Consider the following 57,671-nt stretch of genomic DNA (forward strand, 5'->3'; position numbering starts at 1 on the left):
CACCGGCCGCCACGCCCACCGCGCCCGCGGCCACCGCCGTGCCGATCCCCGGGCCACCGCCGTGCTTGTCGTGGTGGCCGTGGTGCTCATGGTGGCCGTACGGGTCGCCGTAGGGCGCGTCGTGGCCGTACGCCGCGTGGGAGCCGTACGACTCACGGTGCTCGACGAGTTGCCGGACCCAGCCGTCCACCTCCGCGTTCCAGTCGCGCACCGCGACGTCCTGGTGGGCGGCCGTGAAGCGGGTCAGCGCATCGTGCCCAGGGGAGAGGAAGCCACCGCGCTTGTCGGCCTCCAGGACCACCTCCACCCCGGCGGGGGAGGCCAGGAACGTCAGCTCGATCTCGTTCACCGCGTGGGCGTACGCAGGCGGCGGGGTCAGCTCGATCTCCTGGTAGAACGGCAGCCGCTGACCGGTGCCCCCGATGTGGCCGTACTCCAGGTCCGCCGACCGGAATCCGAAGCCGAGCTGCCCGAAGGCCTCCAGGATCGCCTCCTGCACCGGAAGCGGTGCCACGACGAGCGGGTCCAGGTCGCCCTTGTCCCGGGCGGAGGCCACCGCCAGTTCCGTCCGTACCCCCAGCACGATGCCCAGCGGCTGCCCGTACAGCTCGGTCACCGGCGTCTCCCACGGCAGCGTCACGCGGAAGGGCACGCTGCGCCGTTCGCCCTCGCCGAGCCGGAAGCCGCCGCCGACCACGAAGCGCTCGAACACGACCGTGCCCTCGCTCTCGCCCTCGGCGTGTTCGGCCTCCACACGGGCGATCAGCTCCAGGGCGATGTGCTCGATCTCGACGGACGAGCCGCCGCCCTCCAGGTGGACCTGCCCGGACAGCGTGCCCCCGGGCAGTACGACGCCGCCGTCGCCGCCGTCCAGGACCGTGTCCACCGAGGGACCGCCCACGCCCATCGCTCCGAGCAGCCGTTTGAACACCATGCCGGTGTCGCTCCTTTTCACTCACATCGAGACCGTCAAGATCACAACTGCCGTGCCAGGTGGAAGAGTTCCCAAACGCCCTCGTACGAGTGACGCACGCCGTCCGTGTGCGGCGCGCGTGTGGCGTACGGTCCGCCCGCTCGCGCTGCACCCGCGAGAGGCGTGGGTTAATTTGTCCTGGTTCGCCATGTGTCCATGGAGGTTCCGGTGCGTCAGGACGCGTACGGCACGCTCGTCGGCGTCCGCCGGCCGGTACCCCGCCCGGCCGGCCCGCGGCCGCTCCGGCGGGACCGCGGCAGGGCCCCGCTCGCCGCAGTGGCCGCCCTGTTCACCCTCGCCCAACTCGCCCTGGTCCGGCCGGACCTCGGGCTCGGATGGGACGAGACGGTGTACGTCAGCCAACTCGGCACGCACGCCCCGGCCGCCTTCTTCAGCGCGCCCAGGGCCCGCGGGGTGACCCTGCTGGTCGCGCCGGTCGCCTCCTGGTCCTCGTCCACCGTGCTGCTGCGGGCGTATCTCGCGGTGCTCTCCGGGCTCGGCCTGTACCTCGCGTTCCGGTCCTGGCGCGGACTGCTCCCGGCCCGCGTCCTCACCCTCGCGGGCGCCCTCTTCGCCACCCTGTGGGTCACGCTCTTCTACGGGCCGCAGGCCATGCCCAACCTGTGGGTCGCCTACGGCGCCCTCGCCGCGGCCGCCTGCTTCCTGCGTGCCCGCGCCGACTCCCGCGACCGTGCCGCACTGTGGGGACTGGGCGCGAGTGCGGCCCTCATGGCGTGGATGCGGCCGACGGACGCGGTGTGGGCGACGGTGCCGCTGTTCCTCCTCGTGCTCGCACCGGCGCGGGGCCGGCGGCGGGTGCCGTCGGTGCTCGTGCCGGCCGGCGTCCTGGCCGGCGGGCTGGCGGCCGGGGCCGTCGAGTGGATCGTCGAGGCGTACACCTCCTACGGCGGACTCGGCCGGCGCCTCGCCGAGGCCTCCCGCATCCAGGGCGGCCTGGGCTGGAACCTCGCCTTCGACGACCAGCTCCGCGGCCTCGCCGGACGCGCCCTGTGCCGGCCGTGCGCCGGGCCGCTGCCCCCGGTGGCCGAGACGTGGTGGTGGTACACCCTGCCGCCGCTCGCCGTCCTCGGCGCCCTCGTCGCGGTCCGCGCCCGGCGCCCGGTGCCGGCCGTCCCGACCGCCCTGGCCTGTGCCACCACCGTCGCGATCCCCTACCTCCTCCTCATCGGCTACGCCGCCCCGCGCTTCCTCCTCCCCGCCTACGCGCTGCTCTCGCTGCCGGTCGCCGTGGCCCTGCTGCGCCTGACGTCCGCCGGGTCCGGCCGGTGGCGCACGGCGGCCCGGGTGCTGGTCGCGGCGGGGCTCCTCGGCCATCTGGTGGCGCAGTACTCGGTGCTCGACGGGGTGGTGGAGCGGTCGGCGGCCGGACGGCGGGGCTGGGCCCGCACGGCCGCCGCGCTGCACGGACTCGGTGTGCGGCCGCCGTGTCTGCTGACGGGGCGCGAGGCGATCCCCGTCGCCTACTACACGGGATGTGCCTCGGCGCAGGTCAGCGGGCACAACGAGAACAGCACGCCCGGGCGGATCCTCGAGGCGGCCACGCGCGTACCGGTCGCGGCGCTCACGGCCCCGGGAGCCGATCCGCCGGGGTTCGCCCGGGGATGGACGGTCCACCGGTACGGGGGCGTGTGGGTGTGGGTGGCGCGGGGCGCCCGGTAGCGAGGGGGGAGGCAGAGCTGGGGCGCCACCTGCTTCTCGGGGGCGCGGGGAACCGCGCGACAAGCCACGACGCGCCCGCACACGCACCCGCCGACGCACCCCTCGAGGAGTTCGACGGTGCGCGGGTGCACCCCGAGGCCCGCACCCGCCGACGCGCCCCAACCGCCTGAGCTCTCCCGCACCCCGGCAGCCCCCGGGCGGCCCTCGCCGTCACCCCGGATACGCATGCGTCTGCGTCGCCTTCACCGTCGCCCAGACCGTCACGCCGGGCCGCAGATCCAGCTGGGCCGCGGAGAGCGTCGTCAGATCGGCGAGGACACTGAGTTCACCGGTGAGGTCGGCGCGGACCTGGTCGGCGTGGGTCTCCAGACCCGTCACCTCGCAGCGCCACAGGTTGCGGGCGCTGGCCCCGACCGGGCGCTCGCTGTGGAGGGTGACCGCACCCGGCGGGAACGCCACGAACGCCGGACCGGACAGCTCCTCCGTCGTCGTGATCGACGGGCCCCCGCCGAGCAGCCGTACGGTGTGGCCCTCGGCCTCGCCCCGGTACAGGTTCAGCCCGACCAGTCGGGCGATGTAGTCCGTCCTCGGCCGCCGGGCGATGTCCGCGGGCGGGCCCTCCTGCACCACACGGCCGTCCTCCACCACCACCAGCCGGTCGGCGAGCACCATCGCGTCCAGCGGGTCGTGCGTGACGAGCACCGCGACCGCCTCGAACTCGGCCAGCCGGCGCCGCAGCTCGGCCCGCACCTCCAGCCGGGTCCGGGCGTCGAGCGCGGCCAGCGGCTCGTCGAGGAGCAGCAGCCGCGGCCGGGTCGCCAGCGCCCGGGCGAGCGCGACCCGCTGCGCCTGGCCGCCGGAGAGCCGACGCGGTCGGGCGCCCGCGTGCTCCGCCAGCCCCAGCCGCGCCAGCCACTCGGCGGCCTCGGCCCGCGCCTCGCTCCGGGACGCGCCCCGGCAGCGCGGCCCGAAGGCCACGTTGTCGAGCGCGGTGAGGTGCGGGAAGAGAAGGTAGTCCTGGAAGACGACCCCGACGGGCCGGGACTCGGGCGGCATACGCTCCAGCGGTACCCCGTCCAGCCGCAGCCGGCCGCCCGCACCGGGCGACAGCGGAGCGAGACCGGCCAGCGCGCGCAGCGCGGTCGTCTTGCCCGCGCCGTTCGGCCCGAGCAGCGCGACCACCTCGCCGGGCCTCGCGGTCAAGGTGACGTCGAGCCGGAAGGAGCCGCGCACGACGACGAGGCGCGCGTCGAGGCCCTCGCTCCCGTCCCCGGCCCCGCCCTCGCAGGCCCGCGCGGTCTCCTCCGCGAACCCGTCCGTCTCCGCCTCCCCCTGCCTCTCCGTCTTCCTCATGAGGCCGTCAGCCAACGATCGCGCAGCGCCGCGAGCACCGCGACCGACACCGCGAGCAGCACGAGGCTCAACGCGATCGCCGCCGCCGGGTCGTTCTGCAGTGCCAGGTACACGGCGAGCGGCATCGTCTGCGTGCGGCCGGGGAAGTTGCCCGCGAAGGTGATCGTCGCCCCGAACTCGCCCAGGGCCCGCGCCCACGCCAGCACCGCCCCCGCCAGGACACCGGGGGCGATCAGCGGCAGCGTGACCCGGCGGAAGGCGGTGAAGCGGGAGGCGCCCAGCGTGGCGGCCGCCTCCTCGTAGCGCGGGTCGGCCGCCCGCAGCGTGCCCTCCACGCTGATCACGAGGAACGGCATCGCCACGAACGTCTCCGCCAGCACCACTCCCGTCGTGGTGAACGGCAGGGTGATCCCGAACCAGGCGTCGAGCCACTGCCCGACCACGCCGTTGCGGCCGAGCGCCAGCAGCAGCGCCACACCGCCCACCACCGGCGGCAGCACCAGCGGCAGCGTCACCAGCGCCCGCAGCAGTCCGCGCCCGGGGAAGTCGGTGCGGGCCAGCAGCCAGGCCAGCGGCACGCCGAGGACGAGGCTGAGGGCGGTCGCGGCCGTCGCGCTCAGCAGCGAGAGCCGCAGCGCCTGCCACACCTGCGCACTGGTGAGCTGGTCCGGCAGATCGCGCCAGGGGGCGCGGATCAGCAGGGCGAGCAGCGGCAGCAGGAGGAAGAGGATGCCCACCAGGGCGGGCAGCAGCAGCGGCAGCGGCGCCCCGGCCCGGCGGCCACCGCCCGCCGGACGCTCCCGCCCACCGCCCGCCGGACGCGCCCGCCGTCCCCGTGCGGAACCGGCCGGGCCACCCTCCACCCCGGCGGGGACGGGCGACGAGGGACTCACGGCGTGAGGAACCCGGCCGCGCCGAGCACCTTCCGCCCCTCTGCCGAGTTCACCAGGGCGAGGAACGCCTTCGCCCCGGACGCGTTCCCGGCGTTCTTCAGGCGGACGATCGGATAGTCGTTGACGGCCTCGGCCGACTCGGGGAACTCCACGCCCTCCACCTTGTCACCGGCCGCCTTCACATCGGTGCGGTAGACGACGGCCGCGTCGGCCTCCTTCAACTCCACCTTGGTCAACGCGCTCTTGACGTCCTGCTCGTACGAGACCGGCGTGAGCTTCAGGCCGCTCGCCTCCAGCGCCGTCCGCGTGGCCGCGCCGCACGGCACGGTCTCCGCGCAGAGGACGACCTTCAGGCCCGACCTGGTGAGATCCTTCAGGGAGGAGATGTGGTCGGGATTGCCTTGCAGGGCGGCGATCTCCAGGCGGTTGCGGACGAAGGTCGCCGGCGTACCGGCGGCGTCCCCGGCGTCCGTCACCGTCTTCATCGTCCTCGGGCTGGCCGAGGCGAACACGTCGGCGGGCGCGCCCCCGGTGATCCCGGCGGCGAGGCTGTCGCTGCCGCCGAAGTTGAAGGCGACCTTCGTGCCCGGGTACCGCTTCTCGAACGTCTTGCCCAGCGTGGTGAAGCTCTCCTGGAGCGAGGCCGCCGCGAACACGGTCACGGTCCCCGTGGGCCTCCCCGAGGCGCCACCGCCGGAGCCCCCGGAGCCGCCGGAGCCGTCGGAGGAACAGGCCCCGGCCGCCAGCAGCACGGCGGCCGCGCCGATGCCGGCGAGCAGCCGCCGAGGGGCACGGCGGGACGTTCGGGTCATCACTGGTGGTCTCCCTCTGCCTGGGCGTGTCCGCCCCGCACCTCATGCCGCCGCACGGCCGACTCGAGCATCATTCTCGCATCTGCGGGCCACGAGCCGCCAGGGAGCCGGCAAGAGCGGCCGTACGTGGGTGTCCAGCCTGGCATCTGCCGTCACCCGGACCTGCGGGGAGACGGGCGTGTCCCGTGAAGGAACCCCGCCGGAGGGCGCCGCAGGTGAACCCCTCGGCCCGCACCCCCGTACAAGGTGCCGAAAGCCCGCCTCGCCTCGCACCCGTACGGAGCCCGCATGTCCACCGCGACCCGCACCACCACCCTCCGCCGCGCGGGCGTCCTCGCCGGTCTCGCCGCGGCCACCGTCCTGACCGCCGCCGGAGCCGCCTCGGCGCACGTCGGCGTCCATCCCGGCAGCTACGCCAAGGGCGCCACCGACGGCGTCCTCACCTTCCGGGTCCCCAACGAGGAGGACACCGCCAGCACCACCGAGGTGCGGGTGTACCTGCCCACCGACCATCCGGTCCTCGGTGTCCTCGTCAGCCCGCAGAACGGCTGGAAGGCCGAGGTCGCCACCACGAAGCTGAGGAAACCGGTGAAGACCGACGACGGCAGCATCACCGAGGCCGTCTCCCGCGTCACCTTCAGCGGCGGCCGCATCCGGCACGGCCAGTACCAGGACTTCGACATCGCCTTCGGCCGACTCCCCGAGGACACCGGCACGTTGACCTTCAAGACGCTCCAGACCTACTCCAACGGCGACGTCGTCCGCTGGATCGAGGTCCCGCAGAAGGGCGCCGAGGAACCGGAGCACCCGGCCCCGACGCTCACGCTGACCGCCGAGGGCGCGGCCGGCGAGGACGGCTCCGCGCAGGCGGCGGGAGACACCGCGAAGTCCGCCCGTGCCGTCCCGGACGCGACGCCGGTCGCGCAGCCGAAGGCGTCCTCGGCCGCGGAGGACTCCACCGCACGCGCTCTCGGCATCGCCGGTCTCGTCGCCGGGCTGCTCGGTCTGGCCACCGTCTTCGCGTTCGCGCGCGACCGGGCCGCGAGCGCCACCGTGCCGGCCGCGGACTCCGGGCAGGCCGCCCGCGCGGACGAGGGCGACGAGAAGTGAGCGGAGGGAGCGGGGAAACCGGGTTCGCGGAACCGGCCGGGCCGGCCCACGGTGAGGGACCGTTCCCCGCGCCGCGCTGAAACGGGGCGGAAACACCGGAAACCTCCCGCGCGGGTGATACGGCTCCCATGCCGGACGTGTCGCGGACCGTGTCGCGTTCGGCCGATCGGGTGACGATGCGTAAGAATTGTCCCGTGCAGATGACCAGTGCGAGCCAGCGGGGAGGGCCGGTGAACAGCCACGATGTCACCGACGAACAATGGGAGGGGCTCGCCCAGGTCGTGCCGCTGCGTGGCCGGGACGCCTGGCCCTCGGCGGTGGACCACCGGTCCTACGACCACCGTGCCTACGCCGAGGCCGAGACGGAGACCAGGCGCCGGTTCGTGGTCCTGAGGGTCAACGTCTTCGCGGACGCCCGCGACGTCGCCGAGACACTCATGGCCGGGATCCCCGTCCTCCTCGACCTCACCAACGCGGAGACGGAGGTCGCCAAACGCGTCCTCGACTTCAGCACGGGCGTCGTCTTCGGCCTCGCCAGCGGCATGCACCGGGTCGACAAGAACGTCTTCCTGCTGACCCCGCCCGACACGGAGGTCACCCCGTCCGAGACGGGGGCCGGGACGCCGGGTCAGTAGCGCGCCGCGGCTCCACCGGGACGCACGGCGGCGCGGTGCCGTCCGGCGTCGGCGACGACCTGGACGGCCCCGTGACTCCTGCCCGGCGCAACCGGGGCCGACGGCCCCGTGTCGCCCGCCCCGCACCGGACCGACCCCCGTGGCGCCTGCGGCGCGCCGGGTCGGCCGCCTCCGTGACTCGTGCCCGGCGCAACCCGAGCCGACGGCCCCGTGTCGCCCGCCCCGCACCGGACCGGCCGCCCCCTGACGCCTGCGGCGCGCCGGGTCGGCCGCCTCCGTGACTCGTGCCCGGCGCAACCCGAGCCAATGGCCCCGTGTCGCCCGCCCCGCACCGGACCGGCCGCCCCCGTGGCGCCTGCGGCGCGCCGGGTCGGCCGGCCTCGCGGAACGCCGTCGCCACCGTCCCCGCCCCCGGCAACCCGCCCCGCCCCGTACCCCGTTCGTGCGAAGCCCCTCGTAGCGGAACGGTTCGCCAGTCGTGTCGCCGCTTACGGTCGCCGCATGCACGCGCCCCCACCCCCCGCGGACACCCGGGTTGAACCCACCCCCGTTCCCGCCTCCGCCGCCGCCCCCGTTTCCTTCCGGCCGCACGTCACGGAGCTGCGGCTCTCCGCCTACGCCGGCCATCGCCGCCTCACCCTTCCCCTGGACCGGTTCACCCTCCTCGCCGGGCCCAGCGGCAGCGGCAAGTCCCGCGCCCTGGAGGCCTGTGCCGCGCTCGCCCGGCTCGCCGCCGGGGACGACCTCGCCGAGGCGTTCCCGGCCCCGGCCACCTGCGTGCCCCGCTCGGCGCGGCCCGACCCGCAGCAGCGCCGCGGCTTCCGCATCGGCTGCACCGCCGACGGCCCGGCCGGCCCCGTGCATCTCGACGTGGCCGTCCAGGTCGAGCCCGAACTGCGGCTCGTCGGCGAACGGTTGACGTCCGGCGGGCTGCCGCTCCTGCAGTCCGCGCTGCGCGATCCCGGACGCCGCACGGTGCAGGCCGCCTGGCACACCGCCGGCGCCGCCGCCGTCACCAGGGGCCCGCTGCCCGACGACCGGCTCGGCACCGCCCTGCTCCCGCTGCGGGTCGCCGGGGGCACGGACGGGCAGCGCAGGGTGCTGGCGGCGGCCGAGCAGATGGTGGTGGCGCTGCGCTCGGTCTTCCCCTGCGATCCCCGCCCCGAGCGGATGCGCGCCCCGGTGGAGCCCGGCGCGGGCCGGCTGCTGTCCGGCTGCGACAACCTCGCCGACGTCCTCGCCCGGACCCGCGAGGAGTGCGGGCAGCGGCACGCGCTGCTGGTCGCCGCCGTCCGCGCCGGCCTCGCGGGCACGGTGACCGGCCTGCGGGCGGAGAGCGGCGAGGACGGCCGGCTCCGCGCCTGCGTCGACCGCGGGGACGGCTCCCCCGCCACCCCGCTGGAACTGCTCGGCGACGGCGAACTGCGCCATCTCGCCCTGGCGTTGGTGCTGCTCACCGGGCCCGGAGTCCTGGAGGTGGACCCCGTGGGGGAGGTGCCGGCGGCGCTGCAGTGCCTCACCGTGCTCGCGGACGACCTCGACCGCTCCCTCGACCCGCGTCAGACGAGGGAACTGGCGCGGCTGGCGGCGCGCATGTGCGAGCGCGGCCACATCCGCCTGCTCGGTGCCCTCTCCGACGCCTCCCGGGTGGCCGGAGTGGAGGGCGTGACAGTGGTACACCTGGGCGCGTGAACGAAGACGCCCAGGACGCACGGCACCCGCGGAACACGCAACCCCACGACGAACACCCGTTGAATCTGGCCCATTTGCAACGGCGGCTGGTCGACTTCGCGGCCGCGCGCGCCTGGTGGCCGCACCACACCCCGAAGAACCTGGCGGCCGCGCTGAGCGTGGAGGCCTCGGAGCTGCTGGAGATCTTCCAGTGGCTGACACCGGAGCAGTCGGAGCGGGTGATGGCGGACCCGGAGACGGCGCACCGGGTGCGGGACGAGGTCGCTGACGTGCTCGCGTACCTGCTCCAGCTGTGCGAGCGCCTCGACGTGGACCTGCTGACGGCGCTGGACGAGAAGATCGACCGCAACGAGAGCCGCTTCCCGGCCCCCGCGCCCGCGCACGGACCGGCGCCCGCGCCGGAGGCCTGAACCCGCGCCCCCACCATCTCGACAGCCACCCCGGTAGTCACTCCGCGTAGTCGAAAAGTTGTCCACAGGCGGTTTCCTGTCCACAGATTTCGGACGACCTCTGGCTTTTCGACTGGGAGACCCTCACTCTGGGTAGTGAACAAGGGAGTTCGGGTGGGCGTGCGAAGAGCGCGCCGGAGGGAGCGGGGGCAGCGCATGGACGCGGTGCGGCTCATCGTGGAGAGCAGGCGTGCCCTGACCGGGAGCGAGGACGCGCTACAGACGACGGCGGAGGCGTGGCAGGCCTACGCCCTGGCGCAGGCGGTCGGCAGCCGCCTCGCGGTGTCCGGCCCGCCGCAGCTCCGGGGCGAGGCGCTGGGACTGACGGAACTGGCGGGCCGGGGCTGCGGGGTCCTGGACGCCCCGCCACCCCTCGTCGCCGACCTGCGCGCCGCGCACCTCACCGACCTGGGGGACGCCCGCAAGGCCCTGCTGGAACTGGCCTCGCTCCTGGTGGAGGTGGCCATGTCGCTGGTCGCCCTCGCGAGCACGGCGGGGGACGAGGGGGCGTACTGGCAGTGCATGGAGGCGATCGACGCGGCGGACGAGTCCCGGGACCGCGTCCAGGAGATGCTGCGCCGCCTCGCGCTGACGGAGGAGGAACCCACCCCCTGGGACGCGGCCCTGGGCTGACGGCCGCCGCCACCCCCGTCGCGCCCCGCCCCCGCCTTCGGGGCAGGATGGACGCCATGGACCTCCGCATCTTCACCGAACCCCAGCAGGGCGCCAGCTACGACACACTCCTCGCCGTCGCCAAGGCGACGGAGGACCTCGGCTTCGATGCCTTCTTCCGCTCCGACCACTACCTCGCGATGGGCAACTCCGACGGCCTCCCCGGCCCCACCGACGCCTGGATCACCCTCGCCGGCCTCGCCCGCGAGACCAGCCGCATCCGCCTCGGCACGCTGATGACCGCCGGCACCTTCCGGCTGCCCGGCGTCCTCGCCATCCAGGTCGCCCAGGTCGACCAGATGTCCGGTGGCCGCGTCGAGTTCGGCCTCGGCGCCGGCTGGTACGAGGACGAGCACAAGGCGTACGGCATCCCCTTCCCGAAGGAGAAGTTCGGCCGCCTGGAGGAGCAGCTCGCGATCGTCACCGGCCTGTGGGGCACGAAGCCCGGCGAGACGTTCAGCCACCACGGTACGCACTACGACCTCACCGACTCGCCCGCGCTGCCCAAGCCCACCCAGGCGAAGATCCCGGTGCTCATCGGCGGCATGGGCGCCAGCCGCACCCCGCGGTTGGCCGCGCGGTACGCGGACGAGTTCAACATCCCCTTCGCCTCCCTCGCCGACAGCGAACGACAGTTCGGCCGGGTGAGGGAGGCCGCGCAGGCGGCCGGCCGTGACGCCGACGAGCTGACGTACTCCAACGCGCTGGTCGTCTGCGTCGGCAAGGACGACGCCGAGGTCGCCCGCCGTGCCGCCGCGATCGGCCGCGAGGTCGAGGAACTGAAGGAGAACGGCCTGGCCGGCTCCCCGGCCGAGGTCGTGGACAAGATCGGCCGCTTCGCGGAGATCGGCTCCACCCGGTTCTACCTCCAGGTCCTCGACCTCTCCGACCTGGACCACCTGGAACTGATCTCCTCCCAGGTCCAGTCCCAGCTCTGAGCCGCGACTCCGCGCCGAGCCCCGAAACGGAATGCCAGGGGCTCGGCCGCGGGGCGGAAAAATACCTGATGACCGGCGTGCCCTTCGCTGTAGGTTGAAGCGGCACGCCGGGTCCGGAACACCTGTACGAATCCGTGACCGGCGTGGCCCGGCGACGCGCACCACCGTGCCGTCGCCGCACGTCCGTCTGAGGCCCCGTACTCCAGGCCCCGTCTCGAGGTCCGATTCCCGTGTTCCTGACGATCAGCACCACCGGCACGCCCGAACGCCCCGCGACCGATCTCGGCTACCTGCTGCACAAGCACCCCGAGGCCGCGCAGACGTTCTCCACCTCCTACGGCACCGCCCACGTGCTCTACCCCGAGGCGGACGATCTGCGCTGCACGGTGGCCCTGCTCCTCGAGGTCGATCCGGTCGCGCTGGTCCGGCGCGGCAAGGGCAAGGGCCGCGGCGGCGCACCCGACGCCGCCCTCGCCCAGTACGTCAACGACCGCCCGTACGCGGCCTCCTCGCTCCTCGCCGTCGCCCTGAGCAACGTCTTCTCCAGCGCCCTGCGCGGTGTCTGCAGGGCCAGGCCCGAGCGCGCGGCCGAGCCGCTGCCGCTGCGCGTCGAGATACCCGCGCTGCCCGCCCGCGGCGGCCCCGCGCTGGTCCGGCGGCTGTTCGAGCCGCTCGGCTGGACCGTCACCGCGGACCCGGTCGCACTGGACGCGCAGTTCCCGCAGTGGGGCGACTCCCGCTACGTACGCCTGGTCCTGGAGGGCGGGACGCTCACCCTCGCGCAGGCGCTGCGCCAGCTCTACGTGCTGCTCCCGGTCCTCGACGACGCCAAGCACTACTGGGTCTCCTCCGACGAGGTCGACAAGCTGCTGCGGGCCGGCGAGGGCTGGCTGCCCGAGCACCCGGAGCAGAAGCTGATCGTCGGCCGCTACCTCACCCGGCGCTGGTCGCTGGCCCGGCAGGCCATGGAGCGGCTGGAACTGGTCCGGCTCGCCGAGACCGACGACAGCGAGGTCGAGGAGATCGACAACGCGGTCGCGGCCGAGACAGAGAAGGAGGAGCGCCCCACCCCGCTCGCCGTCCACCGCCGTGAGGCGCTCCTCGGCGCGCTGCGCCGGCACGGCGCCGCCCGCGTGCTCGACCTGGGCTGCGGAGAGGGCCAGTTGGTGCAGACGCTGCTGCGGGACCCGGCCTTCACCGAGATCGTCGGCGTCGACGTCTCGGTGCGGGCGCTCACCATCGCCTCCCGCAGGCTGAAGCTGAACACCATGGGGGAGCGGCAGGCCGCGCGCGTCCGGCTGTTCCAGGGCTCGCTCACCTACACCGACAAACGGCTCACGGGGTACGACGCCGCCGTGCTGAGCGAGGTGATCGAGCACCTGGACCTGCCCCGGCTGCCCGCCCTGGAGTACGCGGTGTTCGGTGCCGCCCGTCCCCGCACGGTCCTGGTGACGACGCCGAACGTCGAGTACAACGTGCGCTGGGAGAGCCTCCCGGCCGGGCACGCGCGCCACGGCGACCACCGCTTCGAGTGGACCCGCGAGGAGTTCCGCGCGTGGGCGGCCCCGGTCGCCGAACGGCACGGCTACGCGGTGGAGTTCGAGGCCGTGGGCCCGGAGGACCCCGAGGTCGGAGCGCCCACCCAGATGGCCGTCTTCACACGGCTCGCCGCCACGGAGGGTCCCGCCGACAGGAACGACCAGCACGACAGGGACAACCGGCACGACAGGAACGAGAAGGAAGAGGTGAAGGCGGCATGACCGGTACCGAGCGAAGGGTGCGCACCCTCCCCGTCACCGACCTGTCCCTCGTCGTCCTCGTCGGCGCCTCCGGCTCCGGCAAGTCCACCTTCGCGCGGCGGCACTTCAGGGCCACGGAGGTGATCTCCTCCGACTTCTGCCGCGGACTGGTCTCCGACGACGAGAACGACCAGAGCGCCACCCGCGACGCCTTCGACGTGCTCCACTACATCGCCGGCAAGCGGCTCGCGGCGGGACGCCGTACCGTCGTGGACGCCACCAGCGTGCAGTCGGACGCCCGCCGGGCCCTGATCGACCTGGCCCGCGCGCACGACGTGCTACCCATCGCCGTCGTCCTCGACGTGCCCGAGGAGGTGTGCGCCGCCCGCAACGCGGCCCGCACCGACCGCGCCGACATGCCCCGCCGGGTCATCGCGCGGCACATCCGCGAACTTCGGCGTTCGCTGCGGCAGTTGGAGCGCGAGGGCTTCCGCAAGGTGCACGTCCTGCGGGGCGTCGAGGAGATCGAGAACGCCACCGTCGTCACCGAGAGGCGTTACAACGACCTGACCGGACTCACCGGACCCTTCGACATCATCGGCGACGTCCACGGCTGCTCCGCCGAACTGGAGTCGCTGCTCGGAAAGCTGGGCTACGCGGACGGAGTGCACCCCGAGGGCCGCACCGCCGTCTTCGTGGGCGACCTCGTCGACCGCGGCCCCGACTCCCCGGGCGTCCTGCGCCGCGTGATGTCGATGGTCAAGTCCGGCAACGCGCTGTGCGTGCCCGGCAACCACGAGAACAAGTTCGGCCGCCACCTGCGCGGCCGCCAGGTCCAGCACACCCACGGACTCGCCGAGACGATCGCCCAGATGGCGGACGAGAGCGAGGAGTTCGTGCGCGAGGTGCGGGAGTTCGTGGACGGTCTGGTCAGCCACTACGTCCTCGACGGCGGTCGGCTGGTCGTCTGCCACGCCGGGCTGCCCGAGAAGTACCACGGCCGCACCTCCGGCAGGGTCCGCTCGCACGCCCTGTACGGCGACACCACGGGGGAGACCGACGAGTTCGGGCTGCCCGTGCGCTACCCGTGGGCCGAGGACTACCGGGGCAGCGCGGCCGTCGTCTACGGCCACACGCCGGTGCCCCGCGCCACCTGGCTCAACAACACCATCTGCCTGGACACCGGTGCCGTCTTCGGCGGCCGGCTCACCGCGCTGCGCTGGCCGGAGCGCGAGCTGGTCGACGTGCCCGCCGAGCGCGTCTGGTACGAGCCGGTGAAGCCGCTGGCCTCCGAGGCCCCCGGCGGGCACGAGGGCCGCCCGCTGGACCTGGCGGACGTGCACGGCCGCCGGGTCGTGGAGACCCGGTACACGGGCCGGGTGGCGGTGCGCGAGGAGAACGCGGCGGCCGCACTGGAGGTCATGAGCCGCTTCGCCGTCGACCCCCGCCTGATGCCGTATCTGCCGCCGACGATGGCACCCACCGCCACCTCGCGCCGTGACGGCTACCTGGAGCACCCCGAGGAGGCGTTCGCGCAGTACCGCGAGGCCGGCGTCGGGCGGGTCGTGTGCGAGGAGAAGCACATGGGCTCGCGTGCCGTCGCCCTGGTCTGCCGCGACGCCGCGGCGGCCGCCGAACGGTTCGGTGTCCCGGGTGGCCCCGAGGGGCCGACGGGCGCGCTCTACACCCGCACCGGGCGGCCGTTCTTCTCCGACGCCGCCCTCACCGAGTCGGTCCTCGACCGGCTGCGCGCGGCCGTGGGCGCCGCCGGGCTCTGGGAGGAGCTGTCCACCGACTGGCTGCTGCTGGACGCCGAGCTGATGCCGTGGTCGCTGAAGGCGTCCGGGCTGCTGCGCGGTCAGTACGCGGCGGTCGGCGCCGCCGCCGGGGCCGTGTTCCCGGGAGCGCTGGCCGCGCTGGAGAGCGCGGCGGGCCGGGGCGTCGACGTGGGCGCGCTGCTGGAGCGGCAGCGGGCGCGGGCGGTGGACGCGCAGGCGTTCACCGAGGCCTACCGCCGCTACTGCTGGCCCACCGAGGGCCTCGACGGGGTCCGTCTCGCCCCCTTCCAGATCCTCGCCGCCCGGGACCGCAGTCTGGCCGCCCTGCCGCACGACGAGCAGCTCGCCCTGCTCGACCGGCTGGTCGAGTACGACAGCGGCGGCCTGCTCACCACCACGCGCCGCCTCTACGTCGACACCGGCGACGAGGACTCGGTGCGCGCCGGGGTCGACTGGTGGCTGGAGATGACCGCGCGGGGCGGCGAGGGCATGGTCGTCAAGCCGGTCGGCGCGGTGGTGCGCGACGGGCAGGGACGGCTCGTGCAGCCCGGCATCAAGTGCCGGGGCCGGGAGTACCTGCGGATCGTCTACGGTCCGGAGTACACCCGCCCCGACAACCTCGCCCGCCTGCGCAACCGCTTCCTCAACCACAAGCGGTCCCTGGCACTGCGCGAGTACGCCCTGGGCCTGGAGGCCCTGGACCGCCTCGCCGAGGGCGAACCCCTGTGGCGGGTCCACGAGGCGGTCTTCGGGGTCCTGGCCCTGGAATCGGAACCGGTGGACCCGCGCCTGTAGGGCGAGGGGACGGCCCCCGCGCTCAGCGGGCGGCCGTCTCCTCGACGGACCCGGTCGCGGGGACGGTCCCGTCGTCCGCCCCGGGGCCCCCGGGGCGGCGGGGGGCGTTCTCCGGCCCGCGCAGGGCGATCACGAGGAACAGCGCGGCCATCACGGCGGCGCCCACCCACATGGCCTCCTGCCATCCCTCCACGAAGGACAGCCGCGCGGCGTCGAGCAGTTGCCGGGCGTGCGTGCCGGCGCCGGGCGCCGCCTCCACGGCATGGGCGATGCCCTCCCGCGCGGTGTCCGCGGTACCCCGGGGGACACCGTCGAGCCTGTCGTCGAGGGCGCGCTGGTAGCCGGTGGCCACCAGCGCGCCGAGCATCGCCACACCCAGCGCGGTGCCGAACTCGCGGGTGACGTCGTTGAGGGCGGAGGCCACGCCCTGCTGCCCGGCGGGCAGGGCGGCGGTGATCGCCTCGGTGGAGGGAGTCATCGACAGGCCCATGCTGGCCCCCAGGGCGAGCAGCCCGGCCAGCACGGAGGGGTAACCGCCCTCGACGGAGACGAACAGACCCATCGAGGCGAGGCCCACCGCGGTCAGGGCCACGCCCCCGGCCAGGGTGGAGCGGACGCCGACCCGCGCGGCCAGCCGGGGGGCCAGCCCGGAGGTCGCCATCATGACGAGCGCCATGGGCATCATCGCCACGGTGGACAGCAGCCCCGACCAGCCGAGCACGGCCTGGAAGAACGGGAAGAGGACCACGGCGACACCCGCCTGGACGCCGAAGACGAGGACCAGCGTCAGCGAGCCGCCCGCCAGACCGCGGTGGCGGAACAGACGGACGTCCAGCAGCGAGGCGTCCCGGCGGCGCAGCTCCCAGACCACGAAGGCGACGGCGGCCAGGACGCCGGCGCCGAGGCCGGCCAGGGGCACCGGGTCGCTCCAGCCGCGCTCGGGACCCTCCTGCAGGGCGAGGATCAGCCCGGTCACGGCGAGCCCGGACAGCACGGCACCGACGGTGTCGAAGGAATGGGGGGACCGGGCGCGGGAGTTGGGCACCGACCGCACCGTCATCGCCAGCGCGAGGGCGGCCAGGCCCACGGGCAGGGCGAAGAGCCAGCGCCAGTCGGCGACGTCGACCAGGAGCGCGGACAGGAACATGCCCAGGATGCCGCCGCCCCCGGCGACACCGGTCCACACGCCGATCGCCCGGCCCCGCCGCTCCTCGGGGAACGTGGAGGTGATGACCGCCAGCGTGATCGGCATGATCATCGCGGCGCTCGCGCCGGCCGTCACCCGGGCGGCGATCATCACCTCCGCCGAGGGGGCGAGGGCGGCGGCGAGGGCGGCGGCGCCGAAGAGGAGCAGTCCGGTGACGAGCACGGGCTTGCGGCCGAGGCGGTCCCCGAGCGCGCCGAAGGGCAGCAGCAGGGCGGCCAGGACCAGGGTGTAGACGTTGACGATCCACAGGACGGTGGTCCCCGAGGCGTCGAAGTCCACGGCCATGTGGGTCTGGGCGACGTTCAGCCCGGACACCGAGGCGATGACGGCCATCAGCGCGAGGGACACGGCGATCAGGATCGTGCGCAGGCGGCGCGCGTCCGGGACGTCCTCGACGCCCGCCGACGCGGCCGTCGTCCGGGGAGGTTGCTCGGTACTCATGGCCCCGACGCTAGGCACGCCTTGCGGAAGCGGCATGCGTGCTTGCGTGGAACGCAAGAAGACGGCGAGGAGGGCGGCCCCGTGCGCAAGCGGGGCCGCCCTCCCGTGCTCAGGACAGGCGCGAGCGGCGGCGGCCGTAGGTCGCGTAGAGCGCGCAGCCGGCCGCCAGGAAGGCGGCGAACTGGGCCCAGGCCGCCCAGCCCGTCTCGTACATCAGGTAGACGCAGCAGCCGATGCCGAGCAGCGGCAGCACCGGGTACAGCGGCACCCGGAAGGTGCGGGGCAGGTCCGGCTCGCGTCGCCGCAGCACCATCAGGGCCGCGTTCACCGCGGCCATCGTCGCCAGGGTGCCGATCGTGCACAGTCCCACCACCGCGTCCAGCGAGCAGAACGCCGCGGGCACCGCGAAGACGACGCCGATGATCAGCGTGCCCGCCACCGGGGTGGAGGTCCGCGGGGACACCCGGGCGAAGACCCCCGGCACCAGTCCGTCCCGGGACATGGACATCAGGATGCGGCTCTGCCCGTACAGCACCGCGAGCACCACCGAGGCGATGGCGACGACCGCCCCGAAGGCGATGATCCCGCCGCCGACGGCGGAGCCGGTCACCTCGTTCACGACGTACGAGAGCGCGGCGGGCCGTCCGCCGACCCGGTCGCCGCCCACCGCCCCGGTCGCCGCGACCGCGACCGCGCAGTACAGCACGGTGACCAGGCCGATGCAGACGAGGATCGCGATCGGGATGCTGCGGCGCGGGTCGCGGGCCTCCTCGCCGGCCGTGGTGATCGCGTCGAAGCCGATGTACGAGAAGAACGCGGCCGTGGTGCCCGCGCCGATGCCGCCGAGACCGTCGGGGGCGAAGGGGAGGAGGTTGCCCGCGCGGAAGGCGCTGAACCCGATGGCGCAGAACAGCAGCAGGATCACCAGCTTCAGGAGGGCCATCGCGGCCGTCGCTCGCGCGCTCTCCCGCACCCCGCGCACGAGCAGCACGCAGGCCAGGGCGATGACGAGCACGGCGGGCAGGTTGACCGCCCCGCCGTCGGCGGGCCCGGCGGACAGCACGTGCGGGAGCTGGTGGCCGGTGAGGCTGTGCAGCAGTTCGTTGACGTACTGGCTCCAGCCGACCGCGACCGCCGCGACGGAGACGCCGTACTCGAGGAGCAGGCACCAGCCGACGAGGAAGGCCGCGCCCTCGCCGAGCCCGGCGTAGGCGAAGGAGTACGAGGAGCCGGCGACCGGGATCGCGCCGCCCAGCTCGGCGAAGGAGAACGCGGTGAGCACGCAGGTCAGCGCGGCCAGTATGAACGAGACGACGACGGCGGGCCCGGCCTGGGCGACGGAGTCGGAGAGCCCGACGAAGATGCCGGTGCCGACGATGGCCCCCACGCCGAAGCAGATGAGCTGGAAGAGGCCCATCGTCCGCTTCAGGCCGTGCCCCTGGCGGTCGTGTCCGGCCTCGGCGACCAGTCGGGCGGGGGACTTGAAGCGGAGCGGGTTGGCGGGGGGTGCCGAGGTGTGCATGGGGTGGTGCTCTCTGTGCTGGTGCGGGCGCGGCGGGGTGGGCCGCGCGGAGCGGATCACGGAAGGGGTGGTTCCGGGGTCCGCGGGTGGTGCGAGGCGGTGCGGGGGTGGTGCGAAGTGGTGCGAAAGCGTACGAGGTGAAGCGTAGGGGGTCGGGGAGGGTGCGCGCGCTCAGGCGAGCGTGGCGACCAGGACCGCCTTGATCGTGTGCATCCGGTTCTCGGCCTCGTCGAAGACGACCGAGTGCGGGGACTCGAACACCTCGTCGGTGACCTCCAGCTCGCTCAGCCCGTGCCGCTCGTGGATCTCGCGGCCGACGACCGTGCCGAGGTCGTGGAAGGCGGGCAGGCAGTGCAGGAACTTGACGTCCTCGTTCCCCGAGGCCCGCAGCACGTCCATGGTCACCGCGTAGGGGCCGAGCAGCGCGATCCGCTCGTCCCAGGTCTCCTTCGGTTCGCCCATCGACACCCATACGTCGGTGGCGACGAAGTCGGCGCCCCGGACGCCCTCCTTCACGTCCTCGGTGAGCGTGATCCGCGCCCCGGACGCCTCGGCCAGCTCGCGCGCCGCCCGGACGACGGGCTCCTCGGGCCACAGCGAGTTCGGCGCCACGATCCGCACGTCCATGCCGAGCAGGGCGCCGGTGACGAGGTAGGAATTGCCCATGTTGTTGCGGGCGTCACCGAGGTAGGCGTAGGCGATGTCGGTGAGCGGCTTCTCGCAGTGCTCGGTCATGGTGAGCACGTCGGCGAGCATCTGGGTGGGGTGCCACTCGTCGGTGAGCCCGTTGTAGACGGGTACCCCGGCGAAGGCGGCCAGCTCCTCCACGACGGTCTGCGCGTGCCCCCGGTACTGGATCGCGTCGAACATGCGGCCGAGCACCCGGGCGGTGTCCTTCACGGACTCCTTGTGCCCGATCTGGGAGCCGACCGGATCGAGGTAGGTGGTGGCGGCACCCTGGTCCGCGGCGGCGACCTCGAAGGCGCAGCGGGTGCGGGTGGAGGTCTTCTCGAAGACCAGCGCGATGTTCTTCCCGCGCAGGTACGGCGTCTCGGTCCCGGCCTTCTTCGCGGCCTTCAGCTCGGCGGCGAGGGCGAGAAGCCCGCGGAACTCCTCGGCGGTGAGGTCCACCTCCTTGAGGAAGTGGCGGCCGGCGAGGACGGTCGGGACAGTCGCCATGGGGCGCTCCAGGGGACGGGGGCGGGTGGGCCGCGGGGGCCGGACAACGCCGAACGGCACGGACGAATGGAAGTCTATACGATGCTCCACATTTCTATACAGGTGCCTGGTGGGGAAGGGGTGACGCCGGTCCTGGCCGGGTGCCGGCGCAGGGCCGGGCCGGCCCCGGCGCCCTCGGCGCCTCGGGGACCGGGGCCGCGCTCAGTCCGGCACCGCGTCCCGCTCCACCGGGCAGCTCATGCAGCGCGGTCCGCCCCGGCCCCGGCCCAGCTCGCTGCCCGGGATCTCGATCACCTCGATGCCCTGCTTGCGCAGATGCGTGTTGGTGGTGGCGTTGCGCTCGTAGGCGACGACCACGCCCGGCTCGACGGCGAGGACGTTGCAGCCGTCGTCCCACTGCTCCCGCTCGGCGGCGTGCACGTCCTGCGTGGCCGTCAGCACCCGGATCTCATTCAGCCCCAGCGCCGCCGCGATCGCCCGGTGCATGTGCTCCGGCGGATGGTCGGTGACCTTCAGCTCCTTGTCGCCGACGCCGGGTTCGATGGTGTACGAGCGGAGCATGCCGAGGCCCGCGTACTGGGTGAACGTGTCCCCGTCGACCATCGTCATCACGGTGTCCAGGTGCATGAAGGCGCGGCGCTTGGGCAGGTCGAGCGCCACGATGCTGCGCGCCGACCCGGCGGCGAACAGCTTGTGCGCCAGCATCTCGACGGCCTGCGGGGTGGTGCGCTCGCTCATGCCGATCAGGACGGCGCCGTTGCCGAGGACGAGGACGTCACCGCCCTCGATGGTCGAGGGATAGTCCGCCTGCCCCTCGGACCAGATGTGGAAGCCGGCCTCCCGGAAGAGCGGATGGTGCCGGTAGATCGCCTCGAAGTGCACCGTCTCGCGGCGGCGGGCGGGCCGGCGCATGGCGTTGATCGAGACCCCGTCGTAGATCCACGCGGAGGTGTCCCGGGTGAAGAGGTGGTTGGGCAGCGGGCGCAACAGGAAGTCGTCCAGCTCCATGACGTGGAAGCGGACCGAGGTGGGCTCCGGGTGCCCGTCCAGGAACTCCCGCTTGGTCATCCCGCCGACGAGCGCCTCGGCGAGGTCGGGCGCGGGCAGCGCCGCGAAGGCGTCCCTGAGGTGGTCGGTGGCGAGGGGGCCGTACTCCTTCTCGTCGAAGACGCGGTCCAGGACGAGGGTCCGGGCCGCGGGGATGCGCAGGACGTCGACGAGGAGGTCGCCGAAGAGGTGCACGGCGACACCCTGGTCGCGCAGCACGTCGGCGAACCCGTCGTGCTCCGCGCGGGCCCGGCGGACCCAGAGGACGTCGTCGAACAGCAGGGCGTCCTTGTTGCTGGGCGTGAGCCGTTTCAGCTCGAGGTCCGGCCGGTGCAGGATGACCCGGCGAAGCCGGCCGGTCTCGGAGTCGACGTGGAATCCCATGCCTTCATCCTGACCGGTCGGCGCCGGTTTCATCCCGGGACGGCGGGGGAGGGTGCGCGGCGTCACAGGGCGCGACGGACCGTGTCCGCCGTCCGTCAGCCCTCACCGCCGGCGGGCTCCTCCCCGTCCCCGCCGTCCCGTGCCGCGGGGGTCCCGCCCACCGGCGGCACGCCCGCGAAGGTGGCGCCCGCGTCGCGGAGCCGGGTGCGCAGGGCGTGGAAGACCTCCGCCGCGCGGCCGCCGGGCCAGTCGGGTGGGAGGAGGGCGGCGGGCAGGCCCGGGTCGGCGTAGGGGAGGAGGCGCCAGGAGTCCAGGGCGCGCAGATAGTCGCGGTACGCCTCCTCGGCCGGGGTGTCCGGCCGGGCCTGCCAGGCCCGCAGCGCGGGGGCGTGGCGGGCGAGGAAGGCCTCGTGCTCCCGGGCTATCGCCGGCAGGTCCCACCAGCGGGTCACCGCCGTGGCGGTCGGCACGAAGCCCAGGTGCTCGCCGCGGAAGAGGTCCACGTAGGTCTCGAGGCCCAGCCGCCGCAGGGTGCGCCGGGCCTCCTCGTGCAGCCGGGCCGGGGCGATCCACACCCCGGGTGAGGCCGTGCCGAAGCCGAGCCCGGCCAGTCGGGAGCGCAGCAGGTGCCGCTTCTGGCGTTCGGACTCCGGCACCGAGAACACCGCGAGCACCCAGCCCTCGTCCGCCGGGCTCCCCGCCGCGTGCACGCGGCGGTCCATGTCCCGCAGCAGTTGCCGCGCCTCGGGGGAGAGCGCGTAGCCCGCGGCGCCGGTCGTGGTGCGGGCGGGGAGGAGCAGCCCGCGCCGTTTGAGCCGGGACACCGAGGACCGCACGGACGGGGCGTCGACACCGAGGGCGCCGAGCAGCCGGATCAGCTCGGCCACCGGCACCGGGCCGGGGACGTGCCGGCCGTACGCCCCGTAGAAGGTGACGATGAGGGAACGGGGGGTGTGGGGAGAGGGCGGGGGAGGGGCAGCGGGCTGTTCGGGCACGATGATCATTTTAGATCGTCCGGATCGTCGCCCCCGCCTCCCTGCGGCTCCGGAGGTATGCCCGTTGACCAGCGGATATGTCCCACGCCCCGGCGCGACGGTATTCCGTCGATCCGCCACGGGTGATGATCACGCTCGCTAGAGTGCGGGGGGTCGGCGGGGCGTCCCGGCGCGCCGGACGACCGCTCCCGCGAGGCGGGGAACGCGGAGGGCGCGCGCCTCCTGGGGGCCCGGACGTCGGGGAGAACCGCAGTCGTCACACACGGTCAGGAACCCTCTCAAGGAGACGCGCGAGATGCCAGAGATGACGCCCGAGGCCACGCGAGGGGCCGCGGACCAGGCCGGCCCCGCAGTGCCCGTGTTCAAGCCGTACACGGCCAAGGCCGATTTCCCCTGGGAAGAGCTCGCCCGGGACCGTTCCCGCTGCCCGGTGGCACATTCGGAGCACCTGGACGCGGTGCAGATCAGCAGTTACGCCGGGGTGAAGGAGGTCATGAACAAGGTGGCCGAGGCGTTCACCGGCACCTACAGCACCTTATGGCCGCTGACCGAGCCGCTGCCCGTGGACCAGCAGGTGTTCCCCTCCGCCGACCCGCCGCGCCACACCCGGCAGCGGAAACTGTTCGTCAAGGCGCTGTCGGCCTCCCGCATCGCGCACATGCGTCCGTTCAGCGAGCGCCTCGCGGAACGGCTGCTCGACGGAATCCTCGCCCGGGGTACCGGGTTCGACCTGGTCACCGCCTACTCCCGCCGGATCAGCGAGGGGCACATCGCCGAGCTCCTCGGGCTGCCGGAAGAGCTCCGCGAACGCTTCATGTACCTGTCGACCCTGACGGAGCTGAGTACCGCGGACGGCAAGGGCATGGGATACCGCGCCGAACTGGACGAGTGGCAGGCGCAGTTGGCGGGGATGGTCCGGGAGCGGCGGGCGGCGGGGGAGGACAGCGACGACCTGATCACTCGGCTCTGTTTCGCCGAGGACGAGGGCGACCGGCTGTCCGAACTGGAGGTGGCCTCGCTGATCCGCGCCATGATCCGGGCCGGCAACACCACCTCGGCGGCGGCCCTCACCAACACCGTGGCCGCCCTCGAACGCCACCCGGAGCAGAAGGCGAAGTACCTCGCCGACATCGAGGGGCTGACCCCGAGCCTGGTGGAGGAGGGCCTCCGGTACGACGGCCCGGCCCTCGGCCTGTGGCGCAGGTGCGCCCGCGAGACCACCGTCCAGGGCTACCCGCTCACCCCTGGGGACAGGGTCTTCACGGTCACCGCCGCGGCCAACCACGACCCCGAGGTCTACGACCGGCCCGACGAGTTCCTCATCGACCGCGACTGGAAGGAACTGCCGCCGCACCTCACCTTCGGCTGGGGCATCCACCACTGCATCGGTGTCAACCTGGCCCGGCTCGAACTGGAGACGTCCCTCGCCGCGCTCTACCGGCGGCTGCCGGGACTGCGGCTGGAACCGGGCGCGGAGATCCCGCAGGTACCCGGTCCGGTCTTCCGTAACTGGCTCTCCCTGCCGATGGTGTTCGACCCCGTCTCGACCGGGGCCGGCCGGTGAGCGTCGTCCTGCGGGGCGCGGACGGCACCCGCCTGTCGGTGGACCACGGCCTGTGCAGCGGTACCGGGCACTGCCAGGAGGCCGCTCCGGGAGCCTTCCGGCTCGCGGACCGCCGGGCATGGCCGGCCGAAGGGCTGGACCTGGCCGCGGCGGACCACGCCGGGCTGCGGCGGGCCGCGGACGCCTGCCCGTGGTACGCGATCACCTTCACGCCGGGCGGGAACGGCTGAGGACGGCGGACGCCGGGCGGCCGTCCGCCGCCCGGCGTGCCCTCAGTTGAGCTGCCGCTCGCGGCCCTCCCAGTACGGGGCGCGCAGCTCCCGGTGAAGGATCTTGCCGACGCCGTTGCGCGGGATGGCCTCGACCGCCACGAACCTGGTCGGGATCTTGTAGTTCGCCAGCAGCTCCCGCAGGAAGAGCCGCAGTTCCCGGGCCGACACCCGGTGGCCCGGGGCCGGCACGACGCAGGCCAGGACGGCCTCGCCCCACCGGTCGTCGGGTATGCCGATCACGGCGGCGTCGGCCACCGCCGGCGACCTGTGCAGGGCGTTCTCCACCTCGGCGGGGTAGACGTTCTCACCGGCCCGGATGATCATGTTCTTCACCCGGTCCCGCAGGTGGACGTGTCCCGCCTCGTCCAGGTGGCCGACGTCGCCGGTGTGGATCCAGCCGTCCCGGAGCGTCTCGGCGGTCGCCTCCGGACGGCCCCAGTACTCGACCATGCGCGCAGGTGTCCGCAGACAGACCTCGCCCGCGGCACCCCGGGGCAGGGCGGTGCCGGACCGGTCGACGATCTTCACCTCGAAGCCCGGGTAGGGGCGGCCGGCGGCGTGCAGCAGCGGATTGCCCGGGTAGTGCTCGGCGGGCGGCAGGCACACCGCGGTGTTGCCGGTCTCGGTGAGCCCGTAGATCTGCGCCAGCGCGCAGCCGATCTCCTCGATGCACCGCCGGAGCAGCGTCTGCGAGATCGGTGCCGCACCGTAGACGATCTTCCGTAGGGTGCGCAACGCCTCCGGCCGCCGGCCGGGTTCGTCCAGGATCAGGGACAGCAGGGCCGGAGGCGCGCACATCGTCGTCACACCGTGCCGGGGGACCAGGGCGAGGACGCCCGCGGCGGACAGCGCCGGCATGACGACCACGGTCGCGCCGGCGTTCAGCGCCTGCACCACCCACCACAGGCCCCCGACGTGCCAGCACGGCACGCCGACCAGCGTGGTGTCGCCGGGCAGGAAGTCCACCCAGTCCTCGCCGGCCGCCGCGAGCGCCTCGGCGACCGCGAAGAAGCTGCGGTGTGCGAGGACCACGCCCTTCGGGACCCCGGTGGTGCCGCTGGTGTAGAACTGCACGACCGGGTCCCCGGCCCCCTCCGTCACCGGCGCGCCCGCGCCGTCCCCCGCCCCGGTGGCCTCCTCCGCGATCAGTACGGTCGCCGAGGTGGTGAGCGCCTCCGCGGACTCGGCGAAGTCGCGCTGTACGAAGAGGACGGTGGCCCCCGAGTCGTCCAGGAGGTGCTCGACCTCCGGCGTCGTGAAACGCGAGCCGATCGGCAGGAAGACGGCACCGGTGCGGGCACAGGCGTAGAACAACTCCACCAGGAACGCGGAGTCCCGGCCGAGGTAGCCGACGCGGGTGCCCGGTTCCACGGCATGCGCGCCGAGGACCGCCGCCCACCGCGCGCTGTTCTCCCACAGCTCGCGGTAGGTGCGCCGTTCCTCGCCGCAGACCAGGGCGGGATGGTGGGGGCGCTCGCCCGCGACGGCGGCGAGCCGTGCTGTCAGGGTGTTCATGAGGTGCCGTCCTGAGGATTCGGGGACTGGACCGGCCAGTGGCGGGCGCGCCGGTAGCGGGGGACGGGCCGGCCGCCGCGGCGCCCGGCGACCTCCGGCGGGGGCTGTTCGAGGACGACGTGCGCGTTGGTGCCGCTCAGGCCGAAGGTGGAGACGGCGGCCCGGCGGGGGCCCTCCTCCCGCTCCGGCCAGGGCCGCGCGGTGTCCAGCAGCCTGACGTTGGCCGACGTCAGGTCGACCTCCGCGAGCGGAGCCTCGGCGTGCAGCGAGCGGGGGGCGAGACCGTGCCGCATGGCCAGCGCCGCCTTCAGGACACCGCCGAGCCCGCCGGGCATCTGGGTGTGCCCGATGTTCGACTTGAGCGAGCCCAGCAGAACGGGTGAGCCCGGCGGACGGTGCGCGCCGTAGGCCGCCGCCACCGCCCGCACCTCCACGGCGTCGCCCAGCGCGGTGCCGGTGCCGTGGCCCTCGACCAGGTCGACGTCGGCGGCGGTGAGGCCGGCGGACGCCAGCGCCGCCTCCATGACCTGCCGCTGGGACACGGTGGTCGGCGCGGTCAGGCCCGGCCCGGCACCGACCTGGTTCACCGCGGAGCCGCGCACGACCGCGAGCGCGGGCAGTGCGCCGCGCTCGTGGTCGGAGAGCCGTTGCAGCACCAGCGTGGCGGCGCCCTCGGCGAGGCCCCAGCCGTCGGCTCCTGCGGAGAAGGACCGGCACCGGCCGTCCGGTGAGAGCACTCCCTGCCGCCGGGAGAAACCGAACATGTCCGGGGAGGACAGCACCGCGGCCGCGGAGACCAGCGCGAGGTCGCACTCCCCGTTGCGCAGCGCGGACACCGCCTGGTGCAGGGCGACCAGCCCCGAGGAGCACGCGGTGTCGACCGTGACCGCCGGGCCGCGGAAGCCGTAGGTGTAGGACAGCCGCCCGGCGGCGAGGCTCATCGAGCTGCCGGTGGCGAGGGCGTTCAGGTCGGCCTCGGGGACCCGGGTGCGCCACTGGTCGTAGAAGTCGCTGTACGTCAGGCCCACGAACACCGCCGTGCGGCTGCCGTGCAGGGCGGGCGGGTCCAGGCCGGACCGGGTCAGCGCCTCCCACGAGGTCTCCAGCAGCAGCCGCTGCTGCGGGTCGAGCAGTGCTCCCTCCCGTGCGCCGAGCCCGAAGAAGGCCGGGTCGAAGTCGGTGATACCGGTGAGGAAACCGCCCGCCAGGCCCGGTTCGGGGTCCCACCCCCGCTCGGCCGGGGGCGGGGACACCGTCTCGCGCTCCTCGCGCACCAGCTCCCACAGGTCCTCGGGGGAGGTGACGCCTCCGGGGAACCGGCAGCCGCCGCCCAGGACGACGACGGGCTCGCTGTGCGCGGCGAGGCGCTGCCGGGTCCGGTGCAGCTCGGCCGCGGCCCGGCGCAGATAGGCGCGCAGTTCCTCCTCAGACGCCATCGGCCGCCCTTCCGCCGTCGTCGTCCAGGAAGGCGAACAGTTCCTCGTCCGAGGAGAAGTCCGGAAGGGGTGTGGGCTCCGGCGGGGCGGGGGCGGGCGGCGGGGCCGTCGCCGCCGGCCCGGCGAGGCCGAGACCCTCCAGCACCGCCTCGGCCAGCTCCGCCGGACTCGGGTGGTCGAAGACCACGGTGACCGGCAGTTTCAGCCCCGTCGCCGCGTTGAGCCGATTGCGCAGCTGCACGCCGGCCAGGGAGTCGATGCCCAGCTCGCGCAGGCGGCCGCCGGCCGGCACGTCCTCGTACGTGTCGTAGCCGCACACCTGGGCGATCACCGTGCGCACCAGATCCACCGCGGCGCTCCGCCGCTCCCGTTCCGGCACCCCGGCCAGGGCCGGACGGGGCGCGGCGGCGGTGGTGCGCCGCGAGGGGACCCGGCGGGCCAGACCGCGCAGCATCGGCGGCACCGTGTCCGCCGGCACGTCCGCCAGGTCGAGTCGCACGGTGGCCAGCGGCGCCTCGTCCGCGCCGAGGGCGGCGTCCCACAGCGCGAGCCCGTAGGGCGTGGACATCGGGACGACACCGGTGGCGCGCATCCGCCGCCGTGCCGCCTCGTCCAGGTGGCCGGTCATTCCGCCAGCCTCCGCCCACAGCCCCCACGCCAGCGACAGCGCGTGCCGCCCGTGGGCCCTGCGGTGCTGCGCCAACGCGTCGAGGAAGGTGTTGGCGGCCGCGTAGTTGGCCTGTCCGGCAGTGCCGACCACCCCGGAGGCCGAGGAGAACATCACGAAGAACGGGACGTCACCGGCGAGTTCGTGCAGGTTCCACGCCCCGCGCACCTTGGGCGCCAGCACTCTGCGCAGCCGCTCCTCGTCGAGGTCGGTGAGCAGCCCGTCGTCCAGCACACCGGCCGCGTGCACCACACCGGCGAGCGGCGGGCGCACATCGGCGAGCACCTCCGCGAGGGCGGCCCGGTCGGCGACGTCGCACGCCGCGACGGTCACCTCCGCGCCCAGCGCGGTCAGTTCGCCGACGGCGGCCTCGGTGCCCTCGGTGCCCCGGCGCCCCAGGAGCAGCAGCCGCCGGACCCCGTACCGGCGGACCAGGTGGGCGCCGACGGCCGTGCCCAGCCTGCCCAGGCCGCCGGTGATCAGCACCGTGCCGTCCGGGCCGGGACCGAGTGGGGCGGCCGGGGCCGGGGCGCGTTCCAGGCGGGGCGCCAGCAACTTCCCCGCCCTGACGGCTAGTTGCGGAAGTCCGCTGCCCAGGACCCGGCCGACGACCGGCTCGGACGGCGTGCCGGCGTCGAGGTCGAGCAGGACGAGGCCGCGGTCGGGGTGTTCGGCCTGGGCGCTGCGGACCAGGCCCCACAGCGGGGCGTGGCTCAGCCCGGACACCGGATCGCCGTCCGCGACGGCCAGGGCGTCGCGGGTCACGAGCACGAGCCGGGTGTCCGCCGTGCGCGCGTCCGCCAGCCAGTCGCGCAGGAAGGCGAGCATGCGGGCGGTGTGCCGTTCGGCGGCCTCGGCGGGCGGCCCGCCCTCGGGCGGGCACTCCAGGACCACCGCGTCGGCGCCCTCCGAGAGCGAGGGGTGCCACCTCGGTTCGCGCACGGTGACGACCGAGGGCGCGGGCTCCGGCGGCGTGCCCTCGACCTCCTGCCAGGCCACCCGGTACAGGCTCTCGTGCGCGGCGTCGGTGTCCCGCAGGAACTGGTCCGGGTCGACCGGCCGGACCAGCAGCCGCTCGACGGACAGCACCGGCTCCCCCAGCGTGTCGGTGGCGGTCAGTCGCACCTCGTCGGCGCCCACCCTGTCCAGGCGCACCCGCAGCGTGGCGGAATCGGTCCGCCCGAGCCGTACCCCCTGCCAGACGAAGGGCAGGGCGGTGCGGTCGACGCCCGCCGCCAGCGGGTGCAGGCAGGCGTCCAGCAGGGCGGGGTGGACCACGTGGTGCGCGGCCTCCGCGAGCTGCTCCGGGTCGAGCTCCACCTCGGCATGCAGGGTGTCGCCGGCCCGCCACACCGCCGTGAGCCGGCGGAAGGCCGGGCCGTAGCCGTACCGCAGGGCGGCCGCGTCGGCGTAGAGGGCGGTGACATCGACGGGCTCGGCGCCGGCCGCCGGCCGGCCCGTTCCCTCCGGGCCGGCCGCCTCGCCCTCGCCGAGGGTGCCGGAGGCGTGCCGGGTCCACGGGCGCCCGGAGGCGGCACCGGCCGGTCGTGAGTGGATCTCGACCGTGCGCGGCTCCTCCGCCCCGACGATCACCTGGAGCTCGCGCCGCGCGCCCTCGATCAGGACCAGCGGCGCCTCCAGGGCGAGTTCGTCCAGCCCGGACAGGCCGACCGCCCGTGCCGCCTGCAGGGCCAGGTCGACGAAGCCGGCTCCGGGGAAGAGCACCGTTCCGGCGACCGCGTGGTCGGCGAGCCAGGGGTGGGAGTCCAGGCCGACCTCCCCGTCCAGCAGCGTGTCGCCGGTGCCGGCGTGCGTGGAGGGCGTGCCGAGCAGGGCCCGCCGGGCGGGCGCGTCCGGCCAGTAGGGCCGCCGGTCGAAGGGATAGGTCGGCAGGACCGCCGGGTCCGGGTCCCGGCCCGTCGGCGGCAGCAGGGTGTCCCAGTCCACCTCGACACCGCCGGCATGGGCGGCGGCGACCTGGGCCAGGAAGTCCTCCGGCCCCGGCCGGTCGCGGTGCAGGGTGGGCAGGACCAGCGCGTCCTCGTGGATCTGCTGCAGCGCGGTGGTGAGCACCGGGTGCGGGCTCATCTCGATGAAGGTGCGGTTGCCCCGTGCCAGGAGGGTGCGGGCCGCGTCCTCGAACCGCACGGTCCCGCGCAGGTTGCGGAACCAGTAGCCGGCGTCGAGCGCATCGGTGTCGAGCATGTCGCCGGTGACCGTCGAACAGAACTCGACGTCGGTGACCCGCCGCGGCCGGACGGGGGCGAGGGCCTCGCGGATCGCCGCCTCGACACCGTCCACGGAGGTCGAGTGGGAGGCGTAGTCCACGGCGATCCGGCGTACCCAGACGCCCTCGGCGTCCAGTTCGGCGACCAGCTTTCCGACAGCGCCCGCCTCGCCGGAGACCACGCACGCCGCCGGGCCGTTCACCGCGGCCAGGGACAGCGCCCCCGCGTAGGGCCGCAGCCGGCGCTCGGTCTCCTCGCGGCTCAGCATCACCGCCGCCATGCCGCCCTGCCCGGCCAGAACGGTGATCGCCCTGCTGCGCAGCGTCACCGCGCGGGCGGCGTCGTCCAGCGACAGCGCACCGGCCACGTACGCCGCGGCGATCTCGCCCTGGGAATGGCCGAGCACGGCGCGGGGCCGGACGCCGTGTCGCTCCCAGAGCCGGGCCAGGCCGACGAGGACGGCGAACAGGGCCGGCTGGACCACGTCCACCCGCTCCAGAGCGGCCCCTTCGCGCAGGACCTCGGTGAGGGACCAGTCCACGTAGGGCCGGAACGCCATGTCACACTCCGCGATCCACGCGGCGAACCCGGGGGAGGAGGCGAGGAGTTCGCGGCCCATGCCGGGCCACTGCGAGCCCTGGCCCGGGAAGACGAACACCGGGCCCGGGTCGTGCCGCGCGGTGCCCACCACCGCGCGGCCGGTGTTCGTGCCGGTGGCCACCGCCTCGAGGCCGCGGACCAGTTCGTCCCGGTCGGCGCCGAACACCACGGCCCGCTCGGCGAAGTCGGTGCGGCTCCCGCGCAGGGCGCGGCCGACGGCGGCCGGATCGGCGGCCTCCTCGGCGAGCGTCCGCAGCCGGGCGGCGTAGGCGCGCAGCGCCGCCGGGGTCTTCGCGGCGAAGGCCCACACGGCGGGTCCGTCGGTGCGCTCCGGGGCGGGGCCGGGTTCGTCCGGGGACTGTTCGAGGAGGACGTGGGCGTTGGTGCCGCTGACGCCGAAGGCGGAGACGGCCGCCCGGCGGGGGCGGCCACGGTCCGGCCAGGGCTGGGTGCGGTCGGCCAGCCGCAGTGCCCCGGCCGACCAGTCGATCCGGTCCGAGGGCTTCTCGGCGTGCAGCGTTCTCGGCACCACGCCGTGCGACATCGCCAGGACGGTCTTGATCACACCGGCCACCCCGGCCGCCGCCTGGGTGTGCCCGATGTTGGATTTGACGGAGCCGAGCAGGGCCGGCCGGTCGGCGGGGCGGTGGCCGTAGGTCGCCAGCAGAGCGTGGGCCTCGATCGGGTCGCCGAGCGGTGTCCCCGTGCCGTGGGCCTCGACGACGTCGATGTCACCGGCCTCGAGCCCCGCGTTGCGCAGCGCCTTGCGGATCAGCCGCTGCTGGGCGGTGCCGTTGGGCGCGGACAGCCCGTTGGAGGCACCGTCCTGGTTGACGGCCGAACCACGCACCACGGCGAGCACCCGGCGTCCGTCCCGCCGGGCGTCGGACAGCCGTTGCAGCACGAGCACCCCGACGCCCTCGGACGGGCCGAACCCGTCGGCGCCGTCCGCGAACGAGCGGCAGCGGCCGTCGGGGGACAGGGCCTGCTCGCGGCAGAACTCCATGTGCGGGGTGAGGTCGGCCATCATGGTCACGCCGCCGGCCAGCGCCACGTCGCACTGGCCCGTGCTCAGCGACTGCGCGGCCAGGTGCAGCGAGACCAGCGAGGAGGAACAGGCGGTGTCGACGGACATGGTCGGACCCTGCAGTCCCAGCGCGTAGGCGACGCGCCCGGCGGCGACGCCGATCAGGGTGCCCGTGCTGCGGTAGCCCTCGATCCGGTCGAAGACGGGGGCGAGGGCCGTCGCGTAGCCGGAGTCGAAGATGCCGACGAACACGCCGGTCTCGGTTCCGGACAGGGAGGCGGGGTCGATGCCGGCGCGCTCCAGGGACTCCCACGAGGTCTCCAGCAGCAGCCGCTGCTGGGGGTCCATCGCCAGTGCCTCACGGGGGGAGATGCCGAAGAAGCCGGCGTCGAAGTCCTGGACCCGGTCCAGGAAGCCGCCGCCCCGCACGTAGATCCTGCCCGGTGCGGCCGGGTCCGGGTCGTAGGTGCCCTCGATGTCCCAGCCGCGGTCGGCCGGGAGGGGACCGATCCCCTCCCGGCCCTCGAGGAGCAACTGCCAGAACCGCTCGGGGGAGTCGGCGCCCCCGGGGAACCGGCAGGCCATGCCGACGATCACGACCGGATCGTCCTCGGGTGCCGCCGGTACCTTCCGGGCGCCGTCCTCCTGCTCGGTCCGTTCGGTGTGCCGGCCCTCCGGCCCCGTGTCGGCGGCGGGGCGGAGGAGCCGTTCCAGGTAGTCCGCCGCAGCGGCGGGTGTCGGTGCGTCCCAGACGACGGTCGAGGGAAGCTCGACGCCGGTGGCCCGGGAAAGGCGTTCCCGGACCTCCGCCGCGAGCAGGGAATCGACACCGTGGTCCTGGAAGGGCACGTCCGGTTCGACCTCGTCGAGAGTGTCGTACGAGAGCACCTCGGCGACCGTCGCGCGGACGAGGTCGAGCAACTCGGGCCGTCGGGTGCGGGTTCGCTGCGCAGCCATGTTCCTCGTTGTCCTCAGGCAGTGAGCTGGGGGAGCCTGGTGAAGGCGAGTTTGACGGTGCCGTCGGCGGACCCGCCCTCGTCGTCCCAGAAGGAGCACGTCGTCTCCATCGACATGACGGCCGGTCTGCCCGGACGCACCGACACGCGCGGCTCCTGGAAGACGACCTCGCCCTCGAACGCACGGGGATTGATCATCCGGCGGAATCGGCTGCCGAGCCGGTAGATCAGCACGTCCGACAGCTGCCGTTCCCAGAAGTCCGCCATCGTCCAGGTGGAGAAGGCCTCGAAGAGCCGGTCCTGGACACATTTGGCGATGAGGTAGTAACCGAGCTGGTTGTAGCAGATGTTGAACTCGACCGCGTTGAAGTGGCCGGTGTCGTCGATGTAGCAGGACTCCGCGATGCCGAACCGGCCCCGGGCGCTCACCGTGTCCGGGCGTCCGGTCACCTCGGCCTCCCGCAGGTACCGGCTGTGGTCCCGGTAGGGCCGCAGCACGCCGTCCAGCAGTTCCCGGTCGGTGGCAAGCTGCTGGGGCATCATCCGGCGACCCCGAAGAACGGGAAGTCGTCGTGCACGGTGACCCGGTACGACTGGGCGGGCTCCGGACGGGGGTTGTGCAGCGCCCGGTGCACGAGTGCCCGGTTGTCCCACAGCAGCAGGTCGCCCTCGGTGAAGCTCTGCAGGTGGATGTGCGGATCGGTGAAGCCGGTGTCGAGCTGTCCGCTGCGTTCGAGCACTTCCTGGAGGATCTCCGGAGGCAGCCGGGTGCCGTCGGGCTCGACGAAGCCGAAGGAGGCGGCCTCGCTCACGTAGAGGATCTCCTCGCCGGTCACCGGGTGCGTGAAGACGGTCGGGTGGAAGACCGGCGGGGTGACCTGCTCGATCTCGGCCTGCACCTCGTGGATGGGCCGGTACACGTCGGTGGGGCGGATCTTGAAGTAGCGGCGTGGGCTGTGCTCGACGAGGGTGCCGCGCAACCGGTCCTTCAGCCGGTCGGGCAGTTCGGCGAAGACCTTCGCCATGTCGATGTAGAAGGTACCGCGATTCGTTTTGGGCACGATCTGCGGATACGTCATCGTGATGCCGAAAGGATTCGACATGAAGGAATAGTCGGCGTGCCAGAATTTGCCGGTCTGCGGCACACCTTCGGTGCTGTCGCCCGGCTTCGTCCCCGATACGAATATTTCCGGGTGTTCCGGGTGGTGGTACATCGGTTCGTAGTACACCTCGATGGTGCCGAGTGCGCGTCCCAGGGCCACGAACTCCTTGGGCTCCAGGTGCTGGTCCTTGAGGACCAGGAGGCGGTGCCGGTAGAGGGAGGCCTTCAGTTCCGCGAGGTCGGCGTCCGAGGCGCCGGCTAACTCGAAACCGGAGATCGTGGCCCCCATGAGGCTGCCGGAATTCGGCTCTGTCTTCACGAGAAATCCTTTCCTGCGGTGACGTCCGCGGGCAGGGCGAAAAAGGCCCGACGGAAATCGTGGGCCGTGACGCCGCTTCGCGTTTCGGGGATCAGTTAAACGTGCGGTAGAGGGGGCTCGTCCCCGTACCGTTCGATTGTGATTCTGATCATGATCGACGGTGCGGCTTGACACCGGGGATCTCCACCGGGGGCTCCGGCCCGCCCGCGCTCCGTCCCGTGGGCCACGGGAGTGACCGTGCCGCCCCGGCCGTGACCCCGCGCATGCCGGTGGAAGGTAACCGGCGACTCCACCCGCCTCGCCGAAGGAGCCCCATGCGCCCCTCCCTCCTCGTCCCGGCCCTCGCCGGCGCCCTGCTTCTCACCGCCGCCCCCGCGGCCGCCGCCCGCACCGCCGCCGTGCCCGTCGACGAGATCACCGTCGACTCCACCGCCCCGCTCACCACCGCCGGGCACCCCACCCTCACCGGCAGCTACCGCTGCGCCCCCGCGGCCGGTCCCGTCTTCCTCTCCGTCTCCCTGTCCCAGGCCGACCCGCGCGTCCACCACGGCATCGGCAGCACCTCCGCCCTCTGCGACGGCGCCACCCACCGCTGGACCCGCACGGCCACCGGCACGCGCACCTATGCGGCGGGCACGGCCCACGTCCAGGTGAGCCTGGTCGAGCTCAGCGCCACGGGTCTGCCGCTGCCCCGCGTCCACCGCATCGCCGAGGGCACGGTCACGCTGACGGCCGCACCGTGAGAGCCGCAGCGCCCTGGGACGAGAGATTGGACTGACAGAATTTGTCATCTGTCATTCGTTCTCCTAGGCTGCCCGCATGACAACCGGCACACCCGCCCCGGCGCCCGCGCCCACCGCCCGTCTCGGTTCCCGCGCGCTCCACCGCGTCGGCTACGGCGCCGCCCAGCTCGACCGCCTGCTCCACCGCCGCGAGGAGGCCCTCGCGCTGGTGCGCCGCGCCGTAGAGCTGGGCGTCGACCACGTGGACACCGCCGACTTCTACGGCCACGGCTACGCCAACGACGTGCTCCGCGAGGCCCTGCGCCCCGAGGACGACGTCCTGGTCGTCACGAAGGTCGGCGCCGTCCCCGACCCCGGCGGCCCCCTGCCCCTGCGCCTCGCGCAGCGCCCCGCGGAGCTCCGGGCCGCCGTCGAGGACAATCTGCGCGGCCTGGGCGTCGAACGGCTCGACGTCGTCAACCTGCGCCGCCTGGACGTCGGCCCCGGACTGCGCGCGGAGGGCGAGCAGGTGGTCGACCTCGACGACCAGCTCGCGGAACTGCTCGCCCTGCGTGAGAAGGGCCTGATCGGCGAGATCGGCCTCAGCAGCGTCGACCTCGAGGGACTGCGCCGCACCCTGCCGGCCGGCATCGTCTGTGTGCAGAACGCCTACAGCCTGCTCTCCCGCGAGGACGAGGAGATGCTGCGGCTGTGCGAGGCCGAGAACATCGCCTGGGTCCCGTTCTTCCCCCTGGGCGGCGCCTTCTTCCCGGACGTCCCCAAGGTCACCGAGGAGCCCCTGGTGCGCCGGGTGGCCGAATCGCTGGACGTGACGCCCTCTCAGGTCGGTCTCGCCTGGCTGCTGCACCACGCGCCGAACGTGCTCCTCATCCCCGGCACCGCCGACGCCGCCCACCTCGAGGCCAACCTGGCGACCGCGCACGTCACGCTCGACGCCGAGACCCTGGCCGCCCTGGACGCACTCGCGTCCGCCCCCGCCGACGCCCGGAAATGACCAGCGGCTTCCGCGTGTTGTCACCCGCGCACCGCGTCACCGAAGCCATCACCGACACAGCGCTCACCGACCCGAACACCCCACGCCACGTCCGACCGCGCGCATGACGGCGGACGAGGACAAGCACAAGGACGAAGGACGGATCATGAAGGCCATCATCTACCGCGCCAACGGCGGCCCCGAGGTACTCGAACTCGTCGAGCGCGACCTGCCCGAGCCCGGACCCGGCGAGGTCCGCGTGCGCGTCGCCGTCTCCGGCGTCAACCCGACCGACTGGAAGGCCCGCCAGGGCGCCAACGGCTCCCTGGCGTTCCCCGAGTACACCCCGCACCACGACGCCGGCGGCGTGATCGACGCCGTGGGCGAGGGCGTGGACGCCGGCCGCGTCGGACAGCGGGTCTGGCTCCACATGGCCGCCGGCGGACGCCCCACCGGCACCGCCGCCGAGTACACGGTCGTTCCCGTCGAGCGGACCGCCCCGCTCCCCGACGAGGTCGGCTTCGACGTCGCCGCCGCGCTCGGCGTTCCCGCGCTCACCGCCCACCGCGCGCTCACCGTCGCCGAGGACGCGCCGGACCGGCTGTCGCCGGGCGCGCTGGAGGGCAAGGTCGTGCTCGCCGCGGGCGGCGCCGGCGCGGTCGGGCACGCCGTGATCCAGCTCGCCCGCTGGGCCGGGGCCACCGTGATCAGCACGGTCAGCGGCCCCGAGAAGGCGCGGCTGGCCAAGGCCGCCGGCGCCGACCACGTGGTCAACTACCGCGAGGGCGACCCGGCCGCCGAGATCCGCGCCCTCGCCCCGAACGGCGTCGACATCGTCGCCGAGGTCGCCCTCGGCGCCAACCTCGACCTCGACCTGGCCGTCCTCGCGACCCGCGGCACGATCGCCACGTACGCCAACGACGGCAACAAGCCGGTCGCGCTCGACGTGCGCCAGAACATGACCCTCAACACGAGGTTCCAGTTCCTGGTCCTCTACACGGTCGGCCCGAAGGCGCTCGCCGCCGGCGCCGAGGACGTCTCCGCCGCCCTGCGCGACGGCGCCCTCCCGGTCGGCGAGGAGCACGGCCTGCCCCTGCACCGCTTCCCGCTCGACCGCACCGCCGAGGCCCAACGCGCGGTGGCGGAGGGCGCGGTCGGCAAGGTCCTGGTGGACGTGGCTCCGTGACGCACCGGCGGGGGCGGCGACGCACGCCGTCCTCGCCGGCGGTTCAGCGGCGCGAGCCCGCCGCCAGCGCCGTGAACGCGGCCCAGGCGTCCCGGGACACGGCCAGCGCGCGCCGGTCCGTATCCTTGGAGTCCCGGACGAGGACGGCCGCGGTGCGCACGGCGACCTCGACGCAGTTGTCACCGGAGCTGCCGCTGTAACTGCTCTTGAACCATGCCAGTTCAGTTTCAGTGGTACTCATAGCGCTCCTCGCATCTGCTCCAGCAGGCTCACCGTGGCCTCACGGCCGAGGGCCTGTGAACGCAGCTTGCCATAGCGCTGGAGCATGGCGCTTACGTCCTTCGGCGCTGTGATGAGAACGCTCGACTGCTGGCCCTCGGAGTAGCCCACCCACTCGTGCCGGGACGTCTCGGCCAGGTACATCAAGCCGTCGATGCCCGCGTGGTCGTACTGACGCAGAGGCATCACCTGGAGCTCGACGTTCCTTCGAGACCCCTGCTCCAGCAGGTGCTCCAGCAGGTGCCGGGTGACCGTCGGGCCGCCCATGTGCCTCTCCAGCAAGGCCTGTTCGATGACGAAGCTGAAGGCCGTGTGAGATCGCTCGGTCAGCAGCTGCTGGCGTTCCAGCCGTGCCGCGACCTGATGCTCGATCTGTTCCTCGGACAACGGAGGCAGCCGCCGCTCGAAGATCGCGCGGATGTACGGCTCAGGCTGCAACAGCCCGGGAACGGCACGGCATTCGTACGCGTAGAGCGACACCGCCTCCTCCTCGACCGCCGCCCACTGCCGGAACCACGACGCCAGCCCCGCCTTCCGCGTGAGGCTCTTCGCCGCCGCCCTCAAGACCCGTCCCGCGACCGCGCCCAGCACCTCCTCTGCGCGGTCCAGCAGGTCCCTCGGCGGGAACCGTTTGCCCTGTTCGATCTTCGCGACGTACGCGACCGAGTACCGCACCAGCGGCGCGAACTGCTCCTGAGTCAGGCGTGCCTCCTCCCGCAGGACCTTGAGGACCGCCCCGAACGTCCGCAGGCTGTCCGAGAGTTCCGGCTCGCAGCCACCGCCCCCGCCCTGCCCCGCTTTCCCGCCGCCGTTGCCCGTCGCCATCGCGGCCGCCTTCATCCGTGCCGCCGGGCCGTGTGTGTGCCGGGCCCGACGCCTGCCGTACCGTCCGCCGTCCGCGCTGCGCCACGCTCGGCGCATGCATCGTCACGTACAGCGACCGGTCCGGTCCAGTGGGCCGACCAGTACAGCGCGATCTGTATCGGCCGCGGACCTGCCGGACGGCCGGAGCACCTCGGCAGGTTGGACCGCATGCCGATCCCTCACGTCCGAAGCGCCGTCCCGGTGGACGCGTTCCGTCAGCGCTTCTCCGCCACCCGCCGTGGTGCCCGCCTCGCCCGGCTGCTCGCCGCGCATCAGCTCGCCGAGTGGGGCCTCCCGCACGGCACCGAGGCGCACGACACCGCCGTACTGGTCGTCGCGGAACTCGCCGCGAACGCGGTCCTCCACGGCCGGGTCTCGGGACGGGACTTCGCCCTGTCCCTGCTCCGCGACGAGACCCGGGGCACGCTCCGGATCGAGGTCACCGACACCCACCCCGCCTTCCCGGTGCGCGGGACCCCCGCCCCCGAGGAGGACGCGGGACGCGGACTGCTCCTCGTCGAGGCACTCGCCACCGACTGGGGCGTACAGGGCCGCCCCGGCCCGGGCAAGACGGTGTGGGCGCTGTGCCCCCTGCCCCAGGGCGCCCGGCTCGGTCCTCGACTGGGGTCCGAGGCCCGCGAGGGGTTCAGGCCGGCAGCAGGACCGGCTTGACGGCCTCGCCGCTCTCGACCGCCTGGGTCCAGGCGTCGATGTCACTCAACGGGAAGGTGGTCACCAGCCGGTCGACCGGCAGGTCCCCGCGTTCCGCCATGGCCACCAGACGGGGGATGAGTTCGTGGGGGCGCGACGCTCCCTCCACCACGCCGACGAGGCGTTTACTGCCATTGACCAGGTCCATGACGTCCAGCGGGACGGTGGTGCCGGCCCGGGCGGTCCCCACGACGGCGATGGTGCCGCCACTCGCGAGGGCCCGGATGCCGTCCCCCAGCGCCGCCGGAGACCCGCTGCTCTCCACGATGTGAGAGGCGCCGCCGCCGAGTATCGACCGCACCCCTTCGTCGGTGGCGCCACGGGACGCGTTGACCACATGCGTGGCGCCGACATCGAGGGCCAGGTCCAGCCGGCTGTCACGGGTGTCCACGGCGATCACCGTGCGGTTTTCCAGGGCGGCCGTCATCACCGCCGACAGGCCCACGGCACCGGCGCCGATCACCACCACCGGCGCCGTGGGCGCGGGCGCGAGGACGTTCAGGACACTGCCCGCCCCGGTCTGCACCGCGCAGCCGAAGGGCGCGAGCAGCCGTGCGGGAAGGTCGGTGTCGACGACGACCGCGTTGCGCTCGTTCACCAACGCATGTGTGGCGAACGCCGACTGACCGAAGAAGTTCCCGTTCACCGGCTCGCCGTCGCGCCACAGGCGCGCGGTGCCGTCCTCGCGGGTACCCGCGGTGAAGTTGCGGGACACGAACCGGTGACACTGGCTGGGGACACCGGCCCGGCAGGGGCCGCAGCGCCCGCAGGAGTCGAAGGTCAGCACGACCCGGTCGCCGGGCCGCAGCCCGGTCACCGAACCGCCCACTTCCTCGACCGTTCCGGTGCCCTCGTGGCCGGCCACCAGCGGTGCCGGGACCGGCAGCGCGCCGGTCCGTGCCTGGACGTCGGCGTGGCACACGCCCACGGCGTCGATCCGTATCAGGGCCTCGTCGGCCCTCGGCGCGTCGATCTCCAGCTCGGCAAGGGCGAACGGTGCGCCGGCGGCGTCGGCCACGGCCGCGGTGACGCGACGCCGCGCGCCCACCGCGGCACCGCTCGGGTCCGGCCCGGAAGGTAGGTGCGGTGCGGAAGAGATGGTGTTCACCTCTCTCAATCAGAACGACGGCAGCCGACGCTCACCGCTCTGCACGGTGACGGCGATCTGGTCGGTGAAGTCGTGAAGGGAATGGGGACCGCTGCGGCCCCAACCGCTGTCGCGCACACCACCGATCGGCGCCTGTATCTCGTCGTCGATGGTGGGCAGGTTGATACGCACCGAGCCGGCCCGGATACGCTCCGACAGACGGACGGCACGATGGGTGTCCCCGGAGATGATCGCCGAAGTGAGCCCGTACTCGAGGCGGTTGGCGAGGTCGACGGCCTCGTCGGCGCTCTCGACCGACCGTACGACGACCACCGGTCCGAACGTCTCCTCCACCGAGACGGCCGCGTCGTCCGGCACGTCCGCCAGAACGGTGGGGGCGTAGACCGGCCCGTCATGGGTGCCGCCGGTCAGCAGCCGGGCTCCCTTCGCCACGGCGTCCCGCACGCGCTCGTCGACGCGGCTCAGAGCCTCGGGTGTGATCAACGGTCCGATGAAGGTCTCCTCCTCCAGCGGGGAGCCGGCCCGCAGGGCGCCGGCCTTGGCCACCAGCCGCTCGACGAACACGTCGTACAGGTCCCGGTGGACGAGGATCGTCCGCGCGTTGAGGCAGATCTGCCCCTGGTGGAAGAAGGCGCTGAACGCGGCCACGCGCACCGCGTAGTCGAGATCGGCGTCGTCCAGGACGATCAACGGGTTGTACCCGCCGAGTTCCATGACCGACCGCTTCAGCGCCGCGCCGGCACGCTCGGCCAGCATGCGTCCGGTGGGGACGCTGCCGATGAAGTTGACGCAGCGCACCGCGGGATTCTCGAAGAACTCGTCGGCGATCGGGCCCGCCTCACCGGGACCGTGCGTCACCACGTTGACCACCCCGGCCGGCAGACCGGCCTCGTGGAGGATCTCGGCTACCTGGATGCCCGCCGAGACGGGCGCCAACTCGGTGGGCTTGACCACGACCGTGTTACCGGCGACGAGCGGCGAGAGGATCGCGCGCCAGGCCAGGATCTGCGCCCCGTTCCAGGGGGTGAAACTGGCGACCACCCCGAGCGGACGGCGCACCACGGTCTGTGTGGTGTCCGGGAAATCGGAGGGCAGCACTTCACCGGCGGGGAGGTAGGCCCAGCCCGCCGCCTGTTCGATGAGCTGTATGACCAGGCCGAGCTGGAAGCGGCCGTTGAGCAGCGTGGTCCCGGTCTCCCTGGCCATCGTCTCGGCCAGTTCCTCGCTGCGCCGCTCCACGATGGCCGCGGCCCTGCGCAGGATGCCGGCTTTCTCGGCCGGAGTGGTTCGGGCCCAGGCAGGAAAGGCCCGGTCGGCGGCGGTGATCGCCGCCGCCGTCTCCGCGCGCCCGCAACGGGCGGCGACGGCGAAGACCTCCTCCGTCCACGGGTCGAAGTCCTCGAATGTTCCGGCCTCTGCCGTGAGCCACTTGCCGTCACTGAAATACCCGTATTCGGAGGGCCCCTTTCGTGGCTGTCCCGTCCGCGATGCCGACGACGAGGATGCGGTCCGGTGATTCATCGTTGTCCTCCAGGGACGTTCGAAGAATGCCCGCAGTGGGCTTCACATCGACCCTCCATCGCGACTGGGCATGCCGTCAAATGCATGTCAAGCACTGTTAATATGCGCCACATGCATATCGAGAGCGTTGATCTGAACTTGCTCAAGGCACTTGACGTGCTGCTGGACGAACGCCATGTCTCACGTGCGGCGGCCCGTTTCCACCTCAGCCAATCGGCGATGAGCCGCACCCTGAGCAGGCTGCGGGAGGCATTCGGTGACGAGTTGCTCGTACGCACCGCCACCGGTTACGTCCTCACGCCACGCGCCCGTCACATCCAGGCCGAACTCTCGGACCTACTGCCCAGACTGCGGAGCCTGGTGACCGAGGACGATTTCGATCCCTCGACGGCGAACGGACAGATCCGCATAGCGGCGTCCGACTATTTCCTGGCCGTACTCGGAAACGCTGTTTTCTCTGCGTTCTTCGAGCAGGCCCAGGGCATTTCACTGGTCGTGGAGCCGGTCGGTCCCACCACATTCGACGATCTCGAACGAGGCCGCGTGGACATGGCGTTCGTCCCGACGTCGGTGCCTCCCCAGATGTCCAGGCACGTGCTGTTCACCGAGGATCACGTGTGCGTGCTGGCCGAAGACCACCCGCTGACCCGGGACCGGCTGACGCCGGCCGACCTGGGGGCGTATCCGCATGCCGGAGTGGCGGCCCTGGAGAGCGGGCGCATGCTGGTGGAGGCGCACTTGGAGCGGCTCGGCATTCGCCCGCCCGCCGGGCTGACCGTTCCCTATTTCGCCGCGGCTGCCGCCGCCGTGCGCGGGACCCGTCTGATCGCGACAGTACCCAGGCGGCTCGTCGGCCTCCTGCGGGAACCCGGGGTGCGTGTGGCCGAGGCGCCGGAGCGGTTCCCCTCCTTCGACTACCCGATGCTGTGGCATCCGCGTCTGACCGGCGACCCCGCGCACCGGTGGATGCGCTCGCTCCTGATCCGCGCCGGGGCGGCTCTCACACCCGGGCCGGACACCGGTGCCGCGAAGGACGGTCCCTCAGGCGAGCAGTCCCTGTCCGAGTGAGAGGTCCTCGTCGTCGATGACATTGCGCTTGAGCCAGGTGGAGAAGGGGACGCCGTCGGCCGTGCACTTGTTGTAGAAGTTGCTGTTCGTCAGGGTGTGTTGGGTGGCGTGCTTCCTCGCGTTGTGGCCCCAGGCGGTGAGGAAGAAGTTGTAGTGGAGGCCGGACTTGTCGAGGCGTGCGATCGATGCCTTGGTGTTGGCCGCCCAGTCGTCGATGAACGCGTCGGTCTCGGTCGACGTGCGGTTCAGTGCGGCGCCGAAGCGCGTGAGGGTGTCGTCGTAGAGCGTGTTGGCGTGCAGGTACTTGATGGCGCGCGGGGTGGCGTCGCAGCGGTGAAGAAGCGCGTCCTCGTAGAGGTCGGTGCCGATGTCGAAGCCCAGGGTCTTCGCGCTGTCGGCTTTCCAGGTCGTGTCCATGATGTCGCGCCAGCGCTCGCTCACGATTCCGACGCCGTCCGAGAGGCAGTAGAGCTTCGAGTCCGGGTAGTGGTCGGCGATCTGCGGGGCGTAGAAGGCGGAGGACCATGCGCCGGCGCTTTCGCCGGAGACGAGGACCTTGTCGGCTGCCGGGAAGTTGGCGTAGACCCAGTCGAGTACGGCCGTCACGTTGTTGCGCCCGTTGTGGTGGACCTTGGTGGTCGTGCCGTTGTGGGAATAGGTGTTGACGGTGTCACCGACATGCAGGTCCCCGGTGCTGTAGGGGACGAAGACGATGTTCCAGTCACGGAAGGCGTTGGCGGTGGCGCGGCGGTCGGCCATCCCGGCGAGCCCGGCGGGGAACAGTCGGGTCAGCGAGTCGAAGTAGAACATCCGCAGATCCCGCGTGTAGCCGCGCACGAGGCCGAGGGGTCTGATCGGACGGGCGGCGGTCTCCCCGTCCCAGCAGGCTCCGCCACCGGAGAACTGGATCACGAGATTGCTGGACGTACCGCGCCGGACGAACATCGCGTACGCGGAGCCGTCGGCACTCACGGTCGTCCTCCCCAGGTCGACGGTGTGCCATGTGGTGTCCGTGACCTCGTCGAGGCCGGTCACCTGGCTCGGGCGGCCGAAGTGGATGAAGTACAGGTAGAGGATTCCCATCACGAGTACGGCGCCGATCGCGGCCGCGGCCGCCGCCACGTTCGTGTAGAGGCCGAGGGCGACCGCGGCGCAGATGACTGCGGCGACGGCCCACTTTGCTGCTTTCATGCGTGCACTGCCTGTCTGTGTCGTGGGATGAGGGCAGCCCATTTAGCTCTACCCGCACTCTTAGTATACCGACATTACTTTTACTCTCAAGGTACAAAGAGATCGAGGGTAAGATGAGGGGATGGTGGATGAGGAGCCCCTGGGGCGGCGTGAGCGCAAGAAGGCGGCGACGCGGGCGACGATCCTGGAAGCGGCGACGGCGCTGTTCCTGGAGCGAGGCTTCGACGCGGTGACGGTGCGCGAGATCGCGGACCGGGCCGACGTGACACCCAAGACGGTCTTCACGCACTTCCCGCAGAAGGAAGCGCTCGTCTTCGCGGACGAGAAGGAACGGCACGACCGGCTGGTGGCCGCCGTCCGGGACCGCCCTTCGGGCGTTTCGGTCTCCGACGCGCTCAAGGCGCACTACCTGGCGGAGATCGCCGAGCTGAGAACGGAGCCGCAGAGCCGGATCCTCGCGCTGATGGACGGCACGCCGGCGTTGATCGACTACGCGGAGAAGATGTGGCTGCGTCACGAGGACGCGCTGATCGCCACGCTCACCGAGGAGTTCGGTCTCGCCGAGCCCAGTGAGGAGATCCGCTTCTACGTGCGTTTCGCGCTGCAGATCCAGCTCATCGCGGTCCGCGAACCGGACCCGGAGGCGTACGTGGAGGCCGGCTTCCGGTTCCTCGACCGGGGCTGGGCCCACTACGGCGAGGGTGGGCGCTAGGGGCCGTCTGACAATTCGCGCCTGCCGCGCGTGGTCCGGCACGCGCTTCCCCTCTGCCCTGAACGGGCGTGGGGGCCACCACCGCGTCGGCCTCCTCCTCCGCCGTGCGGCCGCACGCACCGGACCCCGCTCGGGCCGGACGAAGCGCACCGCGCCTCACCGTCGGCCTCGTCCGAACGGGCTGCCCCGGTTCGGCCCGTACCGCTCGAGACGTTGGCCGGGCCTGCCCTGGCAGGGTGTCAGCGGAGACGGGTGAGCCCGTCGAGGATGACGGCGATGCCCGTGAGGAACTGCTCGCGGTCGTCGTGATCCCTCATACGGCCGACGATGGCGTGCATGAACGGATAGGCCTCGGGCGTGAGTTCCTGCAGGCTGGCTGAAGCCGCGTGCTCCTCGCGGTCGGCATCGCCGTCGGTGCCGGAGGTGTCCCCTTCGATGCGGACGTTCTGGCTGACGGCGCCGAGGATGTAGTCCCTGAGCGTGGAGGCCGCGTCGAACCAGCGCTCCTCTGGCACGCCGAGTGCCTGCACCTGCCGGCCGAGGCGCTCGAAGATGCCGACCGTGACCGGCCCGACGGGGTTGCGGACGATCTGCAGGGTCAACCGCGTGGCCAGCCACGGGTGAGCGGTGATCGCATCGAACAGGGCCAGGGCGGCCTCGCGGATCTCCTCGGCCGGTGTGGACGCCGCGGGGACGGGCGCCGCGGCCAGCGCCGCCGTCACGACCGTCTCGGTCGCCGCGTCCAGCAGATCGTCCCGTTTGCCCACGTGGTACGCGATCGCCCCCGCCCCCGTCGACAGGCGCTCACTGAGGGCCCGAACGGTCAACGCACCCTCGCCGCCCGCGTCGAGCAACTCGATGGCGGCGGCGACGATCTGATCTCTGGAAAGCACCTGATTACGCCGCCCTGGGCGGCGGGTTGGCGTTGTCATGCCTCCATGATGACACATTTAGTGCACCGTGCCAACTTGGTTTTACGCACCAACTTGGTGTAGCGTCCCATTTTGGCACGCTGAACCAAATGGAGTGGCGCGGCCGCATCGATCCAGTCCACTGGGAGTCGTCATGAAAACTGTCACGATCGTCGGCGCCGGGCTCGGCGGCCTCACCCTGGCCCGCGTCCTGCACGTGCACGGCATACCGGTCGAGGTCTACGAAGCCGAAGCCTCACCCGATGCGCGGGCGCAGGGCGGCATGCTCGACATCCACGACTACAACGGCCAGCTCGCCATCGAAGCCGCGGGCCTGCGGGAGGCATTCCGCGCCATCGTGCTGGAAGGCCGCCAGGCGATGCGGGCGCTCAGCGAGGACGGAACCCTGCTGTTCGAGAAGGCCGACGACGGCCAGGGCGGCAGGCCCGAAGCCCAGCGTGCGGATCTGCGGCGGATGCTGCTCGACGCGCTCCCCGCCGGCACGGTGAACTGGGGCGCCAAGGTCACCGGAGCCCGCGGCCTCGGCGAGGGCCGCCACGAGGTCGCCTTCGCCGACGGCCGCACCCTCGTCACCGAGCTGCTCGTCGGTGCCGACGGCGCCTGGTCGAGGATCCGCCCGCTGCTGTCGGCGGCGACACCGGAGTACGCCGGCACCTCGTTCGTCGAGACCTACCTGCACGAGGCCGACACGCGGCACCCGGGCGCCGCGAAGGCGGTGGGCGGCGGCATGATGTTCGTCCCCGCACCCGACCGGGGCATCACCGCGCACCGCGAACGCGGTGACACCCTGCACGCCTACATATCCCTCACCAGGCCGCTGGACTGGTTCGACCGGATCGACTTCACCGACTCCGCCGCGGCCACCGCCCGCGTCGCCGCCGAGTTCGAGGGCTGGGCCCCGGAGATCACCGCACTGATCACCGACAGCGACACCCCGCCCGTCCTGCGTCCGCACTTCGCCCTGCCCGACGGGCACCGCTGGCAGCGGACGCCAGGGGTGACCCTGATCGGCGACGCCGCACATCTGCAGGTCCCCAACGGCGAGGGAGCCAACTGGGCCATGTGCGACGGCGCCGAACTCGCCGGCGCCCTCGCCGCTCACCCCGACGACCTCGAAGCGGGCCTCGAAGCCTACGAACAGGCCATGTTCACCCGCATGAGCCAGGCAGACGACGTGATGAACGAACACCTCGAGGAGGCGTTCGGCGAGGACATGCCGGAAAGCCTGCGGGCGCTGATGCCCGAGAGCCGGCAGGACGACTGAGCGGCACGAGCGGCACACCTCACCGGCGTGAGCCTGGTGCCGGGCCCGTCCGGCCGTGAGGGGTGGCGTGCGCCGCACTCCTCCCCGCCCCGCCGAGCGGCAGGTCGGAGGGGGTGCGGCGGCACCCGCACGTCAGATGTCCCGGAACGTCTCGATCTGCGCGCCCACCGAGTTGAGGCGCTCGGCCAGTTCCTCGTAGCCGCGGTTGATGACGTACACGTTGCGCAGCACCGACGTGCCCTCGGCCGCCATCATCGCCAGCAGGACGACCACCGCCGGGCGCAGGGCCGGCGGGCACATCATCTCGGCGGCGCGCCAGCGGGTGGGACCCTCCACCAGGACCCGGTGCGGGTCGAGGAGCTGGAGGCGGCCGCCGAGGCGGTTGAGGTCGGCCAGGTAGATGGCGCGGTTGTCGTAGACCCAGTCGTGGATCAGGGTCTTGCCCTGCGCGGTGGCCGCGATGGCCGCGAAGAACGGCACGTTGTCGATGTTGAGGCCGGGGAACGGCATCGGGTGGATCTTGTCGATCGGCGCCTCCAGCTTGGAGGGGCGCACGGTCAGGTCCACCAGCCGCGTACGGCCGTTGTCGGCGACGTACTCCGCAGAGCGGTCGTGGTCCAGGCCCATCTCCTCCAGCACCGCGAGCTCGATCTCGAGGAACTCGATGGGGACCCGGCGCACCGTCAGCTCCGACTCCGTCACCACGGCGGCGGCGAGCAGACTCATCGCCTCCACCGGGTCCTCGGAGGGGGAGTAGTCCACGTCGACGTCGATGTTCGGCACGCCGTGCACGGTGAGCGTGGTGGTGCCGATGCCCTCCACCTGCACGCCCAGTGCCTCCAGGAAGAAGCACAGGTCCTGGACCATGTAGTTGGAGGAGGCGTTGCGGATGACGGTGACGCCCTCGTGGCGGGCGGCGGCCAGCAGCGCGTTCTCCGTCACGGTGTCCCCGCGCTCGGTCAGCACGATCGGCCGGCCGGGCGTCGCGGAGCGGTCCACCTGGGCGTGGTAGAGCCCCTCGGTGGCGGTGATGTCCAGACCGAACCGGCGCAGCGCGATCATGTGCGGTTCGACGGTGCGGGTGCCGAGGTCGCAGCCGCCGGCGTACGGGAGCTTGAAGTGCTCCATGCGGTGCAGCAGCGGGCCGAGGAACATGATGATGGACCGGGTGCGGCGGGCGGCGTCCGCGTCGATGGCGGCCATCTCCAGCACGGCCGGGGGCACGATCTCCAGGTCCACGCCGTCGTTGATCCAGCGGGTGCGGACGCCGATGGAGTTCAGCACCTCCAGGAGGCGGTAGACCTCCTCGATGCGGGCGACCCGGCGCAGCACCGTGCGCCCCTTGTTGAGCAGGGAGGCGCACAGCAGCGCGACACACGCGTTCTTGCTCGTCTTGACGTCGATGGAACCGGAGAGCCGGCGTCCGCCGACCACCCGCAGGTGCATCGGACCCGCGTAGCCCAGGGAGACGATCTCACTGTCCAGGGCCTCGCCGATGCGCGCGATCATCTCAAGGCTGATGTTCTGGTTGCCGCGTTCGATGCGGTTCACGGCGCTCTGACTGGTACCGAGAGCCTCGGCGAGCTGTGACTGTGTCCAGCCGCGGTGCTGTCGTGCGTCACGGATGAGCTTGCCGATGCGTACGAGGTAGTCGTCTGACATGAGGTGAGACTATCTCAGATATGAGATGAGTTGCGCGCGGGGTGGGTGGAACGGGTGACGCGCCGCCGACACCCCTCACAAAGGCCGTACCGGTGCATCGATGCCACCCTTGCCGCCCGGCCTAACGACGCCCGCGTCGCCTCGCCCGAACGGTGCCCCGCCGGGCGGCGGAGCGCACCGCCGCCCGGGCCGGGGCGCGCCCCCACCGCGCCCTCGCGCGCCCCTTCGCCCGGCCGGTCCGTCACACAGGCGGTCAGTCACACGGTCGGTCGCCCGGCCGTTGCGGCCCTCAGTCGTTCCGGCCGCGGGCGGTGTGCGTGCGTCGCCAGCCGAAGGGGCCCGGCAGGTCCATGGACGTCGTACGGCGGCCGGTGCTGCTGTGCGTGTGGCGCGGACCCTTCTTGCCACCGGTGGTGACGGACCAGGACTTCTTGTTGATGTTGAGGCGGACCCCCGGCAGGATCCTGAAGCTCTTGCGGAACGTGAGCGGCATCTGGGCCTCCTTGGCTGGCTATCGCTCCTCCCGGTCCCCTCCGGATACCCCGCATCCGGGCGCACACGCGAGGCCGGGCGCCCAACACCCCTTCCGCGCACGCGCGATGGGGTGGCCGGCGGCCGGTGGCGGCCCCGCCCGGTCAGCCCGGGAGCGTCGCGAGCTGGATCAGGTTGCCGCAGGTGTCGTCGAGGACCGCCACCGTGACGGGTCCCGCGTCCACGGGCTCCTGGGTGAAGCGGACGCCGAGCCCGCTCAGCCGCGCGTGCTCGGCCCGCACGTCGTCCACGGCGAACTGGGCGAGCGGAATCCCGTCCCGCACGAGCGCCTCGCGGTAGGCGAGGGCGGCCGGATGGCGGGCGGGCTCCAGGAGCAGTTCGGCGCCGTCGGGGTCGTCGGGGGAGACGACGGTCAGCCACCGGTCCTGCTCGCCCACGGGGACGTCGTGCTTCTTCACGAAGCCGAGCACCTCCGTGTAAAAGCGCTCGGCCGCGGCCTGGTCGTCGACGTAGACGCTGGTCAGGTGGATCCTCATGCGGCGCTCTCCTCCGGTCCGTACCCCCGCGCGCATTTCGTCGCGGGCGGCCGGCACCAGTGTGCCGGGTGGCCGGGAGGGCCGCCCGCACATGACCCGGACGCCCTCATGTACTAGAGTTATCTCGACATCGAGATATCTGCCGAGGCGCACCGCAGCCGCACGCCGGGGCCGATCCGGCGGTAAGGCTTACCTAAGTAAGTCGTACCTTAGCGGATCGCGAGGACGTCGTGGCGGCAGGATGCGGTGGAACGCGCACAGAAATGAAGGAGACCGTCGTGTCGGCGAACAGCTTCGACGCCCGCAGCACGCTGCAGGTGGGCGACGAGTCGTACGAGATCTTCCGCCTGGACAAGGTGGAGGGCTCGGCCCGACTCCCCTACAGCCTCAAGGTCCTGCTGGAGAACCTGCTTCGCACCGAGGACGGCGCGAACATCACCGCCGACCACATCCGTGCCCTCGGCGGCTGGGACTCGCAGGCACAGCCCTCGCAGGAGATCCAGTTCACGCCGGCCCGCGTGATCATGCAGGACTTCACCGGCGTGCCCTGCGTCGTCGACCTCGCCACCATGCGCGAGGCCGTCAAGGAGCTGGGCGGCGACCCGGCGAAGATCAACCCGCTGGCCCCGGCCGAGCTGGTCATCGACCACTCCGTCATCGCCGACAAGTTCGGCACCCACGAGGCCTTCGCCCAGAACGTCGAGCTGGAGTACGGCCGCAACCGCGAGCGCTACCAGTTCCTGCGCTGGGGCCAGACCGCGTTCGACGAGTTCAAGGTCGTCCCGCCGGGCACCGGCATCGTCCACCAGGTGAACATCGAGCACCTGGCCCGCACCGTCATGGTCCGCGACGGCCAGGCCTACCCCGACACCCTGGTCGGCACCGACTCGCACACCACCATGGTCAACGGTCTCGGCGTCCTCGGCTGGGGCGTCGGCGGCATCGAGGCCGAGGCCGCGATGCTCGGCCAGCCGGTGTCCATGCTGATCCCGCGCGTCGTCGGCTTCAAGCTGACCGGCGAGCTGCCCACCGGCACCACCGCCACCGACCTGGTGCTCACCATCACCGAGATGCTGCGCAAGCACGGTGTCGTCGGCAAGTTCGTCGAGTTCTACGGCGAGGGCGTGTCCGCCACCTCGCTGGCCAACCGCGCCACCATCGGCAACATGTCGCCGGAGTTCGGCTCCACCGCCGCGATCTTCCCGATCGACGCCGAGACGCTGAACTACCTCAAGCTCACCGGCCGCAGCGAGCAGCAGCTCGCCCTGGTCGAGGCCTACGCCAAGGAGCAGGGCCTCTGGCTGGACCCGCAGGCCGAGCCGGACTTCTCCGAGAAGCTCGAGCTGGACCTCTCCACGGTCGTGCCCTCCATCGCGGGCCCGAAGCGCCCGCAGGACCGCATCGTCCTGGCGAACGCCGCCGAGCAGTTCGGCGCCGACGTCCTGAACTACGTCGAGGCCGGCGTCACCGGCGGCGACGACCGCAAGCCCGGCGTGCCGCAGCAGGAGCAGCCGCACGGCGTGGACTCCCCGGTCGACGAGGCGAGCGACGAGTCCTTCCCGGCCAGCGACGCCCCGGCCTACGGTCACGACGACAACGGCTCCGGCGCCCCGCAGCACTCCGCCGTGGTGCCCGGCCCCGGCCCGTCGAACCCGGTCCGGGTGACCGCCCCCGACGGCACCAGCTACCAGCTCGACCACGGCGCGGTGACGGTCGCGGCCATCACCTCCTGCACCAACACCTCCAACCCGTACGTCATGGTCGCCGCCGCGCTGGTGGCCAAGAAGGCGGTGGAGAAGGGCCTGACCCGCAAGCCGTGGGTCAAGACCACCCTCGCCCCGGGCTCCAAGGTCGTCACCGACTACTTCGACAAGGCGGGTCTGACCCCCTACCTCGACAAGGTCGGCTTCAACCTGGTCGGCTACGGCTGCACCACCTGCATCGGCAACTCCGGCCCGCTGCCGGAGGAGGTCTCCAAGGCGGTCAACGACCACGACCTCGCGGTGACCTCGGTCCTCTCCGGCAACCGGAACTTCGAGGGCCGCATCAACCCCGACGTCAAGATGAACTACCTGGCCTCCCCGCCGCTGGTCGTCGCGTACGCCCTCGCCGGCTCGATGAAGGTGGACGTCACCAAGGACGCCCTGGGCACCGACCAGGACGGCAACCCGGTCTACCTGAAGGACATCTGGCCCTCGGAGACCGAGGTCAACGACGTCGTGGCGAACGCCATCGGCGAGGACATGTTCAGCAAGTCCTACGCCGACGTCTTCGCCGGCGACGCCCAGTGGCAGTCGCTGCCCATCCCCACCGGCGACACCTTCGAGTGGGACGCCGAGTCCACCTACGTGCGCAAGCCCCCGTACTTCGAGGGCATGGGCATGGAGCCGGCCCCGGTCGAGGACATCTCCGGCGCCCGCGTCCTCGCCAAGCTGGGCGACTCGGTCACCACCGACCACATCTCCCCGGCCGGTGCCATCAAGGCCGACACCCCGGCCGGCAAGTACCTCACGGAGCACGGCATCCAGCGCCGTGACTTCAACAGCTACGGCTCGCGCCGCGGCAACCACGAGGTCATGATCCGCGGCACCTTCGCCAACATCCGCCTGCGCAACCAGATCGCGCCGGGCACCGAGGGCGGCTACACCCGCGACTTCACCCGGTCCGCCGAAGAAGGAGGGGCCCCCGTCGCCTTCATCTACGACGCCTCGCAGAACTACCAGGCGGCCGGCGTGCCGCTGGTCGTCCTGGCCGGCAAGGAGTACGGTTCCGGCTCGTCCCGTGACTGGGCCGCCAAGGGCACCGCGCTCCTCGGTGTCAAGGCCGTCATCGCCGAGTCCTACGAGCGCATCCACCGCTCGAACCTCATCGGCATGGGCGTGCTGCCGCTGCAGTTCCCCGAGGGCCAGACCGCCGAGTCCCTCGGCCTGACCGGCGAGGAGACCTTCTCCGTCTCCGGCGTCACCGAGCTCAACGAGGGCACCACCCCGCGCACGGTGAAGGTCACCACCGACTCGGGCGTCGAGTTCGACGCGGTCGTCCGCATCGACACCCCCGGTGAGGCCGACTACTACCGCAACGGCGGCATCCTGCAGTACGTGCTGCGCAGCCTGATCCGCAAGTAAGGGCTCCCCGGTACGGCCGAGGGCCGCGATCCCGACGACGGGGTCGCGGCCCTCTTCGTGCCCGGGGCGGAAGGTCTCCCGATCCGGACGGTGCTGGTCCTCTCGCTGAAGAGGGGTGCGTGGTGGGCCACGGCATCCAGCCGGCAACGCGGGGCATCCACCAGGACGTCGAGGAGACCCTGAGGCGCGAACTGGCCCGCGTCACGCTGGAGAAGGTACTCGGGGACGTGCTCGCGGCACCTCGCCGACCCCTCTGATGGGCCGGGCGCCCGTGCGAACCGGGCCTGACGCTCACGGCTTCACGATCGACTCGCGCTCCTTCGGCGCGTGTCCGGATCCCACCCCGTCGAGGGCCGCCCGTGCGCGAGTGCGGCATATGCCGGGATCCCGTACGGCCGTAGCCGTCCGGAAACACCACCTTTACAAGCGCCCGCTTCCGGCGCTACCTTCCCCGACAAGCGAGGTGGGAGCGCTCCCATGTGATCGTCGGACCGGAACCCGCTCGAACACTGTCCGCTCCCGCCTCGCGTGCCCCACGCGTACGTCCGCAGTGCCACCCCCACCCGTACGTCCCGTACGGCCGCAGCGGAAGGAATGGACCTCACTGTCATGATCATGGCAAAAGCAGGCACCGGAACGTCCTTACGCCCCCCGCGTCGCCCACCCCTGTCCGCCCGGACCCGCGCCCTCTTCCTCGTCCTCGCAGCCCTCCTCGCCACCGTCCCCGCGCTCGCCCTGGTCGTCACGGCCGGCGGGACGGCCGAGGCGCACGGGACCCCGATGAAGCCCGGCAGCCGCACCTTCCTGTGCTGGCAGGACGCGCTCACCGACACCGGTGAGATCAAGCCCGTCAACCCCGCCTGCAAGGCGGCCGCACAGACCGGCGGCACCACGCCGTTCTACAACTGGTTCTCCGTGCTCCGCTCGGACGGCGCCGGCCGCACCCGCGGCTTCGTCCCCGACGGGGAGCTGTGCAGCGGCGGCAACGCCAACTTCAGCGGCTTCGACGCGGCCCGCGACGACTGGCCGGTCACCCACCTGACCTCCGGCGCGACCGTCGACTTCTCCTACAACGCCTGGGCCGCGCACCCGGGCTGGTTCTACGTCTACGTCAGCAAGGACGGCTACGACCCGACCCAGCCGCTCACCTGGGACGACCTGGAGGACGAACCGTTCCTGTCGGTGGACCACCCGCCGCTGCACGGCAGCCCGGGCACGGTCGAGGCCAACTACTCCTGGAGCGGGCAGCTGCCCTCCGGCAAGTCCGGACGCCACCTCATCTACATGGTCTGGCAGCGTTCGGACAGCGCGGAGACCTTCTACTCCTGCTCCGACGTCGTCTTCGACGGCGGCAACGGCGAGGTGACCGGCGTCCACCAGAGCGGTGGCGACGACGGCGGTTCGACCGACCCGGGCAATGACCCGAGCGACCCGGTGCTCGGCGCCTGCACCGCCACCCGTCAGACGACCGGCAGCTGGAGCGGCGGCTACCAGTCCGAGGTGACCGTCACCAACTCCGGCGACGTGCCGATGCTGGGCTGGATGGTCGACTGGACCCTGCCCTCCGGGCAGAAGGTCGACAGCCTCTGGAGCGGCAACGCCACGTACTCGGGCCAGGACGTGATGGTCCACAACGCGGACTGGAACGGCTCCCTGGATCCCGGGGAGAGCGCCACCTTCGGCTATGTCACGACGGGTGCCGGCGGGGACGACACGACGTCCCTGCCCTGCCAGGTCGGCTGAGCCGAACGCCCGGCGCCCGCCGGGTGGGCCGAGCCGGACACCCCGCGCGCCCCTGGGCGCGCGAGACGGGTCCGGTGGGGGAGTCTCCTCTCCCACCGGACCCGCACCGTCCGGCCCCAAGGGGGGAGGGGGCCGCCCGGTGGCTACAACAGTGGCTTGATGCGAACCGCTGGCAACGCGACAACGTTGTCTAACACTTCGCCACCGACTCTACTCCTCGAACGGACAACGATGTCAACCCAGTTGCGCCCCAAGAAACAAACGGGACCGCCGGGTCGACGCACCCTCACGCACCCTCCGTTCCGCCGAATCCCGGGGCCGGGACGAGCCATCGGGCCCCCACCTGCCGCTGTGCGCCACCGGACCACCACCCCGCCCCTCCCGCACGCACCCTTCCCCCCTCCGGCCCGCCCGGGTTACTGTCCCCCCGGCTTGTGCGACCTGTGGTGCGCGACCCGTCCGACGAAGGAGGGGCCGCGTCATGCGTTTCCGCCCGGCATCCCTGCTGCTGGCCGCCGTCCTGGCGACCGGCGGCGCCACCCCGGCGCTCGCCGCGAGCGCCGCCGCACCCCCGACACCGGACCTGGTCCGGGACCCGACCACGTACGTCGACCCGCTCATCGGCACCAGCAACGGCGGCGACACCTACCCCGGCGCCGTCACGCCCTTCGGCATGTTCTCCTTCAGCCCGGAGACCACCCGGGGCAACGCGACCGCCACCACCGCGCCCGGCGGCTACCACTACGACGCCACCCGCATCCGCGGCTTCAGCCTGACCCACATGTCCGGCACCGGCTGCGCCGGCGGCAGCGGGGACATCCCGTTCTTCCCCTACGCGGGCGAGGTCACCTCCTCCCCGGCGAGCGACACCAAGGACGCCGTCTACGCCTCCGACTTCAGCCACGACGACGAGACCGCCGAGCCCGGCCACTACAAGGTCGGCCTGAAGTCCGGCGTCACCGCCGACCTCACCGCCACCGCGCGCACCGGCTCGGCCCGCTTCACCTACCCCGCGGACAAACCGGCCTCGCTGCTGATCCGCAGCGCCAACTCCGAGGTCGGCTCCACCGACTCCACAGTGAGCATCGACCCGAAGACCCGCACGGTCTCCGGCTCCGTCACCTCCGGCAACTTCTGCGGCTACCTCGACCCCGAGGGCCGCCGCGCCTACTACACCCTGTACTTCACCGCCCACTTCGACCGCGCCTTCACCGCCACCGGCACCTGGCGGGACGGCACCCTCACCCCGGGCTCCACCAGCGCCTCCGGCGGCACCGGCGACTTCAAGGACAACGGCGGCCGCCCCGTCGCGGGCAAGGGCGCCGGCGGTTACGTCCGGTTCGCGCCGGGCGAGAAGCCGGTGAACGTCAAGGTCGGCATCTCCTACGTCAGCCCGAAGGGCGCCGAGGCCAACCTGCGCGCCGAGAACCCGGCGCACCGCTCCTTCGACTCGGTCCGCGAGGCCGCCCACCGCGCCTGGCGCGAGCGGCTGGCCGGCATCCGGGTCGGCGGCGGCACCGAGGACGAGCGCACCACCTTCTACACCGCGCTCTACCACACCATGTTCCACCCGAACGTCATCAGCGACGCCGACCGCAGATACCGCGGCAGCGACGACAAGGTGCACCGGGTGACGAGCGGCCACCAGGCCCAGTACGGCACCTTCTCCGGCTGGGACGTCTACCGCGACCAGGTGCAGCTCCTCACCCTGCTGGACCCGCGCGCCGGCTCCGACGTGGCGCAGTCCCTGTACGAACTCGCCCGGCAGAACGGGGGGATCTGGGACCGCTGGCTGCACGGCGCCGCCGGCACCCACGTCATGAACGGCGACCCCTCGCCTACCGCGCTGGCCGGCATCCGCGCCTTCGGCGGCACCGACTTCGACCTGCGGGGCGCACTGAAGTCACTTCTCAAGGCGGCGACCGTACCGACCGCGAAGGACCTCTCGCCCGCGGGCAAGCCCGTGCTCTCCGCGGGCCAGCGGCCCTCGCTCGACAAGTACCTGAAGTCGCACTACATGCCGTCCGTCTCCAACGCGTGGGGCGGGGCGGCCGAGACGCTGGAGATGTCGACCGCCGACTTCTCCCTCTCCCAGCTCGCCGCGGCGGTCCACGACACGAAGACCGCGAAGACCTTCGCGAACCGCTCGCAGTGGTGGCAGAACAACTTCAACCTCGCCGCCCACCCCACCGGCGGCTACATCGCCAACCGCAAGGCCGACGGAAGCTGGGTCACCGGGTTCACCCCCGGCACCGGCAACGGCTTCGTGGAGGGCACGGCCGCCCAGTACACCTGGATGGTCCAGCACAACCCGGCCGGACTGTTCGCCGCGATGGGCGGCAAGGACAAGGCGCTCGCCCGCCTCGACTCCTTCTTCCACGAGGCCGACGGCGGCTGGGCGTTCACCGGCAGTGGCGGCGACAAGTCCGAGATGGACAACGAACCGTCCATCAACGTGCCCTACCTGTACGACTACGCGGGCGCGCCCCACAAGACCCAGGACACCGTGCGCGCGGCGATGACGAAGCTGTGGTCCACGAAGCCGGGCGGCATTCCCGGCAACGACGACCTGGGCGCCATGTCGTCCTGGTACGTCTTCTCGGCGCTCGGCATGTACCCGCAGGTGCCCTCCCGTGCGGAACTCGTCCTCGCCTCCCCGCTGTTCCCCCGCGTGGTGATCGACCGGCCGCACGGCAAGGACATCGAGATCCGCGCCGAGGGCGCCGCCGCCGACGCGCCCTACATCCACTCGCTCGAGGTGAACGGGAAGCGCACGCAGCACACCTGGCTCCCGGCGTCCTTCGTCCGCGACGGCGGCCGGCTGGACTACACGCTCTCCTCGACGCCCGACAAGACCTGGGGCACCCGCGCCGCCGACGCCCCGCCGTCCTTCCGGGACGGGGAGCAGCCCTACCAGATCGGCGTGGGACCCACCACGGCGACGCTCGCCCCGGGCGAGAGCACCACGCTCGACATCCGCGCGCTGGCGCTGAACGGCGGCACCGGCCCGGAGGTCCACTTCCAGGTCGACACCCCGGCGGGCGTGACCGCGAGCCCCGCCTCGGGCACCGTGAAGGACGGCGCCCAGAAGATCACCCTCACCGCGGCGAAGGACGCGGAGCAGGGCTTCTCGGACGTCAAGGTGAGCGTCACCTCCGGTGACACCTCCTACGCCCAGCCGATCTCCCTGACCGTCGCGGCCCCCGGCTCACTGCTGGCGGCCTACAACAACACCGGCGTCTCCGACGACGAGGGCGAGCACGACGAGGCGGACTACGACGGCGGCGGCTGGAGCTACTCGCTCCAGGCGCTGAAGGCGGCCGGGCTGACCCCCGGCGCGCAGGGGACGGTCGGCGGGCTGACCTTCACCTGGCCCCGGTCCCCCTCGGGCCGCCCGGACAACGCGGCGGCGGCCGGCCAGCGGATCGACCTGGCCGACCCGGCCGCCACGCTGTCCTTCGTGGGCAGCGCGGTCAACGGCAACCAGCGCACCCAGGCCACGGTCACGTTCACGGACGGCACCACCGCCACGACCGACCTGTCCTTCACGGACTGGACGGTCGGCGGCGGTGGCGGCACCG

At 72.7% G+C, this 57,671-nt stretch carries 44 protein-coding genes and 1 pseudogene (2 of these 45 only partly in view); 22 read left to right on the top strand and 23 right to left on the bottom strand.

The genetic code is table 11. From position 1 onward, the window contains the following. Positions 1-934, bottom strand: partial view of a sporulation protein gene (locus OHB09_RS25545; protein ID WP_006142717.1) — the 5' portion only. Its footprint begins 95 nt before the window's first position; 934 of the gene's 1,029 nt are visible here — the first part of the coding sequence; its start codon is at positions 932-934; its stop codon lies off the left edge, out of view. A 207-nt stretch (positions 935-1,141) separates the two neighbouring features. Between OHB09_RS25545 and OHB09_RS25550 the strand changes: the two genes are divergently transcribed. After that, positions 1,142-2,653: a hypothetical protein gene (locus tag OHB09_RS25550; RefSeq protein ID WP_328922590.1), complete on the top strand. Its 1,512-nt coding sequence runs from the start codon at positions 1,142-1,144 to the stop codon at positions 2,651-2,653. A gap of 210 nt (positions 2,654-2,863) precedes the next feature. On the opposite strand, the gene OHB09_RS25555 is transcribed toward OHB09_RS25550, so the two are convergent. Genes OHB09_RS25555 through modA form a run of 3 tightly spaced genes read right to left on the bottom strand, consistent with a single transcriptional unit; the run spans position 2,864 to position 5,711 of the window. Continuing rightward, positions 2,864-4,006, bottom strand: coding sequence for an ABC transporter ATP-binding protein (locus OHB09_RS25555; protein ID WP_328922591.1), 1,143 nt, complete (start codon positions 4,004-4,006; stop codon positions 2,864-2,866). Then, the gene (locus tag OHB09_RS25560; protein WP_006142722.1) at positions 4,003-4,869 is read right to left on the bottom strand and encodes an ABC transporter permease; all 867 of its coding nucleotides are present in this window, start codon (positions 4,867-4,869) and stop codon (positions 4,003-4,005) included. Before OHB09_RS25560 ends, OHB09_RS25555 begins: the two co-directional genes overlap by 4 nt. Before the next feature lie 26 nt (positions 4,870-4,895). Then, on the bottom strand, positions 4,896-5,711 hold the full coding sequence (modA, locus tag OHB09_RS25565) for a molybdate ABC transporter substrate-binding protein (RefSeq protein WP_328922592.1): 816 nt from the start codon (positions 5,709-5,711) through the stop codon (positions 4,896-4,898). Between the two features lie 288 nt (positions 5,712-5,999). On the opposite strand from modA, the gene OHB09_RS25570 reads away from it, so the two are divergent. The 8 genes from OHB09_RS25570 to OHB09_RS25605 all read left to right on the top strand — a co-directional run bounded on the left by OHB09_RS25570 (position 6,000) and on the right by OHB09_RS25605 (position 15,519). Continuing rightward, positions 6,000-6,821, top strand: coding sequence for a YcnI family protein (locus tag OHB09_RS25570; protein ID WP_328728248.1), 822 nt, complete (start codon positions 6,000-6,002; stop codon positions 6,819-6,821). 200 nt (positions 6,822-7,021) lie between these two features. After that, entirely contained in the window at positions 7,022-7,456 is a 435-nt protein-coding gene (locus tag OHB09_RS25575; protein WP_040896487.1) for a cell division protein SepF, read from the top strand. A gap of 501 nt (positions 7,457-7,957) precedes the next feature. Next, complete coding sequence (locus tag OHB09_RS25580) at positions 7,958-9,148, top strand: ATP-binding protein (protein ID WP_328922593.1); 1,191 nt, start codon at positions 7,958-7,960, stop codon at positions 9,146-9,148. Next, entirely contained in the window at positions 9,145-9,558 is a 414-nt protein-coding gene (locus tag OHB09_RS25585; protein WP_006142729.1) for a nucleotide pyrophosphohydrolase, read from the top strand. The genes OHB09_RS25580 and OHB09_RS25585 overlap by 4 nt, the downstream gene beginning before the upstream one ends. A gap of 195 nt (positions 9,559-9,753) precedes the next feature. Then, positions 9,754-10,230 carry a DUF6099 family protein gene (locus OHB09_RS25590; protein ID WP_006142730.1) on the top strand — a complete coding sequence of 159 codons (477 nt, stop codon included), beginning with the start codon at positions 9,754-9,756 and terminating at the stop codon, positions 10,228-10,230. A gap of 56 nt (positions 10,231-10,286) precedes the next feature. Next, positions 10,287-11,207, top strand: a complete 921-nt coding sequence (locus OHB09_RS25595) for an LLM class F420-dependent oxidoreductase (RefSeq protein ID WP_319350597.1) — start codon at positions 10,287-10,289, stop codon at positions 11,205-11,207. 230 nt (positions 11,208-11,437) lie between these two features. After that, positions 11,438-12,967, top strand: coding sequence for a 3' terminal RNA ribose 2'-O-methyltransferase Hen1 (locus tag OHB09_RS25600; RefSeq protein ID WP_328922594.1), 1,530 nt, complete (start codon positions 11,438-11,440; stop codon positions 12,965-12,967). Then, positions 12,964-15,519: a polynucleotide kinase-phosphatase gene (locus tag OHB09_RS25605; RefSeq protein WP_191889708.1), complete on the top strand. Its 2,556-nt coding sequence runs from the start codon at positions 12,964-12,966 to the stop codon at positions 15,517-15,519. The genes OHB09_RS25600 and OHB09_RS25605 overlap by 4 nt, the downstream gene beginning before the upstream one ends. Positions 15,520-15,541: 22 nt before the next feature. On the opposite strand, the gene OHB09_RS25610 is transcribed toward OHB09_RS25605, so the two are convergent. The 5 genes from OHB09_RS25610 to OHB09_RS25630 all read right to left on the bottom strand — a co-directional run bounded on the left by OHB09_RS25610 (position 15,542) and on the right by OHB09_RS25630 (position 22,303). Further along, positions 15,542-17,167: an MFS transporter gene (locus OHB09_RS25610; RefSeq protein ID WP_328922595.1), complete on the bottom strand. Its 1,626-nt coding sequence runs from the start codon at positions 17,165-17,167 to the stop codon at positions 15,542-15,544. 109 nt (positions 17,168-17,276) lie between these two features. Further along, positions 17,277-18,689, bottom strand: coding sequence for an amino acid permease (locus tag OHB09_RS25615; protein WP_006142735.1), 1,413 nt, complete (start codon positions 18,687-18,689; stop codon positions 17,277-17,279). 171 nt (positions 18,690-18,860) lie between these two features. After that, positions 18,861-19,868 (bottom strand): ornithine carbamoyltransferase, encoded by a 1,008-nt coding sequence (gene argF, locus OHB09_RS25620; protein WP_167793812.1) that lies wholly within the window; start codon positions 19,866-19,868, stop codon positions 18,861-18,863. A gap of 201 nt (positions 19,869-20,069) precedes the next feature. Beyond that, positions 20,070-21,299, bottom strand: coding sequence for an arginine deiminase (locus OHB09_RS25625; protein ID WP_328922596.1), 1,230 nt, complete (start codon positions 21,297-21,299; stop codon positions 20,070-20,072). Between the two features lie 95 nt (positions 21,300-21,394). Beyond that, positions 21,395-22,303 (bottom strand): PaaX family transcriptional regulator, encoded by a 909-nt coding sequence (locus OHB09_RS25630; protein ID WP_319116038.1) that lies wholly within the window; start codon positions 22,301-22,303, stop codon positions 21,395-21,397. Positions 22,304-22,589: 286 nt separating this feature from the next. Between OHB09_RS25630 and OHB09_RS25635 the strand changes: the two genes are divergently transcribed. Together OHB09_RS25635 and OHB09_RS25640 are read left to right on the top strand one after the other, a co-directional pair. After that, complete coding sequence (locus OHB09_RS25635) at positions 22,590-23,858, top strand: cytochrome P450 (RefSeq protein WP_167793810.1); 1,269 nt, start codon at positions 22,590-22,592, stop codon at positions 23,856-23,858. Then, positions 23,855-24,088 carry a ferredoxin gene (locus OHB09_RS25640; protein WP_319116036.1) on the top strand — a complete coding sequence of 78 codons (234 nt, stop codon included), beginning with the start codon at positions 23,855-23,857 and terminating at the stop codon, positions 24,086-24,088. Before OHB09_RS25635 ends, OHB09_RS25640 begins: the two co-directional genes overlap by 4 nt. A 42-nt stretch (positions 24,089-24,130) precedes the next feature. On the opposite strand, the gene OHB09_RS25645 is transcribed toward OHB09_RS25640, so the two are convergent. Genes OHB09_RS25645 through scoE form a run of 5 tightly spaced genes read right to left on the bottom strand, consistent with a single transcriptional unit; the run spans position 24,131 to position 33,980 of the window. Then, on the bottom strand, positions 24,131-25,645 hold the full coding sequence (locus OHB09_RS25645) for a long-chain-fatty-acid--CoA ligase (RefSeq protein ID WP_328922597.1): 1,515 nt from the start codon (positions 25,643-25,645) through the stop codon (positions 24,131-24,133). Further along, on the bottom strand, positions 25,642-27,081 hold the full coding sequence (locus OHB09_RS25650; RefSeq protein WP_328922598.1) for a beta-ketoacyl synthase N-terminal-like domain-containing protein: 1,440 nt from the start codon (positions 27,079-27,081) through the stop codon (positions 25,642-25,644). The genes OHB09_RS25645 and OHB09_RS25650 overlap by 4 nt, the downstream gene beginning before the upstream one ends. Further along, positions 27,071-32,560 (bottom strand): type I polyketide synthase, encoded by a 5,490-nt coding sequence (locus tag OHB09_RS25655; protein ID WP_328922599.1) that lies wholly within the window; start codon positions 32,558-32,560, stop codon positions 27,071-27,073. Before OHB09_RS25655 ends, OHB09_RS25650 begins: the two co-directional genes overlap by 11 nt. Before the next feature lie 14 nt (positions 32,561-32,574). After that, a complete protein-coding gene (locus OHB09_RS25660; RefSeq protein ID WP_328922600.1) occupies positions 32,575-33,099 on the bottom strand; it encodes an FcoT family thioesterase in 525 nt (174 codons plus the stop codon). Further along, positions 33,099-33,980: a (3R)-3-[(carboxymethyl)amino]fatty acid oxygenase/decarboxylase gene (scoE, locus tag OHB09_RS25665; protein ID WP_328922601.1), complete on the bottom strand. Its 882-nt coding sequence runs from the start codon at positions 33,978-33,980 to the stop codon at positions 33,099-33,101. Before scoE ends, OHB09_RS25660 begins: the two co-directional genes overlap by 1 nt. A gap of 314 nt (positions 33,981-34,294) precedes the next feature. Here scoE and OHB09_RS25670 point away from each other — a divergent pair, with 314 nt between their 5' ends. The 3 genes from OHB09_RS25670 to OHB09_RS25680 all read left to right on the top strand — a co-directional run bounded on the left by OHB09_RS25670 (position 34,295) and on the right by OHB09_RS25680 (position 36,882). Beyond that, positions 34,295-34,723 (top strand): DUF6299 family protein, encoded by a 429-nt coding sequence (locus OHB09_RS25670; protein ID WP_328922602.1) that lies wholly within the window; start codon positions 34,295-34,297, stop codon positions 34,721-34,723. Positions 34,724-34,799: 76 nt separating this feature from the next. Then, entirely contained in the window at positions 34,800-35,717 is a 918-nt protein-coding gene (locus tag OHB09_RS25675; RefSeq protein ID WP_234525346.1) for an aldo/keto reductase, read from the top strand. 103 nt (positions 35,718-35,820) lie between these two features. Beyond that, positions 35,821-36,882, top strand: coding sequence for an NADPH:quinone reductase (locus tag OHB09_RS25680; RefSeq protein WP_318295060.1), 1,062 nt, complete (start codon positions 35,821-35,823; stop codon positions 36,880-36,882). A 43-nt stretch (positions 36,883-36,925) separates the two neighbouring features. On the opposite strand, the gene OHB09_RS25685 is transcribed toward OHB09_RS25680, so the two are convergent. Both OHB09_RS25685 and OHB09_RS25690 read right to left on the bottom strand, forming a co-directional pair. Next, positions 36,926-37,123 (bottom strand): DUF397 domain-containing protein, encoded by a 198-nt coding sequence (locus OHB09_RS25685; RefSeq protein WP_006142751.1) that lies wholly within the window; start codon positions 37,121-37,123, stop codon positions 36,926-36,928. Next, on the bottom strand, positions 37,120-37,986 hold the full coding sequence (locus OHB09_RS25690) for a helix-turn-helix domain-containing protein (protein WP_191889700.1): 867 nt from the start codon (positions 37,984-37,986) through the stop codon (positions 37,120-37,122). The genes OHB09_RS25685 and OHB09_RS25690 overlap by 4 nt, the downstream gene beginning before the upstream one ends. Before the next feature lie 207 nt (positions 37,987-38,193). Here OHB09_RS25690 and OHB09_RS25695 point away from each other — a divergent pair, with 207 nt between their 5' ends. Continuing rightward, the gene (locus OHB09_RS25695; protein ID WP_319116021.1) at positions 38,194-38,697 is read left to right on the top strand and encodes an ATP-binding protein; all 504 of its coding nucleotides are present in this window, start codon (positions 38,194-38,196) and stop codon (positions 38,695-38,697) included. Here the strand turns inward: OHB09_RS25695 and OHB09_RS25700 are convergent. Both OHB09_RS25700 and OHB09_RS25705 read right to left on the bottom strand, forming a co-directional pair. Next, positions 38,672-39,784 (bottom strand): NAD(P)-dependent alcohol dehydrogenase, encoded by a 1,113-nt coding sequence (locus OHB09_RS25700; RefSeq protein WP_040896492.1) that lies wholly within the window; start codon positions 39,782-39,784, stop codon positions 38,672-38,674. The two genes, OHB09_RS25695 and OHB09_RS25700, sit on opposite strands and share 26 nt — an antisense overlap. 69 nt (positions 39,785-39,853) lie before the next feature. Further along, entirely contained in the window at positions 39,854-41,365 is a 1,512-nt protein-coding gene (locus OHB09_RS25705; RefSeq protein ID WP_006142756.1) for an aldehyde dehydrogenase family protein, read from the bottom strand. Positions 41,366-41,476: 111 nt separating this feature from the next. Between OHB09_RS25705 and OHB09_RS25710 the strand changes: the two genes are divergently transcribed. Next, complete coding sequence (locus tag OHB09_RS25710) at positions 41,477-42,433, top strand: LysR family transcriptional regulator (RefSeq protein ID WP_191889698.1); 957 nt, start codon at positions 41,477-41,479, stop codon at positions 42,431-42,433. Here OHB09_RS25710 and OHB09_RS25715 read toward each other — a convergent pair. After that, complete coding sequence (locus tag OHB09_RS25715; protein WP_328922603.1) at positions 42,407-43,624, bottom strand: pectin acetylesterase-family hydrolase; 1,218 nt, start codon at positions 43,622-43,624, stop codon at positions 42,407-42,409. The genes OHB09_RS25710 and OHB09_RS25715 overlap by 27 nt on opposite strands. Positions 43,625-43,745: 121 nt before the next feature. On the opposite strand from OHB09_RS25715, the gene OHB09_RS25720 reads away from it, so the two are divergent. Then, complete coding sequence (locus tag OHB09_RS25720) at positions 43,746-44,336, top strand: TetR/AcrR family transcriptional regulator (protein WP_167796067.1); 591 nt, start codon at positions 43,746-43,748, stop codon at positions 44,334-44,336. 239 nt (positions 44,337-44,575) lie between these two features. On the opposite strand, the gene OHB09_RS25725 is transcribed toward OHB09_RS25720, so the two are convergent. Beyond that, complete coding sequence (locus OHB09_RS25725; protein WP_328922604.1) at positions 44,576-45,268, bottom strand: TetR/AcrR family transcriptional regulator; 693 nt, start codon at positions 45,266-45,268, stop codon at positions 44,576-44,578. Positions 45,269-45,401: 133 nt separating this feature from the next. On the opposite strand from OHB09_RS25725, the gene OHB09_RS25730 reads away from it, so the two are divergent. Then, on the top strand, positions 45,402-46,532 hold the full coding sequence (locus OHB09_RS25730; protein ID WP_191889695.1) for an FAD-dependent oxidoreductase: 1,131 nt from the start codon (positions 45,402-45,404) through the stop codon (positions 46,530-46,532). Between the two features lie 132 nt (positions 46,533-46,664). Here OHB09_RS25730 and OHB09_RS25735 read toward each other — a convergent pair whose 3' ends face one another. The 3 genes from OHB09_RS25735 to OHB09_RS25745 form a co-directional block, all read right to left on the bottom strand. Next, a complete protein-coding gene (locus OHB09_RS25735; RefSeq protein ID WP_006142767.1) occupies positions 46,665-48,194 on the bottom strand; it encodes a helix-turn-helix domain-containing protein in 1,530 nt (509 codons plus the stop codon). 289 nt (positions 48,195-48,483) lie between these two features. Then, positions 48,484-48,687 (bottom strand): DUF4236 domain-containing protein, encoded by a 204-nt coding sequence (locus OHB09_RS25740; RefSeq protein WP_006142768.1) that lies wholly within the window; start codon positions 48,685-48,687, stop codon positions 48,484-48,486. Positions 48,688-48,829: 142 nt separating this feature from the next. Continuing rightward, a complete protein-coding gene (locus tag OHB09_RS25745) occupies positions 48,830-49,222 on the bottom strand; it encodes a VOC family protein (protein WP_093594301.1) in 393 nt (130 codons plus the stop codon). Between the two features lie 278 nt (positions 49,223-49,500). Between OHB09_RS25745 and OHB09_RS25750 the strand changes: the two genes are divergently transcribed. The 4 genes and pseudogenes from OHB09_RS25750 to OHB09_RS25765 form a co-directional block, all read left to right on the top strand. Beyond that, positions 49,501-52,347 (top strand): aconitate hydratase, encoded by a 2,847-nt coding sequence (locus OHB09_RS25750; RefSeq protein WP_328728232.1) that lies wholly within the window; start codon positions 49,501-49,503, stop codon positions 52,345-52,347. Positions 52,348-52,394: 47 nt separating this feature from the next. After that, a pseudogene (locus tag OHB09_RS25755) lies at positions 52,395-52,604 on the top strand (hypothetical protein); the annotation flags it as partial. Between the two features lie 358 nt (positions 52,605-52,962). After that, positions 52,963-54,090, top strand: a complete 1,128-nt coding sequence (locus OHB09_RS25760; RefSeq protein ID WP_050811310.1) for a lytic polysaccharide monooxygenase — start codon at positions 52,963-52,965, stop codon at positions 54,088-54,090. 481 nt (positions 54,091-54,571) lie between these two features. Continuing rightward, on the top strand, positions 54,572-57,671 hold the 5' portion of the coding sequence (locus OHB09_RS25765; RefSeq protein WP_167794766.1) for a GH92 family glycosyl hydrolase. Its footprint extends 185 nt past the window's final position; the window shows 3,100 of its 3,285 coding nt (coding positions 1-3,100); the start codon lies at positions 54,572-54,574; the stop codon falls past the right edge of the window.

Source organism: Streptomyces griseoaurantiacus, from assembly GCF_036189845.1.
Classification (GTDB): Bacteria; Actinomycetota; Actinomycetes; order Streptomycetales; family Streptomycetaceae; genus Streptomyces; species Streptomyces griseoaurantiacus.

Excerpts from the sequence above, each read along its gene's own strand:
- OHB09_RS25555 (WP_328922591.1), bottom strand. The coding sequence starts at position 4,006 with ATGAGGAAGACGGAGAGGCAGGGGGAGGCGGAGACGGACGGGTTCGCG.
- modA (WP_328922592.1), bottom strand. The coding sequence starts at position 5,711 with ATGACCCGAACGTCCCGCCGTGCCCCTCGGCGGCTGCTCGCCGGCATC.
- OHB09_RS25570 (WP_328728248.1), top strand. The coding sequence starts at position 6,000 with ATGTCCACCGCGACCCGCACCACCACCCTCCGCCGCGCGGGCGTCCTC.
- OHB09_RS25575 (WP_040896487.1), top strand. The coding sequence starts at position 7,022 with ATGACCAGTGCGAGCCAGCGGGGAGGGCCGGTGAACAGCCACGATGTC.
- OHB09_RS25580 (WP_328922593.1), top strand. The coding sequence starts at position 7,958 with ATGCACGCGCCCCCACCCCCCGCGGACACCCGGGTTGAACCCACCCCC.
- OHB09_RS25590 (WP_006142730.1), top strand. The coding sequence starts at position 9,754 with ATGGACGCGGTGCGGCTCATCGTGGAGAGCAGGCGTGCCCTGACCGGG.
- OHB09_RS25595 (WP_319350597.1), top strand. The coding sequence starts at position 10,287 with ATGGACCTCCGCATCTTCACCGAACCCCAGCAGGGCGCCAGCTACGAC.
- OHB09_RS25605 (WP_191889708.1), top strand. The coding sequence starts at position 12,964 with ATGACCGGTACCGAGCGAAGGGTGCGCACCCTCCCCGTCACCGACCTG.
- OHB09_RS25610 (WP_328922595.1), bottom strand. The coding sequence starts at position 17,167 with ATGAGTACCGAGCAACCTCCCCGGACGACGGCCGCGTCGGCGGGCGTC.
- OHB09_RS25615 (WP_006142735.1), bottom strand. The coding sequence starts at position 18,689 with ATGCACACCTCGGCACCCCCCGCCAACCCGCTCCGCTTCAAGTCCCCC.
- argF (WP_167793812.1), bottom strand. The coding sequence starts at position 19,868 with ATGGCGACTGTCCCGACCGTCCTCGCCGGCCGCCACTTCCTCAAGGAG.
- OHB09_RS25625 (WP_328922596.1), bottom strand. The coding sequence starts at position 21,299 with ATGGGATTCCACGTCGACTCCGAGACCGGCCGGCTTCGCCGGGTCATC.
- OHB09_RS25630 (WP_319116038.1), bottom strand. The coding sequence starts at position 22,303 with ATGATCATCGTGCCCGAACAGCCCGCTGCCCCTCCCCCGCCCTCTCCC.
- OHB09_RS25635 (WP_167793810.1), top strand. The coding sequence starts at position 22,590 with ATGCCAGAGATGACGCCCGAGGCCACGCGAGGGGCCGCGGACCAGGCC.
- OHB09_RS25645 (WP_328922597.1), bottom strand. The coding sequence starts at position 25,645 with ATGAACACCCTGACAGCACGGCTCGCCGCCGTCGCGGGCGAGCGCCCC.
- OHB09_RS25650 (WP_328922598.1), bottom strand. The coding sequence starts at position 27,081 with ATGGCGTCTGAGGAGGAACTGCGCGCCTATCTGCGCCGGGCCGCGGCC.
- OHB09_RS25655 (WP_328922599.1), bottom strand. The coding sequence starts at position 32,560 with ATGGCTGCGCAGCGAACCCGCACCCGACGGCCCGAGTTGCTCGACCTC.
- OHB09_RS25660 (WP_328922600.1), bottom strand. The coding sequence starts at position 33,099 with ATGCCCCAGCAGCTTGCCACCGACCGGGAACTGCTGGACGGCGTGCTG.
- OHB09_RS25670 (WP_328922602.1), top strand. The coding sequence starts at position 34,295 with ATGCGCCCCTCCCTCCTCGTCCCGGCCCTCGCCGGCGCCCTGCTTCTC.
- OHB09_RS25675 (WP_234525346.1), top strand. The coding sequence starts at position 34,800 with ATGACAACCGGCACACCCGCCCCGGCGCCCGCGCCCACCGCCCGTCTC.
- OHB09_RS25680 (WP_318295060.1), top strand. The coding sequence starts at position 35,821 with ATGACGGCGGACGAGGACAAGCACAAGGACGAAGGACGGATCATGAAG.
- OHB09_RS25685 (WP_006142751.1), bottom strand. The coding sequence starts at position 37,123 with ATGAGTACCACTGAAACTGAACTGGCATGGTTCAAGAGCAGTTACAGC.
- OHB09_RS25690 (WP_191889700.1), bottom strand. The coding sequence starts at position 37,986 with ATGGCGACGGGCAACGGCGGCGGGAAAGCGGGGCAGGGCGGGGGCGGT.
- OHB09_RS25695 (WP_319116021.1), top strand. The coding sequence starts at position 38,194 with ATGCCGATCCCTCACGTCCGAAGCGCCGTCCCGGTGGACGCGTTCCGT.
- OHB09_RS25705 (WP_006142756.1), bottom strand. The coding sequence starts at position 41,365 with ATGAATCACCGGACCGCATCCTCGTCGTCGGCATCGCGGACGGGACAG.
- OHB09_RS25710 (WP_191889698.1), top strand. The coding sequence starts at position 41,477 with ATGCATATCGAGAGCGTTGATCTGAACTTGCTCAAGGCACTTGACGTG.
- OHB09_RS25715 (WP_328922603.1), bottom strand. The coding sequence starts at position 43,624 with ATGAAAGCAGCAAAGTGGGCCGTCGCCGCAGTCATCTGCGCCGCGGTC.
- OHB09_RS25720 (WP_167796067.1), top strand. The coding sequence starts at position 43,746 with ATGGTGGATGAGGAGCCCCTGGGGCGGCGTGAGCGCAAGAAGGCGGCG.
- OHB09_RS25725 (WP_328922604.1), bottom strand. The coding sequence starts at position 45,268 with ATGACAACGCCAACCCGCCGCCCAGGGCGGCGTAATCAGGTGCTTTCC.
- OHB09_RS25730 (WP_191889695.1), top strand. The coding sequence starts at position 45,402 with ATGAAAACTGTCACGATCGTCGGCGCCGGGCTCGGCGGCCTCACCCTG.
- OHB09_RS25735 (WP_006142767.1), bottom strand. The coding sequence starts at position 48,194 with ATGTCAGACGACTACCTCGTACGCATCGGCAAGCTCATCCGTGACGCA.
- OHB09_RS25740 (WP_006142768.1), bottom strand. The coding sequence starts at position 48,687 with ATGCCGCTCACGTTCCGCAAGAGCTTCAGGATCCTGCCGGGGGTCCGC.
- OHB09_RS25745 (WP_093594301.1), bottom strand. The coding sequence starts at position 49,222 with ATGAGGATCCACCTGACCAGCGTCTACGTCGACGACCAGGCCGCGGCC.
- OHB09_RS25760 (WP_050811310.1), top strand. The coding sequence starts at position 52,963 with ATGGCAAAAGCAGGCACCGGAACGTCCTTACGCCCCCCGCGTCGCCCA.